Annotated in this window: 66 protein-coding genes and 1 other RNA gene (1 of these 67 only partly in view); 33 read left to right on the forward strand and 34 right to left on the reverse strand. The window is 61.1% G+C overall.

Annotated features, from left to right (window positions below; translation table 11 throughout):
• The 5 genes from AB5Y64_RS02435 to AB5Y64_RS02455 form a co-directional block, all read right to left on the reverse strand.
• Positions 1–230: transposase (locus AB5Y64_RS02435; protein WP_368162399.1), on the reverse strand; the 230-nt coding region annotated here is incomplete at its 3' end.
• A gap of 40 nt (positions 231–270) precedes the next feature.
• Complete coding sequence (locus tag AB5Y64_RS02440; RefSeq protein WP_201873258.1) at positions 271–540, reverse strand: AAA family ATPase; 270 nt, start codon at positions 538–540, stop codon at positions 271–273.
• A gap of 226 nt (positions 541–766) precedes the next feature.
• Positions 767–1,309 (reverse strand): GNAT family N-acetyltransferase, encoded by a 543-nt coding sequence (locus AB5Y64_RS02445; protein ID WP_161469861.1) that lies wholly within the window; start codon positions 1,307–1,309, stop codon positions 767–769.
• On the reverse strand, positions 1,309–1,725 hold the full coding sequence (locus AB5Y64_RS02450) for a GNAT family N-acetyltransferase (RefSeq protein WP_161469862.1): 417 nt from the start codon (positions 1,723–1,725) through the stop codon (positions 1,309–1,311). The genes AB5Y64_RS02445 and AB5Y64_RS02450 overlap by 1 nt, the downstream gene beginning before the upstream one ends.
• Before the next feature lie 28 nt (positions 1,726–1,753).
• On the reverse strand, positions 1,754–2,389 hold the full coding sequence (locus tag AB5Y64_RS02455) for a Vat family streptogramin A O-acetyltransferase (RefSeq protein ID WP_368203215.1): 636 nt from the start codon (positions 2,387–2,389) through the stop codon (positions 1,754–1,756).
• Between the two features lie 222 nt (positions 2,390–2,611).
• Between AB5Y64_RS02455 and AB5Y64_RS02460 the strand changes: the two genes are divergently transcribed.
• On the forward strand, positions 2,612–3,196 hold the full coding sequence (locus AB5Y64_RS02460) for a hypothetical protein (protein ID WP_010672673.1): 585 nt from the start codon (positions 2,612–2,614) through the stop codon (positions 3,194–3,196).
• 328 nt (positions 3,197–3,524) lie between these two features.
• On the forward strand, positions 3,525–4,415 hold the full coding sequence (locus tag AB5Y64_RS02465) for a sensor domain-containing diguanylate cyclase (protein WP_042015352.1): 891 nt from the start codon (positions 3,525–3,527) through the stop codon (positions 4,413–4,415).
• 63 nt (positions 4,416–4,478) lie between these two features.
• Here the strand turns inward: AB5Y64_RS02465 and AB5Y64_RS02470 are convergent, their stop codons facing one another.
• Positions 4,479–5,117: an exopolysaccharide biosynthesis protein gene (locus AB5Y64_RS02470; RefSeq protein ID WP_266139937.1), complete on the reverse strand. Its 639-nt coding sequence runs from the start codon at positions 5,115–5,117 to the stop codon at positions 4,479–4,481.
• A gap of 201 nt (positions 5,118–5,318) precedes the next feature.
• Here AB5Y64_RS02470 and AB5Y64_RS02475 point away from each other — a divergent pair, with 201 nt between their 5' ends.
• Both AB5Y64_RS02475 and AB5Y64_RS02480 read left to right on the forward strand, forming a co-directional pair.
• Entirely contained in the window at positions 5,319–5,933 is a 615-nt protein-coding gene (locus AB5Y64_RS02475) for an outer membrane beta-barrel protein (protein WP_270835311.1), read from the forward strand.
• A gap of 45 nt (positions 5,934–5,978) precedes the next feature.
• Positions 5,979–6,509: a GNAT family N-acetyltransferase gene (locus AB5Y64_RS02480; RefSeq protein ID WP_302097917.1), complete on the forward strand. Its 531-nt coding sequence runs from the start codon at positions 5,979–5,981 to the stop codon at positions 6,507–6,509.
• Here AB5Y64_RS02480 and AB5Y64_RS02485 read toward each other — a convergent pair.
• Complete coding sequence (locus AB5Y64_RS02485) at positions 6,490–6,795, reverse strand: monooxygenase (RefSeq protein WP_039040460.1); 306 nt, start codon at positions 6,793–6,795, stop codon at positions 6,490–6,492. The genes AB5Y64_RS02480 and AB5Y64_RS02485 overlap by 20 nt on opposite strands.
• A 121-nt stretch (positions 6,796–6,916) precedes the next feature.
• Here AB5Y64_RS02485 and AB5Y64_RS02490 point away from each other — a divergent pair, with 121 nt between their 5' ends.
• Entirely contained in the window at positions 6,917–7,273 is a 357-nt protein-coding gene (locus AB5Y64_RS02490) for a helix-turn-helix domain-containing protein (RefSeq protein WP_042015355.1), read from the forward strand.
• Here the strand turns inward: AB5Y64_RS02490 and AB5Y64_RS02495 are convergent.
• From AB5Y64_RS02495 to AB5Y64_RS02505, 3 genes are all read right to left on the reverse strand, one after another.
• The gene (locus AB5Y64_RS02495; RefSeq protein WP_368203217.1) at positions 7,245–8,282 is read right to left on the reverse strand and encodes an acyltransferase; all 1,038 of its coding nucleotides are present in this window, start codon (positions 8,280–8,282) and stop codon (positions 7,245–7,247) included. The two genes, AB5Y64_RS02490 and AB5Y64_RS02495, sit on opposite strands and share 29 nt — an antisense overlap.
• Positions 8,283–8,458: 176 nt before the next feature.
• The gene (locus tag AB5Y64_RS02500) at positions 8,459–9,079 is read right to left on the reverse strand and encodes a PepSY-associated TM helix domain-containing protein (protein ID WP_161957714.1); all 621 of its coding nucleotides are present in this window, start codon (positions 9,077–9,079) and stop codon (positions 8,459–8,461) included.
• Between the two features lie 65 nt (positions 9,080–9,144).
• The gene (locus tag AB5Y64_RS02505) at positions 9,145–11,187 is read right to left on the reverse strand and encodes a TonB-dependent siderophore receptor (protein ID WP_161469866.1); all 2,043 of its coding nucleotides are present in this window, start codon (positions 11,185–11,187) and stop codon (positions 9,145–9,147) included.
• 271 nt (positions 11,188–11,458) lie between these two features.
• Here AB5Y64_RS02505 and AB5Y64_RS02510 point away from each other — a divergent pair, with 271 nt between their 5' ends.
• Positions 11,459–11,938, forward strand: coding sequence for a GNAT family N-acetyltransferase (locus AB5Y64_RS02510; RefSeq protein ID WP_053288084.1), 480 nt, complete (start codon positions 11,459–11,461; stop codon positions 11,936–11,938).
• An 82-nt stretch (positions 11,939–12,020) separates the two neighbouring features.
• Here AB5Y64_RS02510 and AB5Y64_RS02515 read toward each other — a convergent pair whose 3' ends face one another.
• Positions 12,021–13,079, reverse strand: coding sequence for a porin (locus AB5Y64_RS02515; protein WP_029313567.1), 1,059 nt, complete (start codon positions 13,077–13,079; stop codon positions 12,021–12,023).
• Between the two features lie 218 nt (positions 13,080–13,297).
• Between AB5Y64_RS02515 and glpX the strand changes: the two genes are divergently transcribed.
• Both glpX and AB5Y64_RS02525 read left to right on the forward strand, forming a co-directional pair.
• Positions 13,298–14,308, forward strand: a complete 1,011-nt coding sequence (gene glpX / locus AB5Y64_RS02520) for a class II fructose-bisphosphatase (RefSeq protein WP_161646689.1) — start codon at positions 13,298–13,300, stop codon at positions 14,306–14,308.
• A gap of 355 nt (positions 14,309–14,663) precedes the next feature.
• Positions 14,664–14,915, forward strand: coding sequence for a YkgJ family cysteine cluster protein (locus tag AB5Y64_RS02525; protein ID WP_049637177.1), 252 nt, complete (start codon positions 14,664–14,666; stop codon positions 14,913–14,915).
• Positions 14,916–15,078: 163 nt separating this feature from the next.
• Here AB5Y64_RS02525 and murA read toward each other — a convergent pair whose 3' ends face one another.
• Genes murA through mlaF form a run of 7 tightly spaced genes read right to left on the reverse strand, consistent with a single transcriptional unit; the run spans position 15,079 to position 19,600 of the window.
• Positions 15,079–16,335, reverse strand: coding sequence for a UDP-N-acetylglucosamine 1-carboxyvinyltransferase (murA, locus tag AB5Y64_RS02530; RefSeq protein WP_201957396.1), 1,257 nt, complete (start codon positions 16,333–16,335; stop codon positions 15,079–15,081).
• Positions 16,336–16,354: 19 nt separating this feature from the next.
• The gene (gene ibaG, locus AB5Y64_RS02535; protein ID WP_010675882.1) at positions 16,355–16,612 is read right to left on the reverse strand and encodes a BolA family iron metabolism protein IbaG; all 258 of its coding nucleotides are present in this window, start codon (positions 16,610–16,612) and stop codon (positions 16,355–16,357) included.
• Positions 16,612–16,884, reverse strand: a complete 273-nt coding sequence (locus AB5Y64_RS02540) for a lipid asymmetry maintenance protein MlaB (protein ID WP_010675881.1) — start codon at positions 16,882–16,884, stop codon at positions 16,612–16,614. The genes ibaG and AB5Y64_RS02540 overlap by 1 nt, the downstream gene beginning before the upstream one ends.
• Positions 16,881–17,513 (reverse strand): phospholipid-binding protein MlaC, encoded by a 633-nt coding sequence (mlaC, locus tag AB5Y64_RS02545; RefSeq protein ID WP_039040470.1) that lies wholly within the window; start codon positions 17,511–17,513, stop codon positions 16,881–16,883. Before mlaC ends, AB5Y64_RS02540 begins: the two co-directional genes overlap by 4 nt.
• A gap of 2 nt (positions 17,514–17,515) precedes the next feature.
• Positions 17,516–18,013 (reverse strand): outer membrane lipid asymmetry maintenance protein MlaD, encoded by a 498-nt coding sequence (gene mlaD / locus AB5Y64_RS02550; RefSeq protein WP_010675879.1) that lies wholly within the window; start codon positions 18,011–18,013, stop codon positions 17,516–17,518.
• 7 nt (positions 18,014–18,020) lie between these two features.
• Complete coding sequence (gene mlaE / locus AB5Y64_RS02555) at positions 18,021–18,800, reverse strand: lipid asymmetry maintenance ABC transporter permease subunit MlaE (RefSeq protein ID WP_010675878.1); 780 nt, start codon at positions 18,798–18,800, stop codon at positions 18,021–18,023.
• Positions 18,800–19,600, reverse strand: coding sequence for a phospholipid ABC transporter ATP-binding protein MlaF (gene mlaF / locus AB5Y64_RS02560; RefSeq protein ID WP_029314846.1), 801 nt, complete (start codon positions 19,598–19,600; stop codon positions 18,800–18,802). Before mlaF ends, mlaE begins: the two co-directional genes overlap by 1 nt.
• Positions 19,601–19,806: 206 nt before the next feature.
• Here mlaF and AB5Y64_RS02565 point away from each other — a divergent pair, with 206 nt between their 5' ends.
• From AB5Y64_RS02565 to npr, 10 genes are all read left to right on the forward strand, one after another.
• Positions 19,807–20,802, forward strand: coding sequence for a KpsF/GutQ family sugar-phosphate isomerase (locus AB5Y64_RS02565; RefSeq protein WP_029314845.1), 996 nt, complete (start codon positions 19,807–19,809; stop codon positions 20,800–20,802).
• A complete protein-coding gene (gene kdsC, locus AB5Y64_RS02570; protein ID WP_041211851.1) occupies positions 20,802–21,356 on the forward strand; it encodes a 3-deoxy-manno-octulosonate-8-phosphatase KdsC in 555 nt (184 codons plus the stop codon). Before AB5Y64_RS02565 ends, kdsC begins: the two co-directional genes overlap by 1 nt.
• The gene (lptC, locus tag AB5Y64_RS02575; protein ID WP_039040473.1) at positions 21,353–21,913 is read left to right on the forward strand and encodes an LPS export ABC transporter periplasmic protein LptC; all 561 of its coding nucleotides are present in this window, start codon (positions 21,353–21,355) and stop codon (positions 21,911–21,913) included. Before kdsC ends, lptC begins: the two co-directional genes overlap by 4 nt.
• Positions 21,900–22,418, forward strand: coding sequence for a lipopolysaccharide transport periplasmic protein LptA (gene lptA, locus AB5Y64_RS02580; RefSeq protein WP_010675873.1), 519 nt, complete (start codon positions 21,900–21,902; stop codon positions 22,416–22,418). The genes lptC and lptA overlap by 14 nt, the downstream gene beginning before the upstream one ends.
• 12 nt (positions 22,419–22,430) lie before the next feature.
• Entirely contained in the window at positions 22,431–23,156 is a 726-nt protein-coding gene (gene lptB / locus AB5Y64_RS02585) for an LPS export ABC transporter ATP-binding protein (RefSeq protein WP_010675872.1), read from the forward strand.
• Positions 23,157–23,221: 65 nt separating this feature from the next.
• Positions 23,222–24,661, forward strand: a complete 1,440-nt coding sequence (locus AB5Y64_RS02590; protein ID WP_113978266.1) for an RNA polymerase factor sigma-54 — start codon at positions 23,222–23,224, stop codon at positions 24,659–24,661.
• A 20-nt stretch (positions 24,662–24,681) separates the two neighbouring features.
• On the forward strand, positions 24,682–24,969 hold the full coding sequence (hpf, locus tag AB5Y64_RS02595; protein WP_005305957.1) for a ribosome hibernation promoting factor: 288 nt from the start codon (positions 24,682–24,684) through the stop codon (positions 24,967–24,969).
• 2 nt (positions 24,970–24,971) lie between these two features.
• Positions 24,972–25,418 (forward strand): PTS IIA-like nitrogen regulatory protein PtsN, encoded by a 447-nt coding sequence (gene ptsN, locus AB5Y64_RS02600; RefSeq protein ID WP_010675870.1) that lies wholly within the window; start codon positions 24,972–24,974, stop codon positions 25,416–25,418.
• A 40-nt stretch (positions 25,419–25,458) separates the two neighbouring features.
• Positions 25,459–26,325 (forward strand): RNase adapter RapZ, encoded by an 867-nt coding sequence (gene rapZ / locus AB5Y64_RS02605; RefSeq protein WP_010675869.1) that lies wholly within the window; start codon positions 25,459–25,461, stop codon positions 26,323–26,325.
• A 20-nt stretch (positions 26,326–26,345) separates the two neighbouring features.
• Positions 26,346–26,618, forward strand: a complete 273-nt coding sequence (gene npr / locus AB5Y64_RS02610; RefSeq protein WP_010675868.1) for a PTS phosphocarrier protein NPr — start codon at positions 26,346–26,348, stop codon at positions 26,616–26,618.
• Positions 26,619–26,633: 15 nt separating this feature from the next.
• On the opposite strand, the gene AB5Y64_RS02615 is transcribed toward npr, so the two are convergent.
• The 12 genes from AB5Y64_RS02615 to AB5Y64_RS02670 form a co-directional block, all read right to left on the reverse strand.
• Positions 26,634–28,538 (reverse strand): transcription antiterminator, encoded by a 1,905-nt coding sequence (locus tag AB5Y64_RS02615; RefSeq protein WP_368203221.1) that lies wholly within the window; start codon positions 28,536–28,538, stop codon positions 26,634–26,636.
• A gap of 103 nt (positions 28,539–28,641) precedes the next feature.
• Entirely contained in the window at positions 28,642–29,382 is a 741-nt protein-coding gene (locus tag AB5Y64_RS02620) for a KDGP aldolase family protein (RefSeq protein WP_171864964.1), read from the reverse strand.
• Entirely contained in the window at positions 29,382–30,497 is a 1,116-nt protein-coding gene (locus AB5Y64_RS02625) for a DgaE family pyridoxal phosphate-dependent ammonia lyase (RefSeq protein WP_201872164.1), read from the reverse strand. Before AB5Y64_RS02625 ends, AB5Y64_RS02620 begins: the two co-directional genes overlap by 1 nt.
• Positions 30,481–31,620 carry an amidohydrolase/deacetylase family metallohydrolase gene (locus tag AB5Y64_RS02630; RefSeq protein ID WP_201872166.1) on the reverse strand — a complete coding sequence of 380 codons (1,140 nt, stop codon included), beginning with the start codon at positions 31,618–31,620 and terminating at the stop codon, positions 30,481–30,483. The genes AB5Y64_RS02625 and AB5Y64_RS02630 overlap by 17 nt, the downstream gene beginning before the upstream one ends.
• Positions 31,621–31,821: 201 nt before the next feature.
• A complete protein-coding gene (locus AB5Y64_RS02635) occupies positions 31,822–32,472 on the reverse strand; it encodes a DUF4310 family protein (protein WP_041214029.1) in 651 nt (216 codons plus the stop codon).
• Positions 32,473–32,483: 11 nt separating this feature from the next.
• Positions 32,484–33,260 (reverse strand): DUF4311 domain-containing protein, encoded by a 777-nt coding sequence (locus tag AB5Y64_RS02640; RefSeq protein WP_201872168.1) that lies wholly within the window; start codon positions 33,258–33,260, stop codon positions 32,484–32,486.
• Between the two features lie 25 nt (positions 33,261–33,285).
• Positions 33,286–33,582, reverse strand: coding sequence for a DUF4312 family protein (locus AB5Y64_RS02645; protein ID WP_049637184.1), 297 nt, complete (start codon positions 33,580–33,582; stop codon positions 33,286–33,288).
• The gene (locus AB5Y64_RS02650; protein WP_049637185.1) at positions 33,582–33,947 is read right to left on the reverse strand and encodes an SFCGS family glycine-rich protein; all 366 of its coding nucleotides are present in this window, start codon (positions 33,945–33,947) and stop codon (positions 33,582–33,584) included. Before AB5Y64_RS02650 ends, AB5Y64_RS02645 begins: the two co-directional genes overlap by 1 nt.
• Positions 33,948–34,310, reverse strand: a complete 363-nt coding sequence (locus AB5Y64_RS02655) for a transcriptional regulator (protein WP_102949038.1) — start codon at positions 34,308–34,310, stop codon at positions 33,948–33,950.
• Between the two features lie 308 nt (positions 34,311–34,618).
• On the reverse strand, positions 34,619–35,746 hold the full coding sequence (gene degS, locus AB5Y64_RS02660) for an outer membrane-stress sensor serine endopeptidase DegS (protein ID WP_161469869.1): 1,128 nt from the start codon (positions 35,744–35,746) through the stop codon (positions 34,619–34,621).
• Positions 35,747–35,835: 89 nt separating this feature from the next.
• Positions 35,836–37,194 (reverse strand): Do family serine endopeptidase, encoded by a 1,359-nt coding sequence (locus AB5Y64_RS02665; RefSeq protein WP_042015057.1) that lies wholly within the window; start codon positions 37,192–37,194, stop codon positions 35,836–35,838.
• Positions 37,195–37,275: 81 nt separating this feature from the next.
• Positions 37,276–37,656: a YhcB family protein gene (locus AB5Y64_RS02670; protein WP_010675856.1), complete on the reverse strand. Its 381-nt coding sequence runs from the start codon at positions 37,654–37,656 to the stop codon at positions 37,276–37,278.
• Positions 37,657–37,795: 139 nt separating this feature from the next.
• Between AB5Y64_RS02670 and zapE the strand changes: the two genes are divergently transcribed.
• From zapE to AB5Y64_RS02710, 8 genes are all read left to right on the forward strand, one after another.
• Positions 37,796–38,890 carry a cell division protein ZapE gene (gene zapE, locus AB5Y64_RS02675; RefSeq protein ID WP_113978325.1) on the forward strand — a complete coding sequence of 365 codons (1,095 nt, stop codon included), beginning with the start codon at positions 37,796–37,798 and terminating at the stop codon, positions 38,888–38,890.
• Between the two features lie 266 nt (positions 38,891–39,156).
• Positions 39,157–39,585 carry a 50S ribosomal protein L13 gene (gene rplM, locus AB5Y64_RS02680; protein ID WP_005336289.1) on the forward strand — a complete coding sequence of 143 codons (429 nt, stop codon included), beginning with the start codon at positions 39,157–39,159 and terminating at the stop codon, positions 39,583–39,585.
• Positions 39,586–39,599: 14 nt separating this feature from the next.
• Entirely contained in the window at positions 39,600–39,992 is a 393-nt protein-coding gene (gene rpsI, locus AB5Y64_RS02685; RefSeq protein ID WP_005336286.1) for a 30S ribosomal protein S9, read from the forward strand.
• A gap of 299 nt (positions 39,993–40,291) precedes the next feature.
• A complete protein-coding gene (gene petA / locus AB5Y64_RS02690; RefSeq protein ID WP_010675854.1) occupies positions 40,292–40,882 on the forward strand; it encodes a ubiquinol-cytochrome c reductase iron-sulfur subunit in 591 nt (196 codons plus the stop codon).
• Between the two features lie 2 nt (positions 40,883–40,884).
• Positions 40,885–42,102, forward strand: coding sequence for a cytochrome bc complex cytochrome b subunit (locus AB5Y64_RS02695; RefSeq protein WP_010675853.1), 1,218 nt, complete (start codon positions 40,885–40,887; stop codon positions 42,100–42,102).
• Positions 42,099–42,833: a cytochrome c1 gene (locus AB5Y64_RS02700; RefSeq protein WP_161469871.1), complete on the forward strand. Its 735-nt coding sequence runs from the start codon at positions 42,099–42,101 to the stop codon at positions 42,831–42,833. Before AB5Y64_RS02695 ends, AB5Y64_RS02700 begins: the two co-directional genes overlap by 4 nt.
• Before the next feature lie 87 nt (positions 42,834–42,920).
• Positions 42,921–43,550 carry a stringent starvation protein SspA gene (gene sspA, locus AB5Y64_RS02705; RefSeq protein WP_039040485.1) on the forward strand — a complete coding sequence of 210 codons (630 nt, stop codon included), beginning with the start codon at positions 42,921–42,923 and terminating at the stop codon, positions 43,548–43,550.
• Positions 43,547–43,978, forward strand: a complete 432-nt coding sequence (locus AB5Y64_RS02710) for a ClpXP protease specificity-enhancing factor (RefSeq protein WP_029314842.1) — start codon at positions 43,547–43,549, stop codon at positions 43,976–43,978. Before sspA ends, AB5Y64_RS02710 begins: the two co-directional genes overlap by 4 nt.
• Positions 43,979–44,021: 43 nt before the next feature.
• On the opposite strand, the gene dolP is transcribed toward AB5Y64_RS02710, so the two are convergent.
• The 4 genes from dolP to AB5Y64_RS02730 are packed head-to-tail and all read right to left on the reverse strand — an operon-like array spanning position 44,022 to position 47,308.
• Positions 44,022–44,600, reverse strand: coding sequence for a division/outer membrane stress-associated lipid-binding lipoprotein (gene dolP / locus AB5Y64_RS02715; RefSeq protein ID WP_010675849.1), 579 nt, complete (start codon positions 44,598–44,600; stop codon positions 44,022–44,024).
• A 4-nt stretch (positions 44,601–44,604) separates the two neighbouring features.
• The gene (locus AB5Y64_RS02720; protein WP_010675848.1) at positions 44,605–45,195 is read right to left on the reverse strand and encodes an SIS domain-containing protein; all 591 of its coding nucleotides are present in this window, start codon (positions 45,193–45,195) and stop codon (positions 44,605–44,607) included.
• Between the two features lie 9 nt (positions 45,196–45,204).
• Positions 45,205–45,600 carry a YraN family protein gene (locus tag AB5Y64_RS02725; RefSeq protein WP_161469872.1) on the reverse strand — a complete coding sequence of 132 codons (396 nt, stop codon included), beginning with the start codon at positions 45,598–45,600 and terminating at the stop codon, positions 45,205–45,207.
• Entirely contained in the window at positions 45,518–47,308 is a 1,791-nt protein-coding gene (locus AB5Y64_RS02730) for a penicillin-binding protein activator (protein WP_235673798.1), read from the reverse strand. The genes AB5Y64_RS02725 and AB5Y64_RS02730 overlap by 83 nt, the downstream gene beginning before the upstream one ends.
• A gap of 199 nt (positions 47,309–47,507) precedes the next feature.
• Between AB5Y64_RS02730 and rsmI the strand changes: the two genes are divergently transcribed.
• From rsmI to murE, 7 genes are all read left to right on the forward strand, one after another.
• Positions 47,508–48,341, forward strand: coding sequence for a 16S rRNA (cytidine(1402)-2'-O)-methyltransferase (gene rsmI / locus AB5Y64_RS02735; RefSeq protein ID WP_069652269.1), 834 nt, complete (start codon positions 47,508–47,510; stop codon positions 48,339–48,341).
• Positions 48,342–48,403: 62 nt separating this feature from the next.
• Positions 48,404–48,790, forward strand: an RNA gene (rnpB, locus tag AB5Y64_RS02740) — RNase P RNA component class A.
• Positions 48,791–49,237: 447 nt separating this feature from the next.
• A complete protein-coding gene (mraZ, locus tag AB5Y64_RS02745) occupies positions 49,238–49,696 on the forward strand; it encodes a division/cell wall cluster transcriptional repressor MraZ (protein WP_039040489.1) in 459 nt (152 codons plus the stop codon).
• Positions 49,697–50,635, forward strand: coding sequence for a 16S rRNA (cytosine(1402)-N(4))-methyltransferase RsmH (gene rsmH / locus AB5Y64_RS02750; protein ID WP_042015088.1), 939 nt, complete (start codon positions 49,697–49,699; stop codon positions 50,633–50,635).
• A 3-nt stretch (positions 50,636–50,638) separates the two neighbouring features.
• Positions 50,639–50,953, forward strand: a complete 315-nt coding sequence (gene ftsL / locus AB5Y64_RS02755; protein ID WP_010675842.1) for a cell division protein FtsL — start codon at positions 50,639–50,641, stop codon at positions 50,951–50,953.
• Entirely contained in the window at positions 50,950–52,716 is a 1,767-nt protein-coding gene (locus AB5Y64_RS02760) for a peptidoglycan glycosyltransferase FtsI (RefSeq protein WP_010675841.1), read from the forward strand. The genes ftsL and AB5Y64_RS02760 overlap by 4 nt, the downstream gene beginning before the upstream one ends.
• Before the next feature lie 95 nt (positions 52,717–52,811).
• Positions 52,812–53,640, forward strand: the 5' portion of a protein-coding gene (murE, locus tag AB5Y64_RS02765; protein WP_210555973.1) for a UDP-N-acetylmuramoyl-L-alanyl-D-glutamate--2,6-diaminopimelate ligase. It continues 656 nt past the right edge of the window; only the first 829 of its 1,485 coding nucleotides appear in the window; it begins with the start codon at positions 52,812–52,814; its stop codon lies beyond the right edge, outside the window.

The following is a 53,640-nucleotide window of genomic DNA, read 5'->3' on the forward strand; positions in this document are numbered from 1 at the left end:
ATCGCGCCATCGCTCAGGTTGTACCAATGCTGCATGCAGTGAATGCGTAGCATGGTTTCCAGCGGATAAGGTCGCCGGCCATTACCAGCCTTGGGATAAAACGGCTCGATGACTTCCACCATGTTTTGCCATGGCAGGATCTGCTCCATGCGGGACAAGAAAATCTCTTTTCTGGTCTGACGGTGCTTACTGCTGAATTCACTGTCGGCGAAGGTAAGTTGATGACTCATGATGAACCCTGCTCCATGGCTCCAGATGACAAACATGATCTCATATCAGGGACTTGTTCGCACCTTCCCTAGGAAAAAAATCACCTAGTTTGTTGTCTTCGCCTGGAAAGTCCTTCTCTGGCATATAAACACCTGCGAGGGCATGTAAGATGGATGATTTTCCACTTCCATTTGGCCCTAAGATCGCGGTCAATGCATGAGGGGTAAATGTCAATTCATTTAAATCGTTTAGGCATTTTAATTTTTTAATGTTTATGGAGTTTATAGTTTGCCCTGTAATGGTTTTTACCGTGTTAGGTTGTCTTGCCACAGTTTCAGTCCTATCTATTAGTTTTAAAAAATTAAAATGCTATTTGTATGTGAGAGAGTTTACTCTTGTGGAGACCCGTAGGGAACTTTTATAGACTTGTTGTAAATCTTGAATGAATCGGTCATTCAGGAATCTCCGTAATTGCGACCGGTCCATAGTAAATTTTTGACTCAGGTTACATGCTGCCTCAATTTAGATGGCGCTACAGGCTACGTCCTGACAGATATCAGCCTGCGGGAACAAGGGCATAGATATGCGCATCAATAGGCAGGCCATGTAGGAAGATACGATTCCTTGCCCGGCACTCAAAGGTTGCCCCTGCGGCCATAGCAACCGCTTCGCTGGCGCTGTTGCCGATCCCCATCACTATCTCCAGCCGAAATAGTCCCAACTGCTGAAAGCCAAAGTCACGGAGCAGGGCGACCGCCTGTCGGGCGATGCCGCAGCCTTGGCGGGATTGGCGTACCCAGTAACCGATATTGCCGTAGCGATGATGGGGCGACAGCTGGTTGATACCTGCGCCACCCAGCAGTTGGCCGGTGGTGGCGCAGAAAATGCCCATATCAAAGGCGCGTCCCGCCGCACAATCCTGCTCGCAGCTGGCAAACCACTCCAGTGCACTCTCCCGAGTAAATGAACGTGAGCACCAGCTCATCCATTTGCCGACCGTCTCGATGGATTCGTGGGCTGCGCGGACAAACTCGTCGGCATCGGCAGGTTCGAACGGGTGGATCACGATATTGGCATTGGTAAGGCGCTGGAATGTCATCACTTATCCTGCTTTTTCAGAAAGTAACTGATATGCCCCGGCGGCATATCGGGCAGCTGGCCAAAGACCTCGTAACCCTGCTTCTGGTAGAAGGGGAGAGCCTGAAAACTGGTGGTTTCCAGATGGTAGTTGGTGATGCCCTGGCTTTGGGCGTACTGCTCCATGGCGCCGAGCAGGCGGGCGCCCCAGCCATCGCGGCGGATGCGTTCGTCGATCCAGAGCCAGTCGACGTGCAGCCAGCCCCACTTGATGTCGGCGATGATGCCGCCGTGAACCTTGCCCTCTTCATCCTTGATAAAGCTGGCGATCCGCTCGCGCAGATGGGTGCCGGCGTGATCCTTGTTGTAGCCCGAGAGGCCAATGCGCAGCGCTTCGATCTCATCGTCCTGAGGCGGTTGGGGTGGGGTGAGTTGCATAGTGCTTCCTGCTTGATGGTGATTGTCTCTATGGGGTTGCCGCTTCCAGCGCGGCTATCTCGCCGCCGCTGATAAGCGGCAGGTTGCGGCTGATCTGCTCCACCGGCCAGTTCCACCAGGCGAGGGCGCCCAAACGGGCGATGGTGTCGTCGTCGAAGCGATAGCGAATCACCTTGGCGGGGTTGCCGCCGACCACGGCGTAGGCGGGCACGTCACCGGTGACCACGGAGCGGGCGGCGATGATGGCGCCGTTGCCGACCTTGACCCCCGGCATGATCAGGGCCTCATAGCCTATCCAGACATCGTTGCCGATGACGGTATCCCCCTTGTAGGGGAGGCTGCCAGGGGCCGGGGCGGCGCTCTCCCAGCCGTTGCCGAAGATAAAGAAGGGATAGGTGGAGAAGCCGGAGGTCTGGTGGTTGGCGCCGTTCATGATGAACTTGACCCCGCGGGCGATGGCGCAGAACTTGCCGATGATGAGCTTGTCGCCGATGAAGGGGAAGTGGTAGAGGACGTTGCGCTCGAAGCCCGCCGCATCCTCCGGATCGTCGTAATAGGTGTAGTCACCCACCTCGATATTGGGTCCCTTGATGGTGTTCTTGATAAAGCACACCTGGGGGAAGCCGTTCATAGGGTGGGGGTTGGCGGGATCGGGTCCGTGCATGGGGGCTCCTCTGGGGTCCGGGCTCTGGCTACCCTAACGGAATCGGGTGGAGCCTTGCCACCCTTTTGTGCCCTCCGCTTCGCCAGTCTCTGTCGCCCCCTGCCCATGTGCGCATCGACCCGGGGCGGGTTTGTCTCTAGCATGGAGGGGCGGCGGAGTCTGGCTCCGTCAAAATGGATGATGGACGAAGTGCGCCTTGCACACTTCTGGCGGAGAGAAAAGATGAAGCTGCGTTCCTTGTTGATGGTGGGTGCCCTGCTGCTGGGCGGATGTGCGGTCAATCCCTATGGGGGGACGCCTGCGCCGGTCGGCGAGCCGGACAAGCCGGTGACCAAACCAGAGAAACCCGTGGCCGAGCCTGACAAGGCCGAGCCGGTGCCAGCTCCCAAACCCGTGGCACCGACGGGGCTGGCGGTCGCCCTGGCCGATGACTTCCTGAAGGCCGCCGATGTGCAGGCGCTGGCGGGCAGCAGCCCGGTACTGCTGCTGATGGCGCCCCAGAACGGTACAGGTGAGCCCTTCAGCACCCAGCCCCTGGCGGTGGCCATGATCCAGCGCATTCAGGCCAATAGCGGCTTTCGTTTCGCAGACCCGGGCCAGGTGGCGGCCATCACGGGTCAGCTCGAATACCAGCAGGGGGGCATGAACCCCGCCTCCCTGGTGCGTCTGGGTCGCCAGACCGGGGCGGGTTACATGCTCTACGGGGATCTCCTCTCTGAAGGGGGCCGCTACCGGCTCGCCATGAGCCTGATGGATCTCAAGAGCGGTGAACTGCTCTGGAATGCCAGCCGATCCGCTGCCCGCTGATGCCGGCTCGCCGGATCCCTCTTGACCGGGATCCGGCCTTGCCCCCCTTGTCCGGGGGCGGGAATACCCCTGTGGCGCCCCTGACGTCACAGGGGTTGGCATGTCGCACTGCCTGAAGGCAAAAAAACCTTCCTGACTGTCTGACAGCTCTGGTTCTGACAGCATCCCCGATTGCTACCATTCACTTTGCCGGAGGCTTGTCCGGTGAGCACGTCACCGACCGCATCCTTCCCGCCCGGCAGGCAGCTTTCTGCCCCTGTGCGATACTCCATGAGTCTTGTATAACAGGAGTACAGGGACCCACTCCCACGGATAGCAAGGAGCTCGGATGGCGCTCTCAGTGGCACAACTCTACGAAGTGATGGCCCAGTTGCCGGATCCCGTTTTCATCCTCAGCGAAGATGGCTACTACATCGAGTACATCGGCGGGATGGAGCAGCAGTCCTACCAGAACGGCAACCCGCTGATCGGCAGACAACTGCTGGACGTGCTGCCCGAGGACAAGGCGCAGTGGGTGATGGCGCAGGTGGCTCAGGCCCTCGCCAGCGGCCAGGTGCAGGTGGTGGAGTATGACCTCTCCCCCGCCGAGGTGGACGGCATCGACGCCGACGCCGGGCCCCAGGGAATGCAGCGTTTCGAGGGCAAGATAGCGCCCTTGCCCTCTTTATATGAGGGGAAGCGGGCGGTGGCCTGGATGACACGCAGCATCACCCGCCAGCACGAGCTGCAACAGCGGCTCAAGCGGCTCGGGGAGACGGATCAGCTCACCGGCCTCTACAACCGCCACTTCTTCTTCGACCAGTATCACCACAGGGTGCAGGGGCAGCATCTCACCGGCCTCATCATGCTGGATCTCGATCACTTCAAGCAGATCAACGATCGCTTCGGCCACCAGACCGGTGACAAGGTCTTGTGCCGGGTCTGCGAGTGCGTCTCTGCCCAGTTGCGGGGGGAGGATCTCTTCGTGCGCAGCGGTGGCGAGGAGTTTCTGATCCTGCTGCCGCAGATCGACGAGGGGATATTGCTGAAGGTGGCGGAGCGGATCCGCGCCGCAGTGGCGGCTATGGCGCCGGATCCCGCCCCCGTGACCGTGAGCCTGGGCACCACCCTGATCCGGCCGGGAGAGGATCTTGGCACCGTGCTGGCCCGGGCGGACGAGTGGCTCTATCGGGCCAAGCGGGGCGGGCGCAACCGGGTGGCCCACGATGGGGCGCCCTGAGGGGCGCAGTGAACAGGAAAGAGGGCGACCCGGGGTCGCCCTCTTTCATTTGGCCGAACCAGATCAGCCGAACAGGGTCGAGATATTCTGCCCCGCCATCAGCAGGCCGATGGCCAGGGCGCTGAACCAGACCAGGGTGGCGGCGACCAGGGCATAGCCGAGGGCGACGAAGAGCCCGTCCCGCTGCAACATGCCGATGGTCAGCAGCAGGATGGCCCAGGCGGGCATGGCGTTGGTGAAGGGAATGGCGCCCAGCGGCAGCATCAGCAGCAGGGCGGCCAGCATGATGAGCAGGCCGTTGCAGCGGTTGATGGTCACGCTGCCGGTCAGGATGAGCAGGCGCGGGCGGATGAAGCGGTCGATGCGGGCCAGCAGATCCGCCCCCTTGTGCAGGGTCGGCTTGAGGTGCTCGGCGGCGAAGCGGCGCTCCATCAGGAAGGCGGGCAGCCAGGGCACCCGGTTGAGGGTGATGCCGATGCCGATGAAGAGGATCAGCAGGCCAAAGGGGGTGCTGACGCCGGGAATGGAAACCGGCAGCAGGAAGGGAACCGTGAGCAGCACGCAAAACAGCAGCATGCCCTGCTCGCCCACCAGGGCCAGCATCTGGCGCAGGCTGATGTGGCTCTCCTCGATGGCGTGGGCGGTGGCCCTCAGGGTATCGGAAAGCGTGCTTTGGGGGTCGTTGAGTTGCGCGGCAACCATTCCTGAGATCCTCGTCTGTTGATGCCACCGCTGTGGCGCCGTCAGCTTACGGGGGCGAGGTTAATCCCGGATGAATAACCCCGGGGATCACAGATTTTTCCATCGGGAGCGGGGCAACGGGGCTGGTACAGCCCCCGTCCAGTGTGGGAGACGGGCGCTCTGATATGCTTTGCGCAGGTCTTTTCACCAAAGGATGAGCACATGAGAGGAGCGATGGGGATGGTGCCTGGGCTGCTGCTGCCCCTGGCGGGCTGGGCAGCCGAGCCCCCGGCGACGGGCTGGCAGCTGACTCCCTTTGCGGGATACAGCTCGGCCATCGACTTTCGGGCCATGGACGAGCCGGCCCCCACGCCGCACGGGAGCGACATCGACACCCTGCAAGGGGAGCGCTCCGGCAGCTGGGGGCTCTTCATCAGCAGGGAGGTGGACGACCCTGGCATGATAGAGCTGCTCTACAGCCACCAGTCGACCCGGGTGTCCCCCGAACTGCCCGACAGGCTGACGGTGGACACCCTGCAGTTTGCCGGGGCCCTGACTCTCTCGGACAACCTGATGGCCCCCTATATCGGCGCCGGGATCGGGGTCACCCGCTTCGATGCCTACGACAGCGAGACGGCCCCTTCCATGTCCCTGGCCCTCGGGGTGCAGCCGCGCCTGACCGAACATCTGGCCGTGCGGGCCGAGGTGCGCGGTTATGGTGCCCTGGTCAACGACGACAGCCAGTTTCTCTGCAACCCCGAGATCTGCGCCTTTCGGGTGCGAGGGGAGCTGATCACCCAGTGGCAGGCCAATATCGGCTTGACCCTGAGGTTCTGAGCCTCATGATTGGACTCCTTTGACCAGACAAGGCGATACAACTCCGTGCCATCCCTGCCCCGTGAACTGCCCGTACTGCTGACCCCAAGGGGGCGACTGCGCCCCTTCGATGGGCGGGATGCTGCCGATCTCTTCGCCATCTACGGGGATCCCCTGGTGATGCGCTTCGTCGGGGAGCCGCCGTTTCCCTCCCTTGCCACCGTGTCGCAGATGCTGGCTAGCGTCGAGCGGTTGCTGGCTGGCGGCGAGTCGCTGGAGTGGGGGCTGGTGTTACGCGGCAGCGGCCGCCTGGTGGGCACCTGCGGCTTGCACAGCTTTGCGGCCGGCGCCAGCCTGCGCCAGGCGGAGGTGGGCTGCATGCTGGCCCGCAGCCACTGGGGACAAGGTCTGATGGGGGAGGCGCTGAGCGCCCTGATCGCCTATGCCCGCCAGCTTGGCATCGTCACCCTGCTTGCGGATATCGAACCGGACAATCTGCCCAGCCAGCGGCTATTTGAGCGGCTGGGCTTCATCTGGCAGCAGGATACAAGCTACCGGTTACTGCTGGGCGAGGGGATCACACCAGACCGCGCGTGACGCGGCTGAGGGGCTCGTTGACGTCGAACACCTTGTACTGCACCGCGCTGGCGCCCATGGCGAGCACCCGCTGCTCGTGCATGGTGGCGTAGGCGAGGGCGCTCCCCTCATCCTCGAACAGATAGATGCCGCCCGCCTCGCCGGTGCGCGGGTTCTCGGTCCAGATCTTGGAGATGAAGCCCGGCTCCCGGGTGATGGAGTCGGCCAGCGGCATGGCCGCAGCGGTGAGGGCCGGTCCCATCATCTCGGCGGGGAAGTTGAAATGGATTTGCAGCAGGCTGGGCATGATAAACCTCTCGTGGGCGTTGATTGACGGAATCCGCATCATAGGAAGCCAGCATCTTGGCTGCAAGAAGGCACATTTTCGTGGCATAGTTACCGCAAAGTAACCACTCACGAGCCATACCGTGCCCTCACTGCCCTGTCCCGCCTATCAGGTATTGCGCCTGCTGACCGGCAAATGGAAGCCGGCCATTCTGTTTCATCTGCGCGAACAGACCCTGCGCTTTGGCGACTTGCGCCGCTGCCTGCCCGAGGTGAGCCAGAAGGTGCTCACCGCCCAGCTCAAGGAGCTGGAGAGCGACGGTGTCATCATTCGCACCCTCTACCCCGACGTACCGCCCAGGGTGGAGTACAGCCTGAGCCCGCTTGGCGTCGCCCTGATCCCCCTGCTTCAGCAGATGCACGATTTTGCGCTGAACCACGTTGATCTGCTGGCTGGTCAGGGTCCTGTTTCTAGCGAGCCCGCAGCAACCAGCGGCTGAGGGCGGTGGTCGCCAGCAGTCGGTAGCCGAGCAGAGTGAGCGCCAGCAGCGCGGGTACCTTGAGGAGTTCCCACCACACCTGTTTGCCCTGGGGGCCGAAGATCATCAGCCACACCACCAGCATCATGTGCAGACAGTAGAGGCCGAGCACCTTGGGTGCCTGGCGCTCCAGCCAGCTGCCTTTGCCCCATGCGGGGTTGGCCAGCAGCAGGCCGAACAGCCCCAGCGCCCAGGGGAGCGAACCCAGCAGGAAATCATGACGAGCGAGGGGGACGGCGGCAACGCGCAGCAGACCTGCGGCCTCCAGGGCGTAGAGCCCCATCCCCGCCATCATCATCAGGGCGCAGCGCCTGGCGTCCGGCTGCCAGGCACGCAGGCGCAGCTCGGCGCCAAGCGCCACGAACAGCAAGGAGAAGAAGGGGCCGTTGCGGGTCAGCAGGGCCCACTCGCCCCCCGGCAGCAGCGGGCCATAGGAGCCGCCGATCAGGGCCAGGGCGTAGAGCAGGGCCCCCAGCAGCAGGGCCAGCCTTGGCAGGCGGGCCTGCTGGCAGAGCCCCAGGATCAGCACCGCCACTATCAGGGCGGGCAGGAACCAGAGGTGGATCATGCCGCCCACCCACCAGACGTTGAGATGATCCCCGAGCTGCATCTGCCACTGGCCTGCCATGGCGGGCAGGTAGCCCTCGCTCACCGCCGCGAGCGGGTTGAAGGGTATCAGCACGTAGAGCAGGCTCCACGCCAGCCAGAGTCCCAGCAGGGGTCGGCAGTAGCGCAGTGCGACGGTCAGCGGGTGGCCCGCGGCGAGGGCGGATTGCAAGAAGTAACCGGCGCACAGGAAGAACAGCGGTACCGCGAAGCGGCAGAGCTGGTTGATGACGGCCCCGACCAGAGGGTAGGGCGTGCCGTCCCACAGGGCGGGGTCGAAGGGGTTGCTGAAAGGGGAGAGATGGATGGTCATCACGGCCAGGATGGCCACCACTCGCCCGCATTCGATGCTGGAGATGCGCATGATTCCTCGTGGCGTTCGGGAGCTGGGCGCACCCTATCAGCCGTAGGTGCTCCCTATCCAGCCGCCTGGTCGCCAACTGTGACCCCCATCGGCGGCCGGTTACCCTTTGTTACCCGAGGTGCGGGCAAGGTTACCGCCGCCGGGAGCGGGATCCCGTTTTGGTGTCGGTAAAAGGGCTAGAGCAGGGCCACCAGCACGGTGACCAGGGCGCCCAGCAGCAGCAGGGTGATGCCGCGACCGGCGGGGCCGTGCAGCTTGTTCCACATCAGCAGGCTGGTGAGGGCCAGCAGCAGCATGGCCAGGGCCGCCAGATCCCCCACCAGTTGCCAGGGCAGGCCGGTGCCCATGCCACGGTGTAGCCGGTTGAGGCTGGCAGCGAAGTTGGCCTGCTGCAGCTCGGTGCGCACCAGCAGAGTGCCTTCCACATAGCTGGCGGCCACGCTCTGGCTGAGGGTGACGCCGCGCAGCTCCCAGCGGGCCGGCAGGGTGAGAGAGCCGGATGGTGTGGGCAGGGTCTGGGGCGGGGTGATCTGGGGTCGCCCCTCCTCGAACATGTCTGCATAACGCTGTTGCAGCAGGGCTTTCAGTTCATCCGGGCTGGCCAGCGGCGTGCTCAGTACTATCTCTTCGCTCGATTTGGCGGTGTGGGGACCGGGCAGGGGCAGCACGGCCCTGTGTTGCAGCCAGAGGCCGGTGAGGCCGTAGAGCAGCATCAGGGTGAGGGTGGCAAAGCCGGCCCAGGCGTGGATGCGGCGCACCCACTTGTTGTTGTGCAGGGGGAGTTTTCTGCGTGTCATCGTTCGGTGCTTCATAACAATCTGGCCAGCGAACGCTGGCCAGAGGGGTCGGTAAACAGGGAGGATCAGAAGCGGTAGGCGGCGGTCAGGTGCAGCTGACGGGGCGTGCCCGGCATGATCTGGGCCGCGCTGGTGGCGCTGACGAAGTAGTCGTGATCGGTCAGGTTCTCCACGCTCAGCTGGGCTTCCCACTGGGGCCAGCGATAGCCGGCACGGGCGTCGAAGCGGGCGTAACCGGGCAAGGTGGTGGTGTTGGCGTTGTCGGCGAAGCGATCCCCCACCGCCGTCACCCCGGTCTCGCCGAACCAGCCCTGCTTGCCGCTCTGGTAGCCGGCGAACAGCTGGCCGTTCTGGCGGGAGACGTTCATCGGCCGCTTGCCTTGCAGGTCCGCGTCTGCCTTGACCTGCTCGGCATCCTGGATGGCGACGCCGCCGCGCAGATAGATCTCGTCGGTCAGCTGGGCACGGGCGCTCAGCTCGATGCCGTCGGTGCGCTGCAGACCGGTGAGGATCACCTTAGTGGGATCCAGCGGATCCTTGCTGCGCTTGTTGTACATCTCCAGCCGGTAGAGGGAGAGGGTGGTGGCGAGGCGGCCGTTCAGCCAGTCGCTCTTCACGCCCCCTTCATAGAGCCGGGTGTGCTGGGGATCCAGGTTGTTGTTCTTGTCCCCCGGGGTGATGCCGATAAGCTCACCGCCCACCGGGGTGAAGGTCTTGCTGTAGGAGGTGTAGAAGGCATGCTCCTCGATGGGGTTCCACACCAGGCCCAGGCGCGGACTCAGGCTGGTGACCGAGAGGGTCTCTTCCTTGTCGAGGTCGTTGCGGCGGCTGGTGACGGTGAAGTCGTCGCGGCGCAGTCCCGCCAGCAGGTGCCAGTCGCCCAGGCTGAGTTGATCCTGCACATAGAGGCCGACACCGCGCACCCTGTGATGGGCGTCGCTGGAGAGTTTCATGGCGCCGTCGTAGGTGGGCAGGGAGCCCGGATCATAGAGGTTGCCTGCCGGGATCGGGCTGGCGTTCTGGTAGAGCTTGGGGGTGCGATCCTGCCAGCCTTGCTCCAGGCCCACCAGCAGACGATGGGCGATGGGGCCGGTTTGCAGCTGGCCTTCCGCCTCGGTGTTGCTGGTGAGGCTGCTGGCCTTGAGATCCTGCTGCCAGCGGGCGCGGGTCACCTTGTCACCCTTGACGCTGGTGACATAGGTATTGTCGAACTGGCTGTCGAGGGTGGTGTAGCCGAGCTGCTGGCGCAGTTGCCACTGATCGTTGATGTCCCAGGTGAAGCGGGAGCGGGTGGACTGGGCCACATCGTCGATGAAGTCGCGGCGGGTGTCGCTGTAGACGCTCTCGATGGGGACATCCGCCGGGCGACCATCGACGCCGGGAATGCCGCGATCCGGGGTGCGATCGTGCTCGTTGCGCTCGTATTGCACCAGCCAGTTCAGGGTGTCGGTGATCTCCCAGTTGACGGAGGGGGCCAGCAGGGTGCGCTTGCTGGTCACGTCGTCGCGAAAGCTCTCCTTGTCCTCCTGGGCCAGGTTCAGGCGCACCTGTACCCGCTCTCCTGCCTCGCCGTTGAGATCGGCGGCGAAGCGTCGGCTGTCGAAGCTGCCGACCTGGGCGCTGACGCTGGAGGCCTGCCCCTTCTGGGGAACCTTGCTGACCCGGTTGACGATGCCGCCCGTGCTGCCACGGCCGTAGAGCACGGCGGCGGGGCCCTTGAGCACTTCGACCCGTTCGATATTGCCAAGGTCGCGGGTGTATTGCATGTCGTCGCGCAGGCCGTCGAGGTAGAAGTCGTTGCTGGCGCTGAAACCGCGGATGGTGACGCCGTCAAAGCGGGTGTCGCCGCTGGCGTTGACGCCGGGGATGCCGGTCAGGGCTTCACTCAGGGTGGGCTGGCCGAAGGCGGTCAGCTCGCTTGCCTTGACGCTCTCGATGCTCTGGGGCACCAGCTTGGCCGGGGTGGCGGTGCGGGTCGCGGTGGCGACCTCTTCATGCTGGCTGCGTTTGCCGACCACGGTCAGAGTTTCGTCTTCGGCACGGGGGCTGGTGCAAACCGCCAGCAAGGCGACGCCCAGCAAGGCGCGCGGGGGGTTGGAATGGTTCATCTGGGTGTGACTCTTTGTCGACCAATCGGCCTGAACTTGTTGATTTAATTGTAATTATTGATTTCTCTCATCGCAAGAGGTTGCTAATGATATTGATTTTCATTTGCCTTGCAAGGAGAAGATGCAAGAAAAAGAGATCATTGGCGGCAGGCACTGAGGGGGCTGGAACCTCGGGGAAAAGGCCGGGGGAACCTTGGTTCGGTTCGGAGGGGACGCTACCATGGTGGCCTCGCGCCTTGGCGCACCATCCGGAACACACAGGGAGAGAAACATGGTCGAGATCATCAGGGCGGATCTGCACAACCCTCGCCACGGCGAGGCGCTGATCGCGATGCTGGACGAATACGCCAGGGACGAGATGGGGGGCGGCAGTGCACTGGCGGACGAGGTGAAGGCGAATCTGGCCGAAGCACTGGCCGCGCGACCCGGTGCTCATGTGCTGCTGGCCTGGGTCGATGGGGAGCCCGCTGGCGTTGCCACCTGCTTCGAGGGTTTTTCGACCTTCGCCTGTCAGCCGCTGCTCAATATCCACGACGTGGCGGTGCACCCTGCCCATCGCGGCCAGGGCATCGGCAAGCAGCTGTTGGCGGAGGCGGAGCGGCTCGCCCGGGAGCTCGGTTGCTGCAAGCTGACCCTGGAGGTGCTGGAGGGGAACAAGGTGGCCCAGGCTGCCTATCGCGCCAGCGGCTTTGCGGGTTATGAGCTCGATCCTGAGGTGGGCCGGGCCATGTTCTGGCAGAAGAAGCTCTGAGCCTCAGTGACAACGCGATCATCCCAAATGAAAAACGGCGCGCAGAGTGCTCTGCCCGCCGTGTCGTCAGGTGGTTGCCGACTTAGAAGTCGTAGCGGGCCGCCAGCTGGAAGTCATCCTTGGTGTTGAGCTTGCCGCTGTCATGGCTGTCGAGGTTGTTGATGCGGTACTCGCCGATGACGCGCAGGTTCTTGTTGAACTTGTACTGGGCACCCAGGGTGTAGTAGTCGATGGAGTCGTAGTCAGACTTGCCAGCCTGCTCCACCTTCTGCTTGTTCCACAGGGCCATCAGGCCGAAGCCGCTCTCGAAGTTGTAACCCAGCGCCCCTTCCCAGCCGGTGTGATCCTTGCCGGTGGCCAGGAAGTCGCTGCCGTCGGCATAGCTCAGAGCAGCGTAGAGGGCCTTGTTGTCGTACTTGGCGGAGAGCAGCCACAGCTTGGCATCCTCTTCACCGCTCTTGTCGCGGATGCCCACGTTGTAGGCGGTCCCCAGGGAGAGGTTGAACGGGAAGGTGTAGGCCACGGCGGCACCGTAGGCGGCATCGCTGTCCTTGCTGGAGGTCTCTTCGGTGTCACCGCCATCGAACTTGTAGCTGGTATCGACCTGGAAACCGTTGAACAGACCGGAGTACTTCAGCACGGAGCCGGCGCGGTTGGTGGCGAAGGTGTCGGTCTTGGCGCCCAGTGCCTCGTTGCCGTAACCATCTGAGAGAGAGACATCAGTCCAGTCCGCCAGGAAGCCAGGAGCCCCCTTCTGGCGACCGAAGGTGACGGTTCCCCAGTTGGCGCCGACACCGGCGAACGCCAGACGGGTACGCAGGTTGTCGGAGTTCTCGCTGACGGTCTTCTCGCTGTCGTTGATGTACATCTGCAGTTCGTACTGGGCCAGCGCCTTGAGACCCGGGTTGATCTCGCTCTCTACCTTGGCGCCCAGACGGACAAACTGGTTGGCCCCCTGCTTGTCGCTGTATTCGTTCTTGATGTCACCGTTGGCGTCCAGCTCTTTCTTCTCGCCGAAGAACTGGCCGGCGTAGATGCGGCCGTAGAGGTCGAGCAGGGTGCTCTCGTTTTTGTACACTTCGACGGCTTGAGCCTGGAAGGCGGCGGTAAGAGCCAATGCTACTACTGTCAGCTTTTTCATCATGATCCCTTGTGTTGCAAGCTTTTGTTTTAAAAGACGGGGCCATGCTAGAAGTGACAGATGACAGTCGGGTGACCGTGCAATGAACAAACCGTGTCGGTTCCATGTCAGCGGGATGAAAACCGGGATTTATGTGGCTGGTCGCCACTTTTACGCGCAAAGGTTTGCCCTTGTGGTAGAATGCCGCCCGTTTTCGAGCTCCTAAGGTTGGATATGCGATGAGACGTGAACTGGCAATCGAATTTTCCCGAGTGACGGAAGCGGCTGCACTGGCTGGCTACAAGTGGCTCGGACGTGGTGACAAGAATATCGCCGATGGCGCGGCCGTGGCGGCCATGCGCCACATCCTCAATCAGATCCAGATCGATGGCGAGATTGTGATCGGCGAAGGGGAGATCGACGAAGCCCCCATGCTTTACATCGGCGAGAAGGTGGGCATGGGTCAGGGCGACGCCGTGGACATCGCGGTCGACCCCATCGAAGGGACCCGCATGACCGCCATGGGTCAGGCCAATGCCCTGGCCGTGCTGGCGGTGGGCGACAAGGGATCCTTCCTCAAGGCCCCCGACATGTACATGGAAAAGCTGATCGTGGGCCCTAAGGCGAGAGGCGCCATCGATCTCGATCAGGCCCTGGAGCTGAACCTCAAGGCCGTGGCCAAGGCGCTCGGCAAGCCCCTCTCCCGTCTGACCGTCATCACCCTGGCCAAGCCGCGTCATGACAAGGCGATCAAGGAGATGCAGGGCCTGGGGGTGCGGGTGTTCGCCATTCCCGACGGTGACGTGGCCGCCTCCATCCTCACCTGTCTGCCGGACAGCGAAGTGGACATGCTCTACGGCATCGGTGGCGCGCCGGAAGGGGTGATCTCGGCGGCGGTGATCCGTGCCCTGGACGGCGACATGCAGGCTCGCCTGATCCCCCGCCACCAGGTCAAGGGTGACAGCCCCGAGGTTCGCGCCCTGGGTGAACAGGAGATCGCGCGCTGCGAGGAGCTGGGCATCGACGTGAGCAAGGTGCTCAAGCTCGAAGATCTGGCCAAGAATGACAACGTCATCTTCTCGGCCACCGGCATCACCAAGGGTGATCTGCTGGAAGGGATCACCAGCGACGGCGTCATGGCGACCACCGAGACCCTGCTGATCCGCGGCAAATCGCGCACCATCCGTCGTATCAAGTCGATCCACTTCCTGGATCGCAAAGACAGCGTGGTACGGGACATCATCCTGTAAGCAGGAGGATGGCGGTGGCGGCAAGTCACGTACTCTCATGCCGTCGTATCAAGCCGATCCACTTCCTGGATCGCAAAGACAGCGTGGTACGCGACATCATCCTGTAAGCAGGAGGATGGCGGTGGCGGCAAGTCACGTACTCTCATGCCGTCGTATCAAGCCGATCCACTTCCTGGATCGCAAGGACAGCGTGGTACGCGACATCATCCTGTGATGTGCTGACTCCAGCAGCAAAAAGCCCGGCAGTGCCGGGCTTTTTGCGCTCTGCAGGGCGCCAGGGTGCCCGGGCAGGGATAAGGCTTAGGAGAAACCGGACTCCTTGCTACACTGCGGTGCCCCACAGAGGAAAAATCACATGGAATGTCGTCAGGGATGCGGTGCCTGCTGCATCGCCCCCAGCATCAGCAGTGCCATTCCCGGCATGCCGGATGGCAAGCCCGCCGGTGTGCCCTGTGTGCAGCTCGATGCGCACCTGGGGTGCAAGATCTTCGGTCAGCCGGAGCGCCCGGCGGTGTGCGGCGGCTTTCGCCCCATGGTGGACGTGTGCGGCTCCCATCGCCAGGAGGCCATCTGGCTTATCGGCGAGCTGGAGCGGCTGACCGCCTGAGCCCTTGACCCTCTCCCTCGGGGAAAGGGTGTCTGCTTGTCCTCCTCATCCCCGCCCCTTCTCCCGCAAGAGGAGAAGGGGGTGCCGCCATTCGGAGTCATGAAAAAGGCCCCCTCGCCTGGCGAGGGGGCCTTTTTTATCGTCGGCTCATGGTGAAGCCAGCTTATTCCTTGATGCGCTCGATGCGACCACCCAGGCCTTGCAGCTTGTGCTCGATGTCTTCGTAGCCACGGTCGATGTGATAGATGCGATCGACGATGGTGGCCCCTTCGGCCACGAAGCCGGCCAGCACCAGGCTGGCGGAGGCGCGCAGATCGGTCGCCATCACCTGGGCACCCTTGAGCTGATGGGTGTCGCGGCAGATGGCCACATTGCCCTGCAGTTCGATGTCGGCACCCATCCGTACCAGCTCGGGCACGTGCATGAAGCGGTTCTCGAAGATGGTCTCGGTGACCATGCCGGTGCCCTGGGCGACCGCGTTCAGCACGGTGAACTGGGCCTGCATGTCGGTCGGGAACGCCGGGTAGGGGGCGGTCTTGATGGTGACAGGTTTCAGGGTGCGACCTGTCATGTCGAGGGTTATCCAGTCGTCACCCTTTTCAATCAGGGCGCCAGCCTCTTCCAGTTTGACCAGTACGGCTTCCAGCAGGCTGGGGTCGGTGTTGCGGCAGGTGATCTTGCCACCGGTCACGGCGGCGCCTACCAGGAAGGTGCCGGTCTCGATGCGATCGGGCTGCACGCTGTAGCTGCCACCGTGCAGACGTTCTACGCCGTCGATGGTCAGGGTATCGGTGCCGGCGCCCTGAATGTTAGCTCCGAGCGCGTTGAGGAAGTTGGCCAGATCGACCACCTCCGGCTCACGGGCGGCGTTTTCGATCACGGTGCGACCGTCAGCCAGGGTGGCGGCCATCATCAGGTTCTCGGTACCGGTCACGGAAACCATGTCCATCAGGATGTGGGCACCTTTCAGGCGGCCGTCGACGCGGGCTTTGATGTAGCCCTCTTCGATGACGATCTTCGCGCCCATCAGCTCCAGGCCGTGGACATGCAGGTTGACCGGGCGGGCACCGATGGCACAGCCGCCGGGCAGGGAGACGTCTGCTGCACCGAAGCGGGCTGCCAGCGGGCCCAGGGCCAGGATGGAGGCACGCATGGTCTTCACCAGCTCGTAGGGGGCGACATGATTGTTTACCGCGCCGGTCAGCACGGTCACGTTGCCGTTGACCTTGGTGGTGGCGCCCAGCATCTCCAGCAGCTTGAGGGTGGTACCCACGTCTTTCAGGCGCGGTACGTTGGAGAGTTGAACCTCTTCGTCACACAGCAGGGTGGCAAACAGGATGGGCAGGGCGGCATTCTTGGCGCCGGAGATGGTCACTTCACCGGAGAGGGTGCAGGGGCCGGTGATCTTGAATTTGTCCATGGTTTACTTCTTTACCAAATCAGGAGGGCAGCTGGAATTTACGCTCGCGTTTCCACTCGGCGTCGGTATAGGCCTTGATGGAGAGAGCGTGGATCTCGTTGGTGGCGATCTTGTCCATCAGCGGGGCATAGATGGCCTGTTGTTTCTTGACCCGGCTCATGCCGTCAAACATGTCGCCGACGGCGATCACCTGGTAGTGACTGCCGTCCCCTTTGACATGGACTTCGGACAATGGCAAAGCCTCGAGGAGTATCGCTTCAATTTCAGAGACTTGCATTATGAGTCCTCAGTTGTGAGCGGGGTTGAATGAAAGAGGCTGGCCACCCCGTAGAGGTTGGCCAGCGTATGGAAATCGTTGGAGGCACCCACCAGTGTCGGAGTGGCACCCCGTGCCAGTGCCGCCTTGGCCCACTTGACCAGCAGGGCAAGGCCGGCGGAATCCAGGGTAGTGACGGCACCGAGTTCGAGCCGATCGTCCTGCCACCAGTCGGCGCGGCGTTGCCACAGATCGTTGACCTGCGGGGCCTGCAAGTCACCGCTCAGGATCATGACTTGATCACCAGCGGCTTGGCGTTGTGTTCACGCAGCTGGGCGATCACCGCATCGATGCCGTTCTGGCGAATGAGGCCGCCCAGCTCGTTCTGCTTGGCGGAGAGCAGGCTGATCCCTTCGGCAACCATGTCGAAGGCTTTCCACTCGCCGGTCTTGTTGTTCTTGCGCAGCTTGAACTCGAGGAAGATGTCCGGCTTGCCGGCCTCTTTCACGCTGACGTTGACGGCGGTGATGTTGCTCTCGGCGGCTTTACCGGGCTGGACCTTGACGGTCTGCTTGTCAAAGTGTGCCAGGGCGTCGGCGTAGGAGCTCACCATGTACTCGGTGAAGACGTCCACAAAGGCGTCACGCTGGGCAGGGGTCGTCTGTTTGATCTGGTTGCCGAGCACCTTGTAGGCGGCGAAGCGGTTGTCCACGTAGGGCAGCAGCTCCTCGCGGATGATAACGCGCAGGTGATCGGGGTTGCTCTTCACCTGGGCCTGATCGGCTTTCAGGCGGGCAAAGGTCTGCTGGGCGGCCTGATCCACGAGGGCATAGGGGTCCGAAGTGTTGACATCCGCACGGGCGACGAGGGAGAACAGCATGCTGGTCATCAGACCCAGCATCAGGGCGATCTTCTTGAACATGGTTACTCCTTGGTTGCGGGTGTGTTGGCCGGAGAGGACTGGCTGTAGAGGAACTTGCCAATCAGATCTTCCAGCACGATGGCGGACTTGGTGTCTTCGATCATGTCGCCATCCTTGAGCATGCTGGTGCCCATCTCCTCATCGCTGAACCCCGGTGCCAGACCGATGTACTGCTCACCGAGCAGGCCAGAGGTCAGGATGGAGAGGGTGCTGGTCTCGGAGAACTCGCCGGCACTCTTCTGCATCTGCAGGGAAACGATGGGGACCTGGCTCTTGGGATCCAGGGTGATGTCGCTGACACGACCGACGACGACGCCGCCGACCTTGACCGGCGAGCGCACTTTCAGGCCGCCGATATTATCGAAATGGGCGCGCAGGGTATAGGTTTCTCCTTCCGGTTTGAAACTCAATCCCGCCACTTGCAGTGCCAATGCCAGAATGGCCGCGATGCCAGCCAGCATGAAGGCGCCAACCAGAAATTCTACTTTGCTGAACTTCATCTTTCCCTTATCCAAACATGACTGCGGTGAGTATAAAATCCAGACCGAGCACGGCCAGGGATGAGTGAACCACGGTACGGGTCGTCGCCTGACTGATCCCGGCCGAGGTCGGTTTGGCATCATAGCCGTTGAAGAGCGCTATCCAGGTCACCACCAGGGCGAAGATCAGGCTCTTGATGGCGCCCTGCATGATGTCGTCCTGCCAGTCGACGGAGGCCTGCATGGCGGACCAGAAACTGCCTTCGTCCACCCCCAGCCAGTCGACACCAACCAGCTTGCCGCCAAAGATGCCGATCAGGCTGAACATGAAGGCCAGCAGCGGCATGCTGATGACCCCGGCCCAGAAGCGGGGCGCCACGACCCGGCGCAGCGGATCGACCGCCATCATCTCCAGGCTGGAGAGCTGCTCGGTGGCCTTCATCAGGCCGATCTCGGCGGTGAGGGCGGAGCCCGCACGACCGGCGAACAGCAGGGCGGTGACCACAGGACCCAGCTCACGGAGCAGGGAGAGGGAAACCAGAGGCCCCAGGCTCTGCTCTGCGCCGAAATCCTTCAATACGTTGTAACCCTGCAGGGAGAGCACCATGCCGATGAAGAGGCCTGACACCAGTATGATGGCGACGGATTGCACTCCCACCACATACAGTTGCTGCACCAGCAGCGGGAAGTGCTTGCGTGGCTGGGGTCGTCCTGCCAGTGCATGAAACAGCATGATGGTTGCCCGGCCGACGGCGTTGATGAAACGCACACCGCTGCGGCCCAACTTGCTTATCTGACTTGTCAACATCACAGATCCTGTAGCAGGTCGCCTGCCGGAAAATGAAACGGAACAGGACCGTCGGGCAATCCCTTGAGGAACTGCTCGACTTCGGGATTGTGCTCCTCGCGCAGCTGCTCCGGTGTGCCGTGTGCCACTACCTTGCGGTTGGCGATGATGTAGGCGTAGTCGGCGATGCTCAGCACCTCCTTCACGTCGTGGGTGACGATGACGGAGGTGATGCCGAGGGCATCGTTGAGCTCCTTGATGAGCTTCACCAGCACCGCCATGGTGATGGGGTCCTGCCCCACGAAGGGCTCGTCATACATGATGAGATCCGGATCCAGCGCGATGGATCTCGCCAGGGCCGCGCGACGCGCCATGCCACCGGAGAGCTCGGACGGCATCAGCTTGGCCGCCCCGCGCAGACCGACAGCCTGCAGTTTCATCATGACGATGGTGCGGATCAGCTCTTCCGGCAGGCCGGAGTGCTCCCGCAGCGGGAAGGCCACGTTGTCGAAGACGGTCATGCCGGTGAACAATGCGCCACTCTGGAACAGCATGCTCATCCGTTTCCGCACTTCATACAGGCGTGAACGGGAGAGAGTGGGAACGTCTTCTCCGTCAAACAGGATGTGACCGGACTCAGGCTTGAGCTGGCCCCCGATCAGGCGCAGCAAGGTGGTCTTGCCGATCCCGCTCGGACCCATGACGGCGGTGACCTTGCCACGGGGAATGGTCAGGTTGATCCTGTCGTACAGCAGCCGATCCCCGTGACTGAAGGTCAGGTCGGAGATGGTGATCAGGTCATCGTTCAAACAATTGTCCATCCGGTATAAATGAAGAGCGAATTTTATGGGCTAGTCTAGGTCTAAGCAACAGCGAGGAACAACTATTGAGCGGGTTTCCCCCCCAAGTACGCGACAGTTTTATGTAACAACCTGCGTCAATGACCGCCCATTCCGCATCCGATTCGCTTATCTCGGCAGACTTTTTTATAATCCCGCAGCAAATTTCGGCCCGGAGCTGTGCCTTTATGTCTGTAAAGCCTGAAAAAGTGTCTGAATTGTTCGATTTCCGTCGCAGCGCCCGAGCGGTGCTGGACATAGAAAAACAAGCCATTGATGGACTCTACCAGTACCTTGACGAGGCGTTCGAGCGCGCCTGCGAGATGGTGCTGCGCTGTGGCGGCAAGATAGTGGTGACCGGCATGGGCAAGTCGGGTCATATCGGCAACAAGATTGCCGCGACCCTGGCCAGCACGGGAACGCCCGCCTTCTTCCTGCACCCGGGCGAGGCCAGCCACGGGGATCTCGGCATGATCTCAGCCGGGGATCTCATCATCGCCATTTCCAACTCCGGCGAGAGCGACGAGATCCTGGCCCTGCTGCCGGTGCTCAAGCGCCGCGGCATTCCACTCATCTGCATGACAGGCAATCCTGCTTCCACCATGGCGAAAGAGGCCAACGTGCACCTGTGCATCAAGGTGGAGAAAGAGGCCTGCCCCCTCGGTCTGGCCCCGACATCCAGCACTACCGCCACCCTGGTGATGGGGGACGCGCTGGCCGTGGCCCTGCTGGAGGCCCGTGGCTTCACCGCCGATGACTTTGCGCTGTCGCACCCGGGCGGGTCCCTCGGCAAGCGGTTGCTGTTGCGAGTGGGCGATCTGATGCACAGCGGCGAGCTGTTGCCCAAGGTGGGGATAGATGCCACCATCAGCCAGGCGCTGCTGGAAGTGAGCCGCAAGGGGCTCGGCATGACGGCGGTGGTGGACGATCAAGGGCTGCTTGCCGGTCTGTTCACCGATGGTGACCTGCGCCGCATTCTGGACCTGCAGGTGGATATTCATCACACCCCCATCAGCCGCGTCATGACGGTGAACTGTGTTACCGTAGGGCCTGAGATGATGGCTGCCGAGGCCGTCAAGCTGATGGAAACCAGGAAAATCAACGGGTTGTTGGTCGTGGATGGGGAGAGACACCCGCTGGGTGCCTTCAACATGCATGACCTGCTGAAAGCCGGAGTAATTTGATGCAAGACGTACCGACCCTCTATGGTCCGGTGACGCGCAGCCAGTACGAGAAGGCGGCGCAGATCCGCCTGCTGGTGTGCGATGTGGATGGGGTGCTCTCCAACGGCTTCATCTATATGGGCAATAACGGCGAAGAGCTGAAGACTTTCTGCACCCGTGACGGTGCCGGCATGCGTGCCCTGCTCAATGCGGGCATCGAGATTGCCATCATCACGGGGCGAAACTCCCGCATCGTCAGCGATCGCATGAAGAGTCTGGGAGTCCAGCACCTGGTGCAGGGTGCAGACCAAAAGCTGCCCCACTTCGAGGCCTTGCTGACCAAGCTCGGGCTGGATGCATCGCAAGCCGCCTATATGGGAGATGACACCATCGATCTACCGGTGATGCAGGCTTGCGGCCTGGGTATCGCCGTTGCCGACGCCCATCCGCTTGTGCTGGCGAAGGCGGATCTGGTGACGCGGCTTGGCGGTGGCGTCGGGGCCGTGCGCGAGGTGTGCGACCTGATCTTGCAGGCCCAGGGATTGGCTGACTATCAACCCGAGGCGTCGCGATGAACAAACAGACTGTGCTGTTCGGCCTGCTGTTTCTGGCTGCGCTGGCGGCCTGGCAGCTGGGGGAGATCGAGCTGGTCCCCGAGCCGACCACCAAGACGGAAAATTTTCAACCGGACTTCACCGCCAGAGAGTTGGTGACGACCCGCTTCAACGAGCAGGGCAAGCGCACCGAGCGGCTGGAATCCGAATATGCGGAGTACTACCAGGTGCTCGAGCAGGCCACTTTCACCAAGCCGGTGGTCTACATGTTCGATGACAAGGGCGCGGCCGAATGGAAGCTGACGGCCGAAACCGGGGTGCTCAACACCGATGACAATGTGATCCTCCGTGACAAGGTGCATCTGGACGGTCTGCTGCCCGCCTCCTTCATCTCCACGCTGGATACCTCCTATCTGGAGCTGGATCTGGTGACGCAGGGGATGAGAAGCAACCAGCACATCAGCATTGTGGGCCAGGAGTTCCAGACCGAGGGCGTTGGCCTCAAGGGTCACCTGGAACGTAAATATTTCGAGTTACTGGATAAAGGCCATGCCACTTATTTCAATGAAAAACGTTAATCTGGCCCTCACGGCCCTGTTGCTGTGCGGTTCCCTGAATGCCAAAGAGTCCGACTTTGCCGAGAAGGTCTATGTGGATGCTGTCAAGCAGGTGGCCGAGATGCAGGACAACCGCATCACCTTCAGCGAGGATGTCATCATCACCCAGGGCACCATCAAGATTAAGGCTGACAAGGTGGTGGTGATCCGCTCCGGCGACAAGGGCGCCGAGGTCATGACCGCGTATGGCAACCCAGCCACCTTCTTCCAGGTGCTGGACAACGGCAAACCGGTTAATGCCCATGGCAACAGCATCCGCTACGAGCTTAAGAACCGGCTGGTGACCATCACCGGCAATGGCCAGCTCAAGCAGGAAGACAGCCAGGTGACCGGCGATCTCATTCGCTACGACATCGTCAAGCAGAAGATGATTGCCGAGAGCAAGGGGCCCACCCAGCGCGTCAAGACGGTGTTCCTGCCGGATCAGGTGGAGAACTTTGACAAACCCGCCGATCAGAAGAAGTAGGAAACAACAGCCATGGCAGTGTTAAAAGCAACGGGTCTGCAAAAGAGCTACAAGCGCCGCATGGTGGTCAGCGATGTGAGCCTGGAGGTGGGAACGGGCCAGATCGTGGGCCTGCTCGGCCCGAACGGTGCGGGCAAGACGACCTCCTTCTACATGATCGTGGGCCTGGTGCAGCGAGATGCCGGCCTCATCACCATCGACGAGCAGGACATCAGCCTGCAGCCCATGCATATCCGTGCCCGCAATGGCATCGGCTATCTGCCTCAGGAGGCCTCCATCTTCCGGCGCCTGTCGGTGTTCGACAACTTGATGGGGGTCATGCAGACCCGCAAGGGGTTGAGCCGCGAAGAGCGGGAGGATAAGGTCGAACAGTTGCTGGAAGAGTTCAATATCACCCATATCCGCGACAGCCTGGGCCAGAGCCTCTCGGGTGGGGAGCGGCGCCGGGTGGAAATCGCCCGGGCGCTGGCGGCAGAACCGAGATTTATTCTGCTCGATGAGCCTTTCGCAGGTGTTGATCCTATTTCAGTCATCGATATCAAAAAGATCATCCAGCATCTGAAAGAGCGCGGGTTGGGTGTGCTGATTACGGACCACAACGTCAGAGAGACGCTGGATGTGTGCGAGAAGGCCTACATCGTCAGCCACGGCAAGATGATTGCCGAGGGCGCGCCGGCCGATATCCTCGCCGATGAGCAGGTCAAGCGCGTCTATTTGGGCGATCAATTCAGTCTATAGTAAGGGGGCACCCCTCATTTTTGTTAGGTGACTGCCTCGCTGAACATAAGGATATCCCGACGTAGATGAAGCCGACATTACAGTTGCGTCTCGGTCAGTCCCTGACCATGACGCCACAATTACAACAAGCGATTCGTCTGCTCCAGCTCTCCACCCTGGAACTCCAGCAGGAAATTCAGCAAGCGCTCGACAACAACCCTTTGCTGGAGCAAGAGGAGAACGAGGCGCAGGAAACCAGTCAGGCAGAGACACAGGACGCCAGTCAACTCGACTCCAGCGATGCCATGGCCCAGGAGAGCATGCCGGATGAACTGCCGGTGGACACCACCTGGGACGAGGTCTACTCGGCCGGTACAGCTCAGAGTGCAGGCCCCATCCATGACGGGGAAGACAGCGTCTATCAGGGGGAGACCACCGAGAACCTGCAGGACTACCTGCTGTGGCAGATGCGGCTCACCCCGTTCAGTGATGTGGATGCTGCCATCGCGCTTGCCATCATCGATGCCATCGACGAATCCGGGTATCTGACTGCCACCCTCGAGGATATTCAGGCTGCAGTCAGCAGCGAGGAGGTAGAAGTCGAACTGGATGAGATCGAAGCCGTGCTCAAGCGGGTGCAGCATTTCGATCCGGTCGGCATCGCCGCCCGTTCGGTGCAAGAGTGTCTGCTGATCCAGCTCGGCCAGTATTCGCCGGACCTGCCCTGGCTCGAGGAAGCCAGAGAGGTGATCCGCGAACACATGGACCTGCTCGGCAATCGCGACTACCGCACCCTGGCTCGCAAGACCCGCCTCAAGGAGAGCGATCTCAAGGAGGTGCTGGATCTTATCCAGCAACTGGAGCCCAGACCCGGCAACGGCATCATCCAGAGTGAATCCCAGTACGTGATCCCGGATGTGTCCGTGGTCAAGAAGGGCAGCAAGTGGGTGGTTGAACTCAATCCGGATTCTGCTCCGCGCATCCGTGTCAACGAGGCCTATGCGGCCATGGCGCGCAATGCCCGCAGCAGCACGGATACCCAGTTCATCCGTTCTCATTTGCAGGAGGCCAAGTGGTTCATCAAGAGCCTGGAGAGTCGTAACGACACCCTGCTCAAGGTGGCCAGCTGCATCGTCGAGCAGCAGCAGGGCTTTTTCGAGTACGGCGAAGAGGCCATGAAACCCATGGTACTCAACGACATCGCGGAAGCGGTGGAGATGCATGAGTCGACCATTTCACGGGTCACGACCCAGAAGTACATGCATACGCCCCGCGGCATTTTTGAACTGAAGTTTTTTTTCTCCAGTCACGTCAATACGGAGGGAGGAGGAGAGTGCTCATCGACCGCTATTCGCGCCCTGATCAAGAAGCTGGTGACGGCGGAAAACCCCGCCAAGCCGCTTAGTGATAGCAAGATCGCGGATTTGCTGGCCGAACAGGGTATTATGGTGGCGAGACGCACGATCGCAAAGTACCGTGAATCCTTGTTGATCCCGCCATCCAATCAGCGCAAACGCCTGGTTTAGGCAAACAAAAGGAAGACGTTATGCAAATTAACCTGACCGGACACCATGTCGAGATTACCGAAGCTCTGCGTGATTATGTGAACAACAAATTTGCCAAACTCGAGCGTCACTTTGACCATATCAACAACGTACACGTGGTGTTGAGCGTCGAAAAACTGAACCAGATCGCCGAAGCCAAGCTGCATGTCAGCGGGGGAGAGGTGTTCGCCAATTCGCAGCATGCCGACATGTATGCGGCGATTGATACCCTGCTGGATAAACTGGATCGGCAGATCATCAAGCACAAAGATAAGTTAAATCAAAAATAACTATGCAACTTGAACACATACTGAGTCGGGACTGCACCAAGAGTGCGGTCCCTTGTACCAGCAAGAAACGCGCGCTCGAGATCATCAGTGAACTGGCCGCAGAGCGCCTCGGCGCTTCCCGCCAGGTCCTGTTTGAAAGCCTGCTGGCGCGAGAAAAGATGGGCAGTACCGGGATCGGAGCCGGTATCGCCATCCCCCACGGCCGGATTGACGACGCCTTCGCGCCGACCGCCGTGTTGATGACCTTCTCCGAGCCCATCCCTTTCGATTCTATCGACAATCAACCGGTTGACCTGCTCTTTGCATTGCTGGTGCCGGAAAGCGAGTGCAAGCAGCACCTCAAGACTCTTTCCCTGATGGCATCCAAACTGGGTGACAAGGCCGTCTGCCGCCAGTTGCGCCAGGCGACCAGCGACGAAGAACTCTATCAGATCATGACGTCGGCCTGAGGCCGGGTCTGACACAGCCACGTTGGCGTGAGGGGACAAGATGCAGTTAATAGTAGTAAGCGGTCGTTCGGGCTCCGGCAAGACGGTGGCCCTGAGGGTGCTCGAGGATCTCGGGTACTACTGCGTGGACAACCTGCCGGTCAACCTGCTGCCCCAGTTGATCGTGTCGGTGGAGAGCCAGTATGACAAGCTGGCGGTCAGCATCGATGTGCGCAACCTGCCTGCCCAGGCAGACAGGCTGGAGAACCTGCTGAGCCAGGTGCGCAACGAGGGGCGAGTCAAGTTTTCGAGCTTCTTCTTCGATGCGGACAACGCGACCCTGCTCAAACGCTACGGTGAGAGCCGCCGTCTGCACCCTCTGTCCCGCAACAAGCTTTCGCTGGACGAGGCGATCCGGGAAGAGACCCACCTGCTGGCACCACTCTCCTCGACCGCCGACCTGCGCATCGACACCACCAACCTCAGCATCCACGATCTCAGCGAGCTCATCAAAACCCGGGTGCTCGGCAAGAAAGAGAACGAGCTGGTGCTGGTGTTCGAGTCGTTCGGTTTCAAGTACGGCATTCCCAAGGATGCGGACTTCGTGTTCGACGCCCGTTTCCTGCCCAACCCGCACTGGATCCCGGAGCTCAAGCCCTTCACCGGAAAGGATGAGCCCGTGGCCAACTACCTCTCCAGCCAGCCGGATGTCATGCTGTTCATCCAGCAGATCGAGAATATGCTGGGGACCTGGTTGCCCCACCTGGAGCGCAACAATCGCAGCTATGTGACCGTCGGGATTGGCTGTACCGGCGGACAACACCGCTCGGTGTTCATCGCCGAGCGGCTGGCCAGCGCATTCCGGTTGCTTGGCAAGAACGTGCAGATCCGCCATCGCACGTTGGACAAGCGTTCAAACCCCGCCTGACAGATCCACAGGATGCTCAGATGACCGTTTCCGCCTCGGTAGAAGTCAAAAACAAGTTAGGCATTCACGCCCGACCGGCCATGATGCTGTTCGAGCTGGTGCAGGGGTTCGATGCCCACGTGCTGCTGCGCAACGAAGAGGGAGTCGAGGCCGACGCGGACAGCGTGATCGGCCTGCTGATGTTGGACTCCGCCCAGGGCAAACAGGTGGAGGTGCAGGTGGAGGGCCCCGAAGAGGTGGAGGCCCTGGCCGCCGTGGTGGCGCTGTTCACCTCGGGCTTCAATGAGGAGTAATACGCCTCGGCGTGCTCAAGGTGCGCTGCGAGCCAGCGCCTTGAAAGCGGCAAAATCCCGACAAGCCAGCAGACTTCTGCTGGCTTTTTCGTTCATCAGTGCCAGAAACAGATCATAAAGTCCCATGGCTTCCTCATAATCCGCCTTGGCGATGGCCAGCACGAAGATGAGGGTAGCGCTCTCGCCGTTTCCCCAATCGATCCCCTGGGGGGCCAGCACGGTATAGACCAGGGTGCGGCGCGCCAGCAGGCCGAGGGAGTGGGGCAGAGCGATGCCGTCCCCCAGCAGGGTGGAGACGATCCGCTCCCGCTCCTGCAAGGATCCCCGGAATCCGCTCTGCACCAGATCCTCCGCCTCAAGCTGGCTGCAGATGCGATCAAACAGCATCCCCTGGCTGATGGGTTCATCAAGCACCATGAAGTGGTCGGCATCGAAATACTTGTCGAGCAGATAGGGACGGGTGCGATCGACGAGCACCAGCTTGCCGAGCTGCTCCAGCTGGTATTGGGTCGGGAAGGGGGAGACCTGTACCACGGGAGCATTCTTCTCGCTCACCTTGAGGGTGCTGATGACGAAATCCTGCTCGACTCGCACCAGTCCCTCATAGTCCCGCACCGACTCCAGCGTGGTCAGCTGCAGTTGGGGGTATTCCCGCCGGATGCGTGCTTCCAGCACCCGGAAGGTGGCGTTGCCCGCATCGCACAGCAGCAGCGCCTGGGGGCGCCGGGTGTAACCGATGTCGTAGTGGCGCTCCAGGCCGACTCCGATGTGGATCACCAGGTAGCCGATCTCGTGGTGGGTCAATCGGTAGGGGGTCTGCCTGATCCACTCAGAGATGGCCGCCAGGGTGATGTCGTAGGCGAGGGGGTAATACTGCTTGATGTGGTCCGCCAGGGGATTGTGGCTGCCAATCTGGTATTTGACCCGCAGCAGCATGGCGCCGATATGGGTCTGCAGGTCGGCTCGCAATTGCGGGTCGCCGCGCAGGTCATAGGGGTAGTGGTGGTGGATGTAACCCAGCAGGTGCGTAGTCAGCTGCTCGCTCTCGGCCGCCATGGCCGGGCTGAGCAGGGGCGTCTCTGCAGTGAGGCGAGCCTGGATCTGGATGGCGAGACAGGCGATCTCTTCCTGCCCCGGTGACGTCAGGGTTGGCAGCTCGGCATAGATGTCGCGGGCCACCACTGCCAGGGGCGGGGTGATGTCGTCGCTGGCAAACTGGCGCAACTCGTGGCCAGACGCCTGGCGAAGCAGGGCGACGGCACAGTAGACGGTGACTTGCTGCAGGCTCTCGTCGGCCAGGCGCAGCTGATGGCGACCGAGTTGCTCGTGAATGTGGTTGCCCACTACCTCCAGCGTCTTGCTGGGGCAGAGGGTGGGCAACAGGCTCTGGAGCGGATGCTGGTGCAGCAGCTCCTGGCAGAGCAGTTGGGTGAGGCAGGCGCGGATCGCCATCTCGCTTCCCGCAATGCGCATCCCCACTCTGGGTTTGCTGTCGATGGTGAGCCCGAAGTGGGCGAGCCGCTCCCGCACCTCCGTCATGTCCCCTTGCAAAGCCGCCCGGCTGAGATACCAGGTGTCCGCCAGCTCGTCGAGTTTGATCCCCTGTTCCGCCGTCAGCAGCAAGACCTGGAGGTGCAGCACCCGCTCGCGGCTGGTGCGAGGCAGAGGGCTCTCCTGCCCCTGGGCGACCAGCAGCGCATCGAACAGTCCCTGATTGTAGATCTTGAGCTGGTAACCGCTGCCCCGCTGATGGATCAGGTGGGCGCCCCGGGTGGCAATGAGCTCGTTCAGGGTCGCCACGTCGGTACGCACCGTGCGGGTGGAAACATTGAGACGGCGGGCCAGCTCCTCCTGTGGCAGAGGCTCGGCGTGAAGCAGGGCGAGCAGTTGCTGGAGTCTGGGGTGGGGCAGCTTGGTCATGAGGGGGTGAGGACTCCTGTCGCGCATGGTGGGTCGATGTTAACAAGGGGGTCATTAACAAGCCAGGCACCGCCCAGTGATCGGACCGGTGCCTGTGGGGTTGCTATGCCAGCAGTGCCTTCACCATGGCGAGGAGGGTACGCACATCCTCCGGCCGGGTCTGGCTGCTCTCGCTGTCGATGATGGAGCTGTAGACATGGGGGATCACCTTCTCGACTCCTGCCTCCAGCGCGATCCGCACTATCTCCTCGAAGTTCTCAAGATCGATGCCGCCGGTGGGCTCCAGCCAGAAGCCGTGTCGGGCACAGGCCTCGGCCACTGCCTGATACTCGGTGCGGCAGGCGAGTCCCCCCATGGGGAAGAACTTGACCGAGCTGCCGCCCATGTCCTTGAGCAGGGCAATGGCGGTGTCGATGGGGACGATGCCGTCAGCCTGCTGTGCGCTGAGGGGGCCAGTGGAGATCTTCACCATGCCGGGGATGCCGGTGGGGGAGACAAGGCCATTGACGAGGGTGTCAGCTTGACCGAGCAGCGCCCGGCTGGCCCCGACCCCGGTGAACACCTGATTGACATGCTGAGGCTGCAACTGGCGGGCCAGCTCGGCCACCATGGCGGACTGGCGCGGATCACCTGCTCCCAGCCCGATGGAGAGGGCGTTGTCGATAAGCTTGGCGTAGGCCTGCATGTCGGCGACGGCAGAGGGAATGTCCGGGTAGTTCTTGGAGAGCACACCGACCAGGACGTGGCCCTCGGAAGCCTCATAAATGTCGACGGCATTCTCTTTGGAACCTGCCAGCACGTTGAGGCAGACCCGATCGCGGTAGTAATTGGGGGTAAGAGACATCAGTTGTTCTCCTGAGCGAGGTGGGCAATGGCGGAGTGGATCTGGTCGAGCTGGGGCAGGGTGACGCTGCGCACGTCTATCTCGATATGCCCCTCGTTGGCCTTGTAGCCGCGGCAGTAGATGGCGGGGGTACCCTGTTGCAGACGGGAGACCACTTCCACCCTGGTCATGCCGATCTGCTGGTGGTCGAAGGCGATGTCGGTGCGGGCGATGTCGCGCCCCGCGCTGTCCCACACCACCTTGGCGCTGACGCCGGGCAGCTGGTTGAGGCGCTCGATGAAGGGGGTCATCTTGGCGACCATGGCGGTGCCGCTCTCCTTCTCTTTGGCCAGGTAGCGCTCGATGGCGTGGGTCAGGCCGAGGATCCCCTCCTTGCCCACCTTCATGGCACGGCCGATGCCGTTGGCCTGCTGCTTGACCCACTCAACATACTGACGCCTGCCGAGCACCAGGCCGCTGGTGGGCCCTTCGATGGCCTTGGCGCCGCTGTAGATGACCAGATCTGCACCCTGGTTGTAGTAGAGACGCAGATCCTCTTCGGCCGCTGCATCGACGATGAGCGGGATCCCGTGGGCCTTGGCCACCTCGGCCGCCTCGGTCACCGACAGAATGCTCTTCTGCACGCAGTGGTGGGACTTGATGTAGAGGATGGCGGCGGTATTGGCATGGATGGCGGCGGCCAGCTGGGCGGGTGTGCACTCGTTGGCGTAGCCTGCCTCCACCACCCTGCCGCCCCCCAGGTTGACCATGGTGCCGACGGGGGCACCAAAGTTCACGTTGTGGCCCTTGGGCAGCACGATGTCGCTCGGCACGTCGTGGGCATGAGCATGCAACTGCTCGAGGCGATAGGGGTCGCCGCGCACTATCACGGCGGCCACCGACTGGGCGATGCCGGCGCTGGCGCAGGAGACCACCACCGCATCTTCAACGCCCAGCAGATCGGCCAGGTAGGCGCCGGTCTTGTTGACCAGATCCTTCACCTCGAAGTAGTGGCCGAGGCCGAAGTTGACCGCATCGACCACCTCCTGCTCGGGGGTGGATACGCCGAGGATGGTCATGCGCCCGGAGGCGTTGATCACCGGTTTGAGCCGGTATTTCTCATACACAGAAGGCATGGTGTGATTTCCCGTAGTGAGTCAGAACCAGTGCGCCGCCCACCAGGGCGGCGAGAGGGAGCAGTTGCCGATCACCGTTGCGGGTGCCGGCCTCGGTATCGGTAAAGAGAGTGGGGCCGCAGCTCACCTCGAACAGGGTGATGTCTGCATCGGCGCCCACCTCGAGTCGCCCCTTACCGGGCAGGCGCAGGGCATCGGCGGCCTGGTGAGTGACGCAGGCGAGTACCTGCTCCAGGGTCATGCCGATGGCGAAGAACTTCGACATCACGTGGGCAAGGCTGTAGACGGGCCCCTTGATGCGGTTCTTGCAGTAGATGTCTGAACTGATGGTGTGGGGCAGGATGCCCTGGGCAATGGCCAGCTCTGCCACCTCGAAGCTGAAGCTGGCACCGCCATGGCCGATGTCGAGCAAGAGTCCCCGCCGCATCGCCTCACGCACCGCCTGGCGCAGTTCACCCGCAGGGGTCAGGATGCGGTTGGGCTTGCCGTTGAAGCAGTGGGTCAGCAGATCGCCCTCCCCCAGCAGGGCGACGATCTCGTCCAGATCCGGCGGCGTGTTGCCCACGTGCACCATCAGTGGCAGGTTGCCATTGGCCTGCTGGATCTGCTTGGCCATGCGCAGGGGTTGCAGACCGCTTTCACCCACCACGCTGCCGCTCATGCGCGCCTTGATGCCGACGATGAAGCCGGGATGGCGCCGGATGGCCGCCTGGGCGAGGGCGGGATCGATGTCTGCCGGATCCGCCAGCTCGTTCTGACGCAGCAGACCGATGCGGGAGATGTTGAGCAGGGCATGCACCCGGGTCTTGCAGGTGGCGGCGAGACGCTGGAAGTCGTCCACATCGTCGGCTCCGGTGCTGCCGGCGTCGATGACGGTGGTGACGCCGGATTCCACGCCCACCTTGTCCGGCTCATCGTGATAGATGGGGGAGGCGGGGTAGCAGTGGGTGTGGCCGTCAATCCAGCCGGCGCTCACATGGACCTGCCCACCCAGAGTGAGGGTTTGCTTCGTCTCCGAGCTTTCTGGCAGCGAACCCAGCGCCGCTATCTTGCCATGCTTGATGGCGATGTCGACGAGCTGCCCGTTTCCCAGGCGTCCCGCCCTGATGATCATGTCGTACATGCTGATATCCCTCTTGGAACCTGCTTGCGCTCTTACTGTGAGGCCGCTTCCAAGGCTCATGTGCTGTGCGCGTATTTGTAACCAAGAGTTCTCACGTCTATCCATACGCTCCGGCCCCTGCGCTGCTCTTCACCTTGCTGACGACCTTTCGCGACAGAGCGCAAACAGGTTCTTGAATGCCGCCCAAGAGACGGCCTTGGATTAAGCCAGGGCGATGGGGAAGAAGGTCCCGAACAGCATGGCCCCCAGGATGGCGCCCCCCGTGATGGGCTTTTCCCAGATGTAGAACAGCAGCGCACCCAGCAGGGAGCCTATCCCGATGGGAATGGAGGCGCCCATGGCGGAGAGGATGATGAGGGGACCGAGGAAGCGGCCGGAGCTGTTGCCAGCCCCCATCATGACGTCCGCCCCGTAGGTGGAGTTGCTTTGGTTGATGGTGAACTTGCGCGCCAGGATGATCACGTAGCCGATGGCCATCCCAATCCCCATGCCGGTGATCAGGGAAGCGGTGAAGTTTTCCACCGGATAGATGATACCGGCCCCCAGTAGCAGGGCGGGCACCCCGAGGCCGACTCCGGTCTGGATGGCGCCGCCGATGTCGAGGATCCCCACCAGGGAGCCCTCGATGATGCGGGCGAACAGGAAGCTGGCACCGAAGGCGGCGACTGCACCATAGGCCCCCGTGTCCATGCCGGCCTTGAGCATGGCAACGAAGGCCACCTCGTTGAAGGCGCCGACCCCGTAGAGGTAGAACATGTGGGTACCGGCGAAGACGCCGGAAGAGAGCAGACCGACAAAGATGGGGAAGGACCAGTCGGCATACCAGAAGTTGTTTCTCAGTTTCTCATCCATGGTGTGCTTCCTTATTTTCCGCTCATGAGGTTGTGGACGTTTTCCAGCCACAGGGGAACGCCCAGGTGGAAGGATTCAATGAGTTTCATGTCAAAGCCGCGGAAGAAGCCGCTCAGCACGAACAGCAGGACGATGGCACTCATCATCACCTTGGTGACGTGGTTCCAGCCGCTCTCTTCCACCCCCTTGCCGATCAGGATGCCAAGCACCAGGCCTGGTACCGCGTTGCCCATGATGAGCTGGGCCAGACCGCCGAAGATGGTGGCCCAGAAGCCGGACTTCTTGCCTGCCTCGATGGCGGCCAGCCAGAAGATCACCGGCATGACGGTGTTGACCAGCAGGTTGGCGGAGGGCACCAGCACCTTGACCGCGGTCACCTGCAGGGCGGCAGGTACGGCGGCGGCCGTGCTGTTGAGGAAGGCGACCACGATGGCACCAATGATGCCGCAGGCGATGGCCATCTTTTTGGGATCATGGAGGGTGGTGGCGAGATCCCGGTTCTTGATCATCAGGGCCGCAGCACCCCAGTTCGGCAGGATGCGGTGATCCACGTCCTGAGTGAAGGCGCCGGCCGCGACCGTGGAGGCCCAGGCGTTGAAGAAGAAGCCCAGACCGAACGAGAAGTGGGATGCGGGGTCCCCTTCGCAGGAGTTGAGCTCGCCCAGGGTACGGAACGCGCCCATCCCCTGCACGGTCGGGGCGTGGAACATCCGCGCCGCGCCAGCTCCCACCCCGACGCCTACCAGGCCGCCGATGATGAGTGACTTCATCAAAATGATTAGAAACATCCAACTTGTCCTTTTGGTTGTGGGGTCAGGCCCGGGTGAAATCCACTTTGTCGACATCCAGGCTGATGACCTTGACGGTGATCGCCAGCCGGACCCGGAACTCGTGGCGCTGGCGTGGCAGGAAGAAGAACAGGAACTTCTCCACCCGTACCGACTCCTCGGCCTCGAGCACCTCGACCTCGAGGGGTTCGATGCGCAGCATCACCTTGGGGCTCTCCTTGAGCAGGCTGGGTTGCACCTGGCTGAGGGCGGCAGCGAACGCCTGCTGGCGAGTCGCCCCCTTGCCGTTGACCGTGATCCGGGTGGTGAAGTGTTCTTTCATCAGGTGCGCCCGTGTTTCTTGGCGAAGGCTTCGATCAGCTTCTGGCCCAGCTCTTCCTTGTCCATGAAGCCGAAGCCCAGTACCACGCACCCCTCGTTGATGGCGGTGACACCCTCTTCGATGGATCGCATGCCGTAGCGGCACTTGTAGCCGTACTTGGTCTGGGCCGTGATGGCGCCCGCGCCACCGCTGCCGCAGAAGGAGATGCCAAGGTCGGCCTGCTCCTTGTTCATCACATCACCGAGCTTCATGTCGGCGGCCATGCCGGGGATGACGGTCACGGTGGCGCCGGCGGCTTCTGCGCCTGCCCCCACTTTCTGACCCTTGCCGAGACGATCTCCAATCACGAGTTTGATGGCAGTCATTTAGCTTTCTCCTTTTACTGAGCTGAGTTCGTTTTCTTTGGCCACTTCAAAATGGACGGACAAGAGGTGCGCCTCCTCGTAGGCGAGGCGGTCGAGCCAGGCAACGACCTGCTCTGCCAGGCGCAGGGAGAGGGGGGAGATCTCCTCGAACAGGCTGAGGTCGACCTCCGGCAGGGATCCCCCGCTGTAGGAGCGCCACACCATGGCCTTGACGTGGGAGGCCAGCATCTGCTGCTGCACGTCGTTGGGGCGTATGCCCTGATCCGCCAGCAGGTTGTGAATGCGGGCCAGGGTCAGGTCGGTCTTGCGCAGCAGTGCCGGGCTGTCCGGGGTCAGGGGGGCGTCATGGGTGTCGGTGTTCAAGGTCTGCTCTCCAGGCTGGCAGAAAGGATGGGATCACCATAAAGCGGAGGAGAGTGCGGGAGGAGGCAGGTTTTTTCCGATTCGAAGTGGAAATCCGGAGGGAAAGGCATCAAAAGAAGCCCTTTTGGCGTTCAGGAAGAGGAAAGGAGCGAACTGGCGGCAAGGGAGTGTGATCGATGGCGCGTTTTGACGGCGCCTTCGCCCGATTGCTCATTGGCGCAATGTGTGAGCTGTCTCACGCACAGGTGGGCGCCGGAGGAAAGCGGGCACAAAAAAGGGCCCTGTCGGGCCCCGCGAGGATCCGCCCCTCAGGTGGTGGGTGCCGCACTGCTGGTCGGCAGGGTCTGATTCTGGTAGCGCAGGTCCTCTTCGATGATGACATCGACGTCCAGCGGCTTGCCGTTGCGGATCACCGAGATGGTGAGCTTGGTGCCGGGGCGGCTCTCGACGATCTTGTCCATGACGGGACGCACGCCGGTGATGGCCTCTCCGTTGATCTTGAGCAGCACATCCCCACGTTTGAGACCGGCCTTGGTGGCTGGGCCATTGGGATCCAGGCTCTCCACCACCAACCCCTGCAAGTCCCCCAGGTTCAGCATGCGCGCGACGATGGGATTGATCTCGACGCTGGAGATGCCGAGGTAGCCGCGGATGACCCGGCCGTTGGCGATCAGCTCGTCCATGATGCGCTTGGCCAGCTTGTAGGGGATGGCAAAACTGATGCCATAGCTCTCCTGATTGCCGTTGAGGTGGTAGGCGGCGGTATTGATACCTACCAGATCGCCACGGCCATTGACCAGGGCGCCTCCGGAGTTGCCCTCGTTGATGGCGGCATCGGTCTGCAGCAGATCCTGTCTGCCATTGCTGTCCGGCCCCATGCTGGAGAGGCCGATACGCCCGGTGGCGCTGATGATGCCCTGGGTGATGGTCTGGCCGACGTTGTAGGGGTTGCCGATGGCGAGCACCACGTCTCCCACGTCCGGCAGACGATCCGGGTCCTGAGGGATCACCGGCAGGTTGTCCGATTCGATGTAGAGCACCGCCAGATCGGTCAGTTTGTCGGTGCCGACCAGCTCTGCACTGAATACCCGACCATCTTGCAGGGCGACGATGATCTGGTCCGCATCGGCGATGACGTGATAGTTGGTGAGCACGTGACCGCGCTGGTTCATGATGACGCCGGACCCCAGCCCCTGGGGTCTGAGTTCGGCTTTTTCACCGCGATTGCCGGCGAAGCTGCGGGTGTAGATGTTGACGACGGCAGGGCCGGCACGATGGGCCGCGTAGGAGAAGCTCAGCTCGCGGGCATTGGTGATGAGGCCCGGCAGGGGGGCGCCGCCGCGAAAATTGGGAAACACCAGCAACAAAAGCGCAGCCATGGCGAGGCCAAAGCCGACGGACTTGCCCAAGTAGCTGATCAGAGGTGGGATTTTCATGTCTTTCTCGTCCGTACAGGCTGCGGGCAGAGAATAACATTATCGATGGATAAAAATCACCCGCGGCGGTTGCCGCGGGTGTGAGGGGCTTAACGGATCACCAAATAGAGCGAGGAGTCACCGCGCTGGATGTTCAGCGCCAGGACTTCCGGCTTGTTTTTCAACACCTTGGTCAGTTCACCCATGGAGTTGATGCGCTGGCGGTTGACCCCGATGATGATGTCGCCCTTTTGCAGGCCGGAGGCGGCTGCCGGTGAGCGGGGATCGATGTCGGAGACGGCCACGCCGGTCACGGGGTCCGTGGTGGTGCTCAGCTTGGCCCCTTCCAGTGCCGGATGCAGGGCGCTGGCCAGGATCTCGCTGTCATCCGCTTTCTTCAGGGTGACCTTGACGGTCTGCTCCTTGCCGTCACGGATGAGGCCGAGCGAGACCTGCTTGTCGGCCCCCATGGTGGCGATTTTGGCACGCAGCTCGCCGAAGGAGCGGATGGGCTTGCCATCGATGCTGATGATGATGTCGCCTGCCTTGATGCCTGCCTTGGCGGCAGCGGAGTCAGGCATGACCTGGTTGACGAAGGCACCGTCCTTCTTGTTGTAGCCGAAGGTCTTGGCGATTTCGCTGGTGAGCTCGGTGCCGGTAATCCCCAGCTGGCCACGGCGCACTTCGCCGTATTTCACGATCTGCTCGGAGAGATCGCGCACCATGTTGGACGGGATGGCAAAGCCGATGCCGATGTTGCCGCCGTTGGGGCCCAGGATGGCGGTGTTGATGCCGATCAGCTCCCCGCGCAGGTTGAGCAGGGCGCCGCCCGAGTTGCCGGAGTTGATGGCCGCATCGGTCTGGATGAAGTTCTCCAGATTTTCGATGTTGAGGCCGCTGCGACCCAGGGCGCTGACAATGCCGGAGGTGACGGTCTGGCCCAGGCCGAACGGGTTGCCGATGGCCAGCGCGTAGTCACCGACTCTCAGCTCGTCGGAGTCGGCGAACTTGATCTGCACCAGATCCTCGGCCTTGATTTGCAGCAGGGCGATATCCGACTGTTTGTCTTCCCCTATTTTCTTGGCTGCATACTCACGGCCATCCTTCAGGTTGACCTTGATTTCGTCCGCCTCGTGGACCACGTGGGCGTTGGTGATCACGTAGCCTTTCTTGGCATCGATGATGACGCCGGAACCAAGCGCCTGGAAGGGCTGCTCGCTCACCTGCTCGTCAGGCATGTTGGGGCCGAAGAAGAAGCGGAATTGTTCCGGCAGGCGCTGGCGGGTGATCTTCTTGCCAGAGACGGAGATGTTGACCACGGCAGGGGTCACCTGCTCGAGGACGGGGGCCAGGCTCGGCATCTCCTGGTTGTTCGCCATCAGGGGCAGTGCGGCCTGCGCCGGTGCTGAGGACATGGCGATACCGACACTGAGGGCTAAGACACTGAATACAGAAAGAGATTTACGCATATGAGAAACAGCTCCCAGAAAAAGTTGCAGTGCAATCGTCAAGGTCTGACCACGATAAAGCGTAATTAGTTCAACCGACGATCAGCCCGGCTGCTTGAGCAGGCCGGACGCACCGGCGTAATCGCGGGGAGGAAGGCCCGGCTCCTCGCTGTTGGCGGCATCGCCTGTTTCTTCCACTTCGGGTTCGCGGAACAGTGGTTCCTGTACCTTGGCCAGGAACTTGCTCTGTTCCGCCATATGGCGATAAAGGGTCTGGTACTGTTCGGCCAGTTGCTCCATCAGGGCTGCGCTGTCGGCGAAGTGGGTGGTGATCTGCCCCTGGTAGCTTTCCAGCTCCTTGTGGGCTTTTTTCAGCTCCTGTTCCAGGCGTCCGGCATCCCGGCTACGGACAGAGAAGCGGCCGATCAGCACGCCGATGATCAGGGCGGCGATCGCCAGCAGGATCCCGTTAAACAGAGTCATAGAAGCTCCTTGTTACAGCTAACACGATGAATTTGAAGCGGTCGGATGGACCGCAACGCCTCGTTGGCACTATACCGTGCCCCCCGAGAGCGTGATACCATTTTGTCCCTCATTCAGGGACTTGGAGGCGGTTTACAGGATGACCCCGCAGCAAAAATATCAGCAGGATTTGCAGCGCCCCGGCTTTGTGGCCGATCCGGCCCAGGCCATGGCAGTCACCCGCCTGGAGCGACTCTATCAGGATCTGTGCGCAAGCCCGACTCCGACCAGATCCCGTGGCCTGCTGGGTTGGCTGCAAAAGCCGAAAACCCGTGACCCCGTCCAGGGGTTATATATGTGGGGCGGTGTGGGCAGAGGCAAGACCTGGCTGATGGATACTTTTTTTGAGAGCCTGCCGGGGGAGCGCAAACTGCGCATCCACTTCCACCGTTTCATGCACCGTGTGCACGACGAGCTCAGAGGGCTGACCGGTCAGTCCGATCCGCTCAAGCTGATCGCCCGCAAGCTGACCGACGAGACCGACGTCATCTGTTTCGACGAGTTTTTCGTCTCGGATATCACGGATGCCATGCTGCTCGGCACTCTGTTCCAGGAACTCTTTGGCCATGGCGTAGTGCTGGTGGCCACATCCAACATCCCCCCTCAGGATCTCTACCGCAACGGGTTGCAGCGTGCTCGCTTCCTGCCTGCCATCGCGCTTATCGAGCGTCACTGCGAGGTGATCAATGTCGATGGCGGTGTCGATTACCGGCTGCGAACCCTGGAACAGGCAGAGATCTATCACTTCCCGCTGGATGAGCAGGCCAGGAGCAACCTGGATCGTTATTTCAGCCAGTTGACCGGGACTGGGGCGGTGACTGCCGCCGCACTGGAAGTCAACCATCGCCAACTGAGTGCACTGGGCGTGGGGGAAGGGGTGCTTTATATGGAGTTTGAACAGCTGTGCTGTACTCCACGCTCCCAGGGCGACTACATCGAACTGGCCCGTGAGTTCCACACCGTCCTGCTGGCCAATGTGCAACCCATGGGCAGCGGCACGGATGACGCGGCCCGCCGCTTCATCGCCATGGTGGACGAGTTTTATGAGCGGCACGTCAAGCTCATCATATCGGCGGCGGTCCCCATGACCGGGCTCTATGGCGAAGGCCTGCTGAATTTCGAATTCAAGCGTTGCCTTTCAAGGCTTCAGGAGATGCAATCGCACGAATACCTTGCCAGAGTGCACCTTCCTTAGTCACAATACCGCGCCTGCCAGTCGGATGGGCATCTGCGGCAGGTAGGGCCGGGCGACATTTGCTAGCTTCATGGCAGTGAAATTAGCAGGTGATATTTAAGGCAACTTCACTTATAATCGCCCGGCCCACGTTACAGCTGTCGATAAGACAGCAACACTTTAAGCTTTACTTGTATTCGAAGGGGTACAGGTAGGCCATCGTTTGTTGTTTGTGGGAGAGCCCCCATAAGCAATTGGGTCTGTAACAGGTAATTGGGTTTAACTTAATGAAAACTTTCGTTGCCAAGCCAGAAACCGTAAAACGTGACTGGTACATTGTGGACGCAGAAGGTAAAACTCTGGGTCGTATCGCAACCGAGATCGCTGCTCGTCTGCGTGGTAAGCACAAAGCCGAGTACACTCCGCACGTTGACACCGGTGACTACATCATCGTTGTAAACGCTGAGAAGGTACACGTAACCGGTAAGAAATTTACCGACAAAATGTACCACGCTCACTCCGGTTTCCCGGGTGGTATCAAGTCCATCAGCTTCGACAAGCTGATTCAGCGTAAGCCGGAAATGGTAATCGAAGCTGCCGTCAAGGGCATGCTGCCGAAGGGGCCGCTGGGCCGTGCCATGTTCCGTAAGCTGAAAGTTTACGCAGGCGCAGAGCACGCTCATGCTGCTCAGCAACCTCAAGTACTGGATATCTAACGGGAACTGGCAACATGGCAGAAAATCAATACTACGGTACCGGCCGTCGCAAAAGCTCCACTGCTCGCGTATTCATCAAAGCGGGTAGCGGTAAAATCGTAATCAACCAGCGCTCCCTGGAGCAATACTTCGGCCGTCCGACTGCCCGCATGGTAGTTCGTCAGCCGCTGGAACTGGTCGAGATGACCGAGAAACTGGATCTGTACATCACCGTTAACGGTGGTGGCATCTCCGGTCAAGCTGGTGCGATCCGCCACGGTATCACTCGTGCTCTGATGCAGTACGACGAGACCCTGCGTTCCGAACTGCGTAAAGCTGGCTTTGTTACTCGTGATGCCCGTAAGGTTGAGCGTAAGAAAGTCGGTCTGCACAAAGCGCGTAAGCGTCCGCAGTACTCCAAGCGTTAATTCGCTTTTGGTACGCACTCTCAGGAGTGTCAAAAAAGCCTGGCAATTTGCCAGGCTTTTTTTATTGGTAATGTTACATGTGACAATGCTAAGCATACGTCACAAAAGACAAAAAATTGTGTATTTATTGTTTTTGCCCATCGACTCCCTTTCTTGTCAAATTGTTATCTTTTCTTTAAAATTTCCATGGTCTTTCTGTGTCAATTGCCACTCCGCTTCCATCGCAGTTGTCAGAGGGAGAGGAGAAGTAAACAGGGACACTATAAGAATGAGCGGAGTCCACATGGGAGAGTTTTTGGATGAGCAATGCGCCAGTTGATACCGGTCGCCGCAGATTTCTTACCTGGTCAACGGTTGCCGTTGGCGGTGTAGGAGCTGCTTTTACCGCAGTGCCGTTTATTAAGTCATGGAATCCGAGTGCCAAAGCCAAGGCGGCAGGCGCCCCGGTTGAAGTGGATATCAGCAAGCTGGAGCCGGGTCAGCTAATCCGCGTCGAGTGGCGTGGTAAACCGGTCTGGGTGGTGAAGCGCACCAAGCAGACGCTGGATGCTCTGGCTGCACACGATGACAAGCTGCGGGATCCTGCGTCAGACGAGCCACAGCAACCGGACTATGCCCACAATGGCTACAGATCCATCAAACCGGAAATCTTCGTGGCCGTTGGCATCTGCACTCATCTGGGATGCTCCCCTTCCTATCTGCCCGACAGCTTCGGCGAGCAGGTTCAAGGGGTAACTTCCGGCTTCTTCTGCCCCTGCCATGGCTCCAAATTCGACATGGCTGGTCGAGTGTTCCAGGGCGTCCCCGCACCGCTGAACCTGGTCATTCCGCCATACCAATTTCTTAGCGACACCACCATTCTGGTCGGTGCCGATGGCAAGGAGGCCTGACCATGTTTGCCAAACTCATGGGCTGGATCGATGATCGTTTCCCGCTCACGGCCATGTACAACGACCATATGGCCAAGTATCCGGCGCCCAAGAACCTGAACTTCTGGTACTTCTTCGGCTCGCTTGCCATGTTGGTGCTGGTCAACCAGATCATCACCGGCATCTGGCTGACCATGAACTACAACCCCTCGGCGGAAGGTGCCTTCGCTTCCGTGGAATACATCATGCGGGATGTGGATTACGGCTGGCTGCTGCGTTACATGCACTCAACCGGGGCATCCGCCTTCTTCATCGTTGTCTACCTGCACATGTTCCGCGGCATGATCTACGGCTCTTACCAGAAGCCAAGGGAACTGCTGTGGATCTTCGGCATGCTGATCTTCCTGGTACTGATGGCCGAGGCCTTCATGGGTTACCTGCTGCCCTGGGGGCAGATGTCGTTCTGGGGGGCCCAAGTCATCATCTCGCTGTTCGGTGCCATCCCCGTTATCGGTGACGATCTGACCCTGTGGATCCGGGGGGACTATGTCATCTCGGGTGCAACCCTGAACCGCTTCTTTGCCCTGCACGTCATCGCTCTGCCGCTGGTGCTGGTGATGCTGGTGGCCATGCATATCCTGGCGCTGCACGAGGTGGGCTCCAACAACCCCGATGGTATCGACATCAAGAAGCACAAGGACGAGAACGGCTGGCCACTGGATGCGGTCGCGTTCCACCCCTATTTCACCGTGAAGGACATGATCGGGGTAGCCGGTTTCCTGTTCTTCTTCTGTGCCATCATCTTCTTCAAGCCGGATATGTGGGGCTATTTCCTCGAGAAACCGAACTTTGAGGTGGCCAATGGCCTGAAGACACCGGCGCATATCGCCCCGGTCTGGTACTTCACTCCCTTCTACGCCATCCTGCGTGCGGTGCCTGACAAGCTGCTGGGGGTCATCATGATGGGCCTCTCCATCGTGGTGCTGTTCCTGTTGCCCTGGCTGGATCGCTGCAAGGTGCGCTCGGTGCGTTACCGCAGCACCCTGCACAAGCTGAACATCGCCCAGTTCGTGGTCTGCTTCATTATCCTGGGGGTGCTGGGCGTGCTGCCATCAACCCCGACCCTGACGCTGATTGCACAACTCTGTACTCTGGGTTATTTCGGATTCTTCGTCCTGTTGTTCTTCTACAGCAAGAATGAGAACACCAAGCCGCTGCCGGAGAGGGTGACATTCAAATGAAAAGAATAATTTTTGCAGTGCTGGCCCTGCTGCCTGGTCTGGTGTTGGCCTCTGGCGGTGGCTTCCCTCTCGACAAGGCGGAGTACGATCTGAGTGACAAGGCATCCCTGCAACGGGGGGCCGCCACCTTCATGAACTACTGTGCCGGCTGTCACTCCACCCAGTACCAGCGTTATAACCGGGTGGCGGCCGACATCGGCATTCCGGACGATCTGATGAAGGAGAACCTGGTCTTCACCGGCGCCAAGATCGGCGATCTGATGAAGAGCGCCATGTCCGAGAAGGATGCTGCGCGCTGGTTCGGCGCGCAGCCCCCCGACCTGACCCTGGTTGCCCGGGTGCGTGGTGCAGACTGGATCTACACCTATCTGCGTTCCTTCTACGTGGACGAGACCCGTCCATTCGGGGTGAACAACGCCGTCTTCCCGTCCGTGGGTATGCCCCATGTGCTGGAGCCGTTGCAGGGGACGCCCCGCGCCGAGTTCGAGACGCACACCCTGGATGGCGTGGAGATGCAGCAAGTCGTCAGCATCAAATCTGACGGCAACGGTGAAATGAACAACGAAGAATATGATCAGACGGTACTGGATCTGGTAAACTTCTTGGTCTACTCGGCTGAGCCGGTGCAGCAGGAGCGCGAACGCATGGGCTTCTGGGTACTCGGATTCATCGCTATCTTCTTCATCTTCACTGTGCTGTTGAAGAAGGAATTCTGGCGCGACGTTCACTAAGCGACCAGATCGGAGTAATATGACGCACGGCAATGAAGACAGACATGCTTCATTGCCGTTTCTGCTTTTTAATGACGGGAGGGTTCAATGGCTGTAGCTGCCAATAAGCGTTCGGTAATGACGCTGTTTTCCGGTGCCAACGATATGTTCAGCCATCAGGTGCGTATTGTCCTGGCGGAGAAGGGTGTTAGCGTGGATATCTGCCAGGTTGATCCTGCCAACCTGCCGGATGAGCTGGCCGAGCTGAACCCGTACAACACTGTACCGACTCTGGTGGATCGCGAGCTGGCGTTGTACACCTCGCGCATCATCATGGAGTATCTGGACGAGCGTTTCCCGCATCCGCCCCTGATGCCGGTTTATCCGGTCGCGCGCGGCAACAGCCGTTTGATGATGCACCGCATCGAGCTGGACTGGTACTCTCTGGCCGACAAGATCATGGCGGGCACCGATACCGAAGCCGCCCGTGCCGAGTTGCGCGACAACCTGCTGGCCATCGCCCCCATCTTCGGCGAGATGCCCTACTTCATGAGCGAAGAGTTCGGTCTGGTCGACTGCTACATGGCGCCGTTGCTGTGGCGTCTGCCGAGCCTGGGCATCGATTTCACCGGCCGTGGCGCCAAAGAGCTGAAGGCTTACATGGTACGCCTGTTCGAGCGTGAATCCTTCCAGGCTTCCCTGACCGAGGCCGAGCGCGAGATCCGTGCCGGCGTATGAGCATGGAACCGACAATGACACCCAGTCGCCCGTATCTGCTGCGGGCGTTTTTTGACTGGTTGCTGGATAACGATCTGACACCCCATCTGGTGGTCAATGCCAACATTCCCCATGTGATGGTACCGATGCAGTTCGTGCAGGATGGCCAGATTGTTCTGAACATCGCCCCCCGGGCCGTGGGCCAGTTCCACATGGACAATGACGCTGTCAGCTTCAGCGCCCGTTTCGGTGGCGTATCGCAGCAGGTCTATATCCCCATGGCGGCCGTACTGGCCATCCATGCCAGGGAGAACGGAGTGGGGACCCTGTTCCCGCCGGAGCCCGGGTATGACCTCTGGCTGGAACAGGCACAGACACCAACGTCGGTTGACCCCGAGCCGGAACCACCGCGCCCGAGCGGTCGCCCGACCCTGAAAGTCATCAAATAAAAAACGCAGCCTGAAGGCTGCGTTTTTTCATCCTGCCAGATGGTCAATTCTGGGCAAACTCGAAGGCTTTGATCACCTGCTTAACGCCACTGACGTGGCGGGCGATTTCCACGGCCTGATCCCCTTCCTGGCGGGTGACCAGCCCAATGAGGAACACCTCGCCATTCTCGGTGACAACCTTCACCTTGGCGCTGTCGAAGTTCTTGGTGCCCAGCATGTCGGCCCGCACCTTGGAGGTGATCCAGGTGTCATTGCTGCGCACGCCGATACTGACTGGTTTGCCAAGGCGCAGCTCGTTGTAGACATGGCGAACCCCTTCAATCCGGCTCACGATTCTGCCCGCTTCCTGTTTGTAAGCGTCAGAGGGTGTCTGACCCACCAGCAGCACACGGCCGTTGTTGCTGTAGACACTGATCTTGCTGGCGGCGCTCAGGGGCTTGTTGTCGGCCAACAGGTTGGCGGCTTTCAGCTCTATGGTCTGATCGTCCCACTGGGCACCCAGGGTGCGGCGATCGCCGCTCGCCTTGGCGGTGCCAGCCGCGCCACCGACCACCACGGCAGCACAGCCTTGCAGCAGCAGGACGCCGGTCAGCAGGGCAAGAGCGAGAATAGGCTTCTTCATGGTTTCAGTCTTCCTGTTGCGGGAAAAGTGTCTGGTCGATGAGATCACAGAGACAGTGCAGGGTCAACAGGTTCACTTCCAGAATACGAGGACGGCGAGCGGAAGGAACGCGGATCTCCACGTCATTGGGGCCCAGCAGACCGGCGATCTCTCCCCCGTCTCCGCCACCGAGCACAATGATGGTCATGTCGCGGGAGAGGGCGGCCTCCGCAGCCTTGATGAGGCTGCGGCTGTTGCCTGTCGTGGTGATGACCACCAGGATGTCGCCTGGTTGTCCCAGAGCACGTATCTGTTTGGCATAGACCTCTTCGAAACCGTGATCCGTGGCGATGGCGCTGATGGTCGCCATGTCGGGCGTCAGGGCGAGACCGGGCAGGGAGGGGCGAGGAGTTTCATAGCAGTTCACCAGTTCGGAAATGAACAGCTGTGCCAATGCCGAGGAGGGACCATTGCCACATGCCATCACCTTGTGGCCATTGAGCAGGCAGATGGTCAGCATCTGGGCTGCCGTATGGATGGCATCCGGCAGTGCTTCGGCGGCAGCTATCTTGGTCTGGATGCTCTCGGTGTAATTCTCTTTGATGGGATCAGTCATGGGGTCCTCTTAAAACGCGTTCTGGATCCAGTCCGGCTGGTCGCCCTCGAACGCGATCACATCGAATCGACAGGCCTGGTTGGCCTCATTGATGGCATGTTGCTTGAAATAGTGGCGCGCGGCCAGCACGATCTTGTGCTGCTTGCGCCGGGTGACCGAGCTGGCTGCACCGCCATGGGTGGCGTTGGCGCGATATCTCACTTCAACGAACACCAGGGTATCCCCCTGGCGCATGATGAGATCGATCTCGCCGCCACGGCAGCGGTAGTTGCGGGTCACGGGTTGCAGGCCTCGGGCCTGCAACCAGTGTTCCGCTATTTGCTCAAAGTGTTGTCCCTTGCTCGTCGCTGCCGACGGCAACAGGTTCAACCACTGCTGGTGAAGTTGTGTCAGTAGCCTCTTCATGAGTCGCATCCTCCAGCTGGGGGGCGGCGCTGTCGCTGACCAGCCTGCCATTCTGGTAGGTGGCCCAGTCCAGCATGCGCACTATGTTGCCCTGGGGATCCACGCTCAGCTGGCCACTCATGCCGGGTTGCTGCATAGCATTGACCTTGCGCATTTGCGGCAGGTTGCCTGCCAGGCTGACGGCATCGTAGCCGAGGGCGAACAGGCGCAGCAGGTCGCCCTGGGTCTGGGGCCAGAGCAGGGCAATCTGTTCACGCTGCGTCTCGAAGCCACCCAGCAGCAGTGGCATGTCGGAGATATGCATGCCGTTGAGCTCGGAGGCTACCTCGGTCGTCCCGCCGTCGTATCCCCGAGAGCTGCTGTAGATGGGCAGGCTGCCCATGGGGTTGACCGAGATGTCCACATAGGGCTTGATCATCCGGGTCTCCAGGCTGTTGGCCACCACATAGACGGCGTCGATGCTGCGCGGCGCGGCATCGGACAGCTGGACAATCTCCCCGGCTCGTGCGGTGGAACGGCCGCTCAGAGCGTTCTTGACCATGCCCTGCACTTCGTTGCGTGCCCCGAAGGTGGCAACCACGGGCTTCTCCTGGCTGACGCCGGCCCAGGCCTGTTCAAACGCCTTGATACTGCTGTAGCCAATCCGGCCTTGTGCCGCGATCAGCAGCGGCTTGCGATAGCCCTGACCATAGAGGTACTGGGCCGCCTGGCTCGCATCGGCAGCGGCGGAGAGCGAGAAATAGAAGGTGTTGTCGTTGACGATCGGCTTGTCCAGCTCGTTGAGCGCCAGTACCGGCACGGTCGGATTCGACTTGAGCAGCTCCTCCACCTGATCCTTGAGCAGGGGGCCGATGATCATGTTGGCCCCTTCCTGAATCGCCTGCTTGTAGAGGTCCCCCATTGCCTTGCCCTGGGTATCGTAGAAGTTCAGGGTGAACTGGCTCTGATTTTCCTTGTAGGACATCAGCATGCCGTTGCGGATGGCGGCGCCCTGGGCTTCCAGGTTGCCGGAGAGCGGCAGGAAGACGGCGATCTGCTGCAGCGAACCGTTGTCCGTGATAGCGAGATCCCCAAGGCCGGCCGGCATGTCGCTCTGGGCAGGGTGGTTAGGGAAGCTCTGCTTCCAGCCGGCAAGCTGGCGGGCCAGCTGGCTCGGCTGTGCCCCGAACTCGTTCACCAGCGCCGCAAGACGCAGCCAGCCGGTGGTCACATCGGGAGCTGGCTCCTCTTCGAGCGCCTGCAGGGTGGAGGGGGTCATGCTTTTCAGCAGTGACCAGATCTGCTGGTGATTGGTGGCCAGCTCATTCTTGGCTAGATAAGGTTCCAGCAGGATCAGCGACTTGGCCGCACCAAACTTGTTGTTGATGTCGAGCTGCAGCACCACGCGCTGGCGGTACCAGTCCTTCTGGGTATCGGCATCCAGCACGACATCCGGCTTGCCTTCCAGCAGGATCAGCGCCTGGTTGGCGTTGCCCTGGGCTAGCAGCAGGTGTGCCTGCAGCAGTTGCAACTGCGCCTGCTGCTCCGGGCTCTTCGCCTGCTTCTGCAACTGCTGATACAGGGCGGCAGCCGGTTTGGCCTGGCCGAGCGCCAGATAGCTGCGCGCCGCCATCATCTGCCACACGAAGGCCTCTGCCGGTTTGGCGGGATCCACCTGCTCCAGATACCACTGGGCATTTTTGGTCAGATCCGAGAAGGCTGACGGCATGCCGGGTTGTCCGGAAGATTGATTGGGCTCCGACGCACAGGCGGCGAGCAGGACTGCCGCGAGTAGGATGCCGAAGAGTCGTGATACACTTAGCTGCTTTATAACCCGGTTCAAGTTCATTCCCCGACCAGTGTTGAAATTCTCCATAGTGTAAACGGGCCAATATGGCGACACAATTGTCGGGACACTCGGAGCTCCCATGAGTGACATCCCAACCCTGTATATAGTCCCCACTCCGATCGGCAATCTGGCCGACATCACCCAGCGAGCACTGGACGTGCTGCGCAGCGTCGATCTGGTGGCCGCCGAGGATACCCGGCATACCGGGATCCTGCTCAGCCACTACCAGATCTCGGTACCGACCTTTGCCCTGCACGATCACAACGAGCAGCAAAAGGCGGATGTGCTGATCGCCCGCATCAAGGAGGGCAAGAGCGTGGCCCTGGTCTCCGATGCGGGGACGCCGCTCATCAGCGACCCCGGTTATCACCTGGTCACCCGTTGTCGCGAAGCCGGGGTCAAGGTGGTGCCGCTGCCCGGTCCCTGCGCTGCCATCACGGCGCTGTCCGCCGCCGGGCTGCCCACCGACCGCTTCGCCTTCGAGGGTTTCCTGCCGGCCAAGGCCAAGGGGCGGGATGATCGCCTGCAAGCTGTCATCGAAGACACCCGCTCTCTGGTGTTCTACGAATCGCCGCGCCGGGTGCAGGATACCGTGGAAGCGATTGCTCGCATCCTTGGCGAGCGCCAGGTGGTGGTGTGCCGCGAGCTGACCAAGACCTTCGAGTCCATCCACGGTCTGCCCGCCTCCGAGATGCTGGCCTGGCTCGGAGAGGACGATAACCGTTGCCGCGGGGAGATCGTGCTGGTGGTCGCCGGTGCCAGCAAGGTGGATGACGAGTTGCCTGCGGAGGCGATCCGCACCCTGGGCCTTCTGGTCGGCGAGCTGCCCCTCAAAAAGGCTGCAGCCCTCACCGCCGAGATCCACGGGGTGAAGAAGAACGCCCTCTACAAATACGGCCTCGAGCACTATTAATTGCCGTAAACCGGAATTGACGGTTTACCCCGTCCGTCTCGCGAGGCTATAATCCGCGCCTCGGAGTTGGCTGGGCAATCGCTGCTTCGTCGTTGTGTCCCTCGGGACAGACGGGCGGAGGGGAGGAAAGTCCGGGCTTCACAGGGCAGGGTGCCAGGTAACGCCTGGGGGGCGCGAGCCTACGACCAGTGCAACAGAGAGCAGACCGCCGATGGCCCGCAAGGGCTCAGGTAAGGGTGAAAGGGTGCGGTAAGAGCGCACCGCGCGACTGGCAACAGTTCGTGGCACGGTAAACTCCACCCGAAGCAAGACCAAATAGGCCCCTATTGGCGCGGCCCGCGTTGGGGGCGGGTAGGTTGCTTGAGCCAGCGAGCGATTGCTGGCCTAGAGGAATGATTGCTACCCGGGGCAACCCGGTACAGAACCCGGCTTACAGGCCGACTCCGACCTCTTTCCTGAAGAGCCTTGCGATTTATCGCAAGGCTCTTTTTATTAACCATAAAGTACTGCCTCGGTTGACTCGTGATATTTACTGTTGGGCTAGCTATGTTTAACAAATGTATTTTATATCAATCTGTTATGTGGAATTTTTCCATGTTCTGAATATCGTGATGGCGCTGGAGAAGCGCGGCCTGTATGGCTGATGTTTATTCGTGCAATTTGTCAGTTTTTTAATTGCTGAAAATTAATCGAGTTGCGGGTAACACAAATAACTTGTGGAAAATCAATTCATTTAATCGGTAGTCCCATCACGCTGCGTCAATATGTTCCCCATGCCCGAGATCCTTGCTTGAAAAGCCCCCTGCTCGTCCTTAAACTTCATGGTGGAGAAAAGTGGATCAAAGTGGTTTTATTGGGCATCTAGCCCCCATAACTCACCTTTCGGGGACTGCAATTTGTTGCGTGGCGCTCACGCCATCAGCCTGGACAGCAAGGGGCGGTTGGCGATTCCGACCAAATTTCGTGATTGGCTGCGCGACGAATGCGACGGCCAGCTGGTCTGCACCATCGACATCGCCCATCCCTGTCTGCTGCTTTATCCCCTGAATGAATGGGAAGAGGTGGAGCGCAAGCTGAAGACCCTTTCCAGCACCAACCCGGCGGAACGCCGCCTGCAGCGTCTGCTGCTCGGCCACGCGGCCGAATGCGAACTGGATGGCAATGGCCGTCTGCTGCTCAGCCAGCCGCTGCGCAGCCATGCCGGGCTGGACAAGAAAGTCATGCTGGTGGGCCAGCTCAACAAATTCGAGCTGTGGGATGAAGCCCGCTGGCAACAACAGATCAACGACGACATCCTGGGCCTGCCCGAGGACGACTGGGCAAGTTCACCACGACTACAGGATTTTTCTTTATAAATGACCCAAGCCGCTGAACACATCACAGTGCTGTTGCACGAAGCCGTCGAAGGGCTGGCCATCAAGCCGGACGGTATCTACGTCGACGGTACCTTTGGCCGGGGTGGTCACTCTCGTCTCATTCTCCAGCATCTGGGCCCGAACGGCCGTCTGATCGCCATCGACCGGGATCCCCAGGCCATTGCCGAGGCGGCCAAGATCCAGGATCCCCGTTTCGAGATCGTGCACGGTCCCTTCTCCGGCATCACCCGTTATCTGACCGAGCGCGGCCTGCTGGGCAAGGTCGATGGCTTCCTGCTGGATCTCGGTGTCTCATCCCCTCAGCTTGACGATGCCGAACGTGGCTTCAGCTTCATGAAGGACGGCCCGCTCGACATGAGGATGGATCCCACCTCCGGTCAGAGTGCCGCCGAGTGGCTGGCCCGTGCCGATGTGGACGACATCGCCTGGGTGCTGAAAACCTTCGGTGAGGAGCGCTTCGCCAAGAAGATTGCTCGCGCCATCGTACATGATCGGGTGACCGAGCCCTATGTGCGCACCCGCCAACTGGCGGAGATGATTGCCCGGGTCAACCCGAGCAAGGAGAAGGGCAAGCACGCGGCGACCCGCAGCTTCCAGGCCATCCGCATCTATATCAACAGCGAGCTGGACGAGATCGAAACCGCCCTCAACGGCGCGCTGGACGTGCTGGCTCCTCACGGCCGTCTCTCCGTCATCAGCTTCCACTCTCTGGAAGATCGGCTGGTGAAACATTTCATTCGCAAACACGAGAAAGGTCCTGAAGTACCCCACGGCATCCCCCTGACTGAAGCCCAGCTTGCCGGTGGTCGCAAGCTGAAGTCGATCGGCAAGGCGCTCAAGCCTTCCGACCACGAGGTCAATGAAAACACCCGGTCCCGCAGTTCGGTGCTGCGGGTCGCAGAGCGTCTTGCGGAGTAAACGATGAGCGACGTGCGCGTTCACCTCGCCAGGGAGATCGTTGCGGATCTCTGGCGCCACAAGTTGCAGGTCCTGTTGACCGTCGCCGTGCTGGTCACCGCCTTTGCGGTGATCCTGGTGACCAACATGACCCGGGGTCTGACGGCCAAGCAGAACGATCTGATGGCGGAGGAGGACAGGCTCAACATCGAGTGGCGCCACCTCTTGCTGGAACAGGGCACATTGGCTGAGCACTCCCGGGTGGCGAGTCTGGCCATGGACAAGTTGCAGATGGCTCGTCCCCTGGTGACCACTGAAAAGGTAATTACACAACCATGACACGCAAGGCCGCCACCAAGGCTCCGGCAAAGGACAAAGCCAAGGCGAAAGCACCCTCACTCTACCCGTGGCGCTTTCGTACCCTGGTTTTCTTCATCGGCATCGCGTTTGCGGGGCTGATCCTGCGGCTGGCCTGGATCCAGGTGATCGATCCGGACAGACTGCGCCAGGAGGGGGACATGCGCTCCCTGCGCACCACCTCCACCCAGGCGGTGCGCGGCATGATCACGGACCGCAATGGCGAACAGTTGGCGGTATCCGTGCCGGTCGAAGCGGTCTGGGCTGATCCCAAGACGGTGCACGAGTCCGGTGCCATCCACAACGAGCGTGCCTGGCTGGCACTCTCCGCCGTGCTCAAGCTCGACATCAACACCCTCAAGCATCGCATCGCCAACCCGAGCAAGCGCTTCGTCTATCTGCAGCGGCAGGTGACGCCTGCGGTGGCCGAGTACATCAAGGGGTTGAAGCTGGGGGGCATCTATCTGCGCCCCGAGGCGCGCCGTTTCTACCCGACCGGCGAGATAAGCTCCCACCTGGTGGGGGTGACCAACATCGATGGCAGCGGCATCGAGGGGATTGAGCGCAGCTACAACGAGTGGCTGACCGCAACCCCTGGCGAGATGCGGGTGCGCAAGGACAGGCAGGGCCGCGTCATCGAGCGCCTGGGCCTGGTGAAAGAGGGCAAGCACGCCAACGATCTGCAACTGAGCATCGATCAGCGGGTGCAGGCGCTGGCCTATCGCGCCCTCAAACGGGCTACCGACGAGAACAAGGCCACCTCCGGCTCCATGGTGATGCTGGATGTGAAGACCGGCGAGGTGCTCGCCATGGTCAACACCCCCTCCTACAACCCGAACAACCGCGGCCAGTACCAGAGTTTCCGGGTGCGAAACCGGGTGGTGACCGATACCTATGAGCCGGGTTCCACGGTCAAGCCATTGATTTTGCTTAGTGCCTTGCAAGCCGGTGTCACCAGCTGGAAGGACTTCATCCCGGGCGGCCCCCTCTTCATCGGGGCCAAGCAGATCCGTGACGTGAGTATCCACAAGGCGACCAACCTTTACGACATCCTGCGCTACTCCTCCAACATCGGCATGTCGCGCATCGCGCTGCGGATGCCGGCCCAGGAGATGATCAACACCCTGAGCATGGTGGGCTTCGGCATGGACACCGGCAGCGGCCTGATGGGGGAGAGCAGCGGCATGCTGCCCCAGCGTCGCCGCTGGTCCGACATCGAGCGAGCCACCCTGTCGTTCGGTTATGGTCTGCGAGTGACCCCGCTGCAGCTGGCCTCCGCCTACGCCACCCTGGCCAACAAGGGCAAGCGGGTTCCGCTCTCCATCATCAAGGTGACCAAGCCGCCCAAGGGTGAGCAGGTCATCGATCACAACAACGCCGCTGCCATGTTGCAGGCGCTGGAGTACGTGGTCAGCAATGCCATTCCCAAGGCCCAGATCCCCGGTTATCGGGTCGGTGGCAAGAGTGGTACCGCCAAGGTGGCCGTGGCTGGGGGCTATGGCAAGGACTACATGGCCTGGTTTGCCGGTTTCGCGCCAGCCAGCAATCCCCGTTTCGTCATGGTGGTGGTGATCAACGAGCCCAAGGGGGATGCCTACTACGGCGGTGCCGTGGCGACCCCGCCCTTTGCGGAGGCCATGGGAGGCGTGTTGCAGCTCTTCAACATCCGTCCCGATGCGATCCCGCCCGAGGTGCCCGCCAAGCTTGCCCGCACGGAGGCCAACAATGGCGCACCGCGTACTTGACGGGCATCCGGTTTTTTCCATCGGCCCCGCTGCTGTCGGGGCGTTTTCCATGGCGTGTACGAGCGCCCGCATTCCCGCATTTTCGGAGGCTTCCCATGCCGCCCCGCACACTTGATCAACTGATGAGCCGCTTCGGCATCGATGCCCCGGCGCTTTCCCTCAACGATCTCCAGCTCGACAGCCGGCGGGTCGGTCCCGGCTCGCTCTTCGTGGCGATTCGTGGCCATCAGGTGGATGGCAGGCGCTTCATCGAACAGGCGGTGGCTCAGGGAGCGACCGCCGTGCTGTTTGAGGAGGACGGAGAATTCGTCCCTCCGGCGACCCAGATCCCCTGCATCGGCATGAGGGATCTTCCCGCTCGTCTCTCCGAGCTGGCCGGCCATTTCTACGGTCACCCTGCGCAAAAGTTGCAACTGGTGGGCATCACGGGCACCAACGGCAAGAGCACCACGGCCCTGCTGGTGGCCAACTGGCGCACCCTGCTGGGGGGCAAGGCCGGGGTCATGGGCACCATAGGCAACGGTCTGTTTGGCGAGCTCATCGAAGCAGAGAACACCACGGGCAGCGCGGTCCAGGTGCAGGCCAATCTGGCCGCCTTGCAGCAGCAGGGGGCCGATCTGGTGGCGATGGAGGTCTCCAGCCACGGTCTGGTGCAGCATCGCGTGGCGGCCCTGCCGTTTGCCTCGGCAGTCTTCACCAACCTGAGCCGGGATCATCTGGACTATCACGGCACCATGGAGGCCTATGCCGCCGCCAAGGAGGAGCTGCTGAAGCTGGTGGATGAGCCTTGCGCCGTCATCAACGCCGATGACCATCTGGGACGGCAATGGCTGGCGACCTATCCCGGTGCAGTGGCCTTCGGGGTTCATGGTCCGATTGAAAACCATGCCGGACGACAACTGACGGCGCAGGATCCCCACTTCC

The sequence above is a fragment of the Aeromonas sp. R5-1 genome (genome assembly GCF_040908265.1).
Taxonomy (GTDB): Bacteria; Pseudomonadota; Gammaproteobacteria; order Enterobacterales; family Aeromonadaceae; genus Aeromonas; species Aeromonas caviae.

Coding starts and splice junctions, on each gene's coding strand:
- AB5Y64_RS02495 (WP_368203217.1), bottom strand. CDS start 8,282: ATGCGCATCTCCAGCATCGAATGCGGGCGAGTGGTGGCCATCCTGGCC.
- AB5Y64_RS02700 (WP_161469871.1), top strand. CDS start 42,099: ATGAAAAGAATAATTTTTGCAGTGCTGGCCCTGCTGCCTGGTCTGGTG.
- rsmH (WP_042015088.1), top strand. CDS start 49,697: ATGACCCAAGCCGCTGAACACATCACAGTGCTGTTGCACGAAGCCGTC.
- AB5Y64_RS02625 (WP_201872164.1), bottom strand. CDS start 30,497: ATGCCTTCTGTGTATGAGAAATACCGGCTCAAACCGGTGATCAACGCC.
- AB5Y64_RS02695 (WP_010675853.1), top strand. CDS start 40,885: ATGTTTGCCAAACTCATGGGCTGGATCGATGATCGTTTCCCGCTCACG.
- AB5Y64_RS02615 (WP_368203221.1), bottom strand. CDS start 28,538: ATGACCAAGCTGCCCCACCCCAGACTCCAGCAACTGCTCGCCCTGCTT.
- AB5Y64_RS02525 (WP_049637177.1), top strand. CDS start 14,664: ATGGAATGTCGTCAGGGATGCGGTGCCTGCTGCATCGCCCCCAGCATC.
- AB5Y64_RS02620 (WP_171864964.1), bottom strand. CDS start 29,382: ATGTCTCTTACCCCCAATTACTACCGCGATCGGGTCTGCCTCAACGTG.
- AB5Y64_RS02720 (WP_010675848.1), bottom strand. CDS start 45,195: ATGACTGATCCCATCAAAGAGAATTACACCGAGAGCATCCAGACCAAG.
- AB5Y64_RS02565 (WP_029314845.1), top strand. CDS start 19,807: ATGTCTGTAAAGCCTGAAAAAGTGTCTGAATTGTTCGATTTCCGTCGC.
- dolP (WP_010675849.1), bottom strand. CDS start 44,600: ATGAAGAAGCCTATTCTCGCTCTTGCCCTGCTGACCGGCGTCCTGCTG.
- rpsI (WP_005336286.1), top strand. CDS start 39,600: ATGGCAGAAAATCAATACTACGGTACCGGCCGTCGCAAAAGCTCCACT.
- AB5Y64_RS02760 (WP_010675841.1), top strand. CDS start 50,950: ATGACACGCAAGGCCGCCACCAAGGCTCCGGCAAAGGACAAAGCCAAG.
- glpX (WP_161646689.1), top strand. CDS start 13,298: ATGAGACGTGAACTGGCAATCGAATTTTCCCGAGTGACGGAAGCGGCT.
- AB5Y64_RS02510 (WP_053288084.1), top strand. CDS start 11,459: ATGGTCGAGATCATCAGGGCGGATCTGCACAACCCTCGCCACGGCGAG.
- degS (WP_161469869.1), bottom strand. CDS start 35,746: ATGAAAATCCCACCTCTGATCAGCTACTTGGGCAAGTCCGTCGGCTTT.
- lptB (WP_010675872.1), top strand. CDS start 22,431: ATGGCAGTGTTAAAAGCAACGGGTCTGCAAAAGAGCTACAAGCGCCGC.
- AB5Y64_RS02710 (WP_029314842.1), top strand. CDS start 43,547: ATGAGCATGGAACCGACAATGACACCCAGTCGCCCGTATCTGCTGCGG.
- AB5Y64_RS02725 (WP_161469872.1), bottom strand. CDS start 45,600: ATGAAGAGGCTACTGACACAACTTCACCAGCAGTGGTTGAACCTGTTG.
- rplM (WP_005336289.1), top strand. CDS start 39,157: ATGAAAACTTTCGTTGCCAAGCCAGAAACCGTAAAACGTGACTGGTAC.
- AB5Y64_RS02665 (WP_042015057.1), bottom strand. CDS start 37,194: ATGCGTAAATCTCTTTCTGTATTCAGTGTCTTAGCCCTCAGTGTCGGT.
- AB5Y64_RS02645 (WP_049637184.1), bottom strand. CDS start 33,582: ATGAAAGAACACTTCACCACCCGGATCACGGTCAACGGCAAGGGGGCG.
- sspA (WP_039040485.1), top strand. CDS start 42,921: ATGGCTGTAGCTGCCAATAAGCGTTCGGTAATGACGCTGTTTTCCGGT.
- AB5Y64_RS02465 (WP_042015352.1), top strand. CDS start 3,525: ATGGCGCTCTCAGTGGCACAACTCTACGAAGTGATGGCCCAGTTGCCG.
- zapE (WP_113978325.1), top strand. CDS start 37,796: ATGACCCCGCAGCAAAAATATCAGCAGGATTTGCAGCGCCCCGGCTTT.
- kdsC (WP_041211851.1), top strand. CDS start 20,802: ATGCAAGACGTACCGACCCTCTATGGTCCGGTGACGCGCAGCCAGTAC.
- AB5Y64_RS02540 (WP_010675881.1), bottom strand. CDS start 16,884: ATGATCCTGAGCGGTGACTTGCAGGCCCCGCAGGTCAACGATCTGTGG.
- AB5Y64_RS02515 (WP_029313567.1), bottom strand. CDS start 13,079: ATGAAAAAGCTGACAGTAGTAGCATTGGCTCTTACCGCCGCCTTCCAG.
- murA (WP_201957396.1), bottom strand. CDS start 16,335: ATGGACAAATTCAAGATCACCGGCCCCTGCACCCTCTCCGGTGAAGTG.
- AB5Y64_RS02505 (WP_161469866.1), bottom strand. CDS start 11,187: ATGAACCATTCCAACCCCCCGCGCGCCTTGCTGGGCGTCGCCTTGCTG.
- AB5Y64_RS02470 (WP_266139937.1), bottom strand. CDS start 5,117: ATGGTTGCCGCGCAACTCAACGACCCCCAAAGCACGCTTTCCGATACC.
- ptsN (WP_010675870.1), top strand. CDS start 24,972: ATGCAACTTGAACACATACTGAGTCGGGACTGCACCAAGAGTGCGGTC.
- lptC (WP_039040473.1), top strand. CDS start 21,353: ATGAACAAACAGACTGTGCTGTTCGGCCTGCTGTTTCTGGCTGCGCTG.
- AB5Y64_RS02445 (WP_161469861.1), bottom strand. CDS start 1,309: ATGACATTCCAGCGCCTTACCAATGCCAATATCGTGATCCACCCGTTC.
- AB5Y64_RS02590 (WP_113978266.1), top strand. CDS start 23,222: ATGAAGCCGACATTACAGTTGCGTCTCGGTCAGTCCCTGACCATGACG.
- rapZ (WP_010675869.1), top strand. CDS start 25,459: ATGCAGTTAATAGTAGTAAGCGGTCGTTCGGGCTCCGGCAAGACGGTG.
- AB5Y64_RS02455 (WP_368203215.1), bottom strand. CDS start 2,389: ATGCACGGACCCGATCCCGCCAACCCCCACCCTATGAACGGCTTCCCC.
- AB5Y64_RS02450 (WP_161469862.1), bottom strand. CDS start 1,725: ATGCAACTCACCCCACCCCAACCGCCTCAGGACGATGAGATCGAAGCG.
- AB5Y64_RS02670 (WP_010675856.1), bottom strand. CDS start 37,656: ATGACTCTGTTTAACGGGATCCTGCTGGCGATCGCCGCCCTGATCATC.
- rsmI (WP_069652269.1), top strand. CDS start 47,508: ATGAGTGACATCCCAACCCTGTATATAGTCCCCACTCCGATCGGCAAT.
- lptA (WP_010675873.1), top strand. CDS start 21,900: ATGAAAAACGTTAATCTGGCCCTCACGGCCCTGTTGCTGTGCGGTTCC.
- AB5Y64_RS02635 (WP_041214029.1), bottom strand. CDS start 32,472: ATGGATGAGAAACTGAGAAACAACTTCTGGTATGCCGACTGGTCCTTC.
- AB5Y64_RS02475 (WP_270835311.1), top strand. CDS start 5,319: ATGAGAGGAGCGATGGGGATGGTGCCTGGGCTGCTGCTGCCCCTGGCG.
- mlaC (WP_039040470.1), bottom strand. CDS start 17,513: ATGTTCAAGAAGATCGCCCTGATGCTGGGTCTGATGACCAGCATGCTG.
- AB5Y64_RS02650 (WP_049637185.1), bottom strand. CDS start 33,947: ATGACTGCCATCAAACTCGTGATTGGAGATCGTCTCGGCAAGGGTCAG.
- AB5Y64_RS02460 (WP_010672673.1), top strand. CDS start 2,612: ATGAAGCTGCGTTCCTTGTTGATGGTGGGTGCCCTGCTGCTGGGCGGA.
- AB5Y64_RS02640 (WP_201872168.1), bottom strand. CDS start 33,260: ATGTTTCTAATCATTTTGATGAAGTCACTCATCATCGGCGGCCTGGTA.
- ftsL (WP_010675842.1), top strand. CDS start 50,639: ATGAGCGACGTGCGCGTTCACCTCGCCAGGGAGATCGTTGCGGATCTC.
- AB5Y64_RS02730 (WP_235673798.1), bottom strand. CDS start 47,308: ATGCCGTCAGCCTTCTCGGATCTGACCAAAAATGCCCAGTGGTATCTG.
- npr (WP_010675868.1), top strand. CDS start 26,346: ATGACCGTTTCCGCCTCGGTAGAAGTCAAAAACAAGTTAGGCATTCAC.
- mlaD (WP_010675879.1), bottom strand. CDS start 18,013: ATGAAGTTCAGCAAAGTAGAATTTCTGGTTGGCGCCTTCATGCTGGCT.
- ibaG (WP_010675882.1), bottom strand. CDS start 16,612: ATGCAAGTCTCTGAAATTGAAGCGATACTCCTCGAGGCTTTGCCATTG.
- mlaF (WP_029314846.1), bottom strand. CDS start 19,600: ATGGACAATTGTTTGAACGATGACCTGATCACCATCTCCGACCTGACC.
- hpf (WP_005305957.1), top strand. CDS start 24,682: ATGCAAATTAACCTGACCGGACACCATGTCGAGATTACCGAAGCTCTG.
- AB5Y64_RS02630 (WP_201872166.1), bottom strand. CDS start 31,620: ATGTACGACATGATCATCAGGGCGGGACGCCTGGGAAACGGGCAGCTC.
- mlaE (WP_010675878.1), bottom strand. CDS start 18,800: ATGTTGACAAGTCAGATAAGCAAGTTGGGCCGCAGCGGTGTGCGTTTC.
- AB5Y64_RS02500 (WP_161957714.1), bottom strand. CDS start 9,079: ATGACACGCAGAAAACTCCCCCTGCACAACAACAAGTGGGTGCGCCGC.
- petA (WP_010675854.1), top strand. CDS start 40,292: ATGAGCAATGCGCCAGTTGATACCGGTCGCCGCAGATTTCTTACCTGG.
- AB5Y64_RS02485 (WP_039040460.1), bottom strand. CDS start 6,795: ATGCCCAGCCTGCTGCAAATCCATTTCAACTTCCCCGCCGAGATGATG.